General features: G+C 32.5%; 47 protein-coding genes (1 of these 47 only partly in view). 18 read left to right on the forward strand and 29 right to left on the reverse strand.

Annotation, left to right across the window (positions count from 1 at the left end):
- Both ASE40_RS11190 and ASE40_RS11195 read right to left on the reverse strand, forming a co-directional pair.
- A partial coding sequence (locus ASE40_RS11190) for an acyl-CoA dehydrogenase family protein (protein WP_057117655.1) occupies nt 1-1,134 on the reverse strand: 1,134 nt, incomplete at its 3' end.
- Nucleotides 1,135-1,147: 13 nt separating this feature from the next.
- A complete protein-coding gene (locus ASE40_RS11195; RefSeq protein ID WP_057117061.1) occupies nt 1,148-2,038 on the reverse strand; it encodes a helix-hairpin-helix domain-containing protein in 891 nt (296 codons plus the stop codon).
- A 273-nt stretch (nt 2,039-2,311) separates the two neighbouring features.
- Here ASE40_RS11195 and ASE40_RS11200 point away from each other — a divergent pair, with 273 nt between their 5' ends.
- The gene (locus ASE40_RS11200; protein ID WP_057117062.1) at nt 2,312-3,778 is read left to right on the forward strand and encodes an APC family permease; all 1,467 of its coding nucleotides are present in this window, start codon (nt 2,312-2,314) and stop codon (nt 3,776-3,778) included.
- Between the two features lie 49 nt (nt 3,779-3,827).
- Here ASE40_RS11200 and ASE40_RS11205 read toward each other — a convergent pair whose 3' ends face one another.
- The 5 genes from ASE40_RS11205 to ASE40_RS11225 all read right to left on the reverse strand — a co-directional run bounded on the left by ASE40_RS11205 (nt 3,828) and on the right by ASE40_RS11225 (nt 9,451).
- On the reverse strand, nt 3,828-4,055 hold the full coding sequence (locus ASE40_RS11205) for a PspC family transcriptional regulator (RefSeq protein WP_008466940.1): 228 nt from the start codon (nt 4,053-4,055) through the stop codon (nt 3,828-3,830).
- A gap of 89 nt (nt 4,056-4,144) precedes the next feature.
- Nucleotides 4,145-5,416, reverse strand: a complete 1,272-nt coding sequence (locus tag ASE40_RS11210; protein WP_057117063.1) for a DUF2851 family protein — start codon at nt 5,414-5,416, stop codon at nt 4,145-4,147.
- A gap of 77 nt (nt 5,417-5,493) precedes the next feature.
- The gene (locus ASE40_RS11215) at nt 5,494-5,976 is read right to left on the reverse strand and encodes a 3'-5' exonuclease (RefSeq protein ID WP_057117064.1); all 483 of its coding nucleotides are present in this window, start codon (nt 5,974-5,976) and stop codon (nt 5,494-5,496) included.
- An 80-nt stretch (nt 5,977-6,056) separates the two neighbouring features.
- Complete coding sequence (locus tag ASE40_RS11220) at nt 6,057-7,418, reverse strand: pyridoxal-phosphate dependent enzyme (RefSeq protein ID WP_057117065.1); 1,362 nt, start codon at nt 7,416-7,418, stop codon at nt 6,057-6,059.
- 47 nt (nt 7,419-7,465) lie between these two features.
- Nucleotides 7,466-9,451, reverse strand: coding sequence for a putative porin (locus ASE40_RS11225; RefSeq protein ID WP_057117066.1), 1,986 nt, complete (start codon nt 9,449-9,451; stop codon nt 7,466-7,468).
- Nucleotides 9,452-9,621: 170 nt separating this feature from the next.
- Here ASE40_RS11225 and ASE40_RS11230 point away from each other — a divergent pair, with 170 nt between their 5' ends.
- Nucleotides 9,622-10,287 (forward strand): ribonuclease HII, encoded by a 666-nt coding sequence (locus ASE40_RS11230; protein WP_057117067.1) that lies wholly within the window; start codon nt 9,622-9,624, stop codon nt 10,285-10,287.
- Between the two features lie 44 nt (nt 10,288-10,331).
- On the opposite strand, the gene ASE40_RS11235 is transcribed toward ASE40_RS11230, so the two are convergent.
- From ASE40_RS11235 to ASE40_RS11250, 4 genes are all read right to left on the reverse strand, one after another.
- On the reverse strand, nt 10,332-10,922 hold the full coding sequence (locus ASE40_RS11235) for an NAD(P)H-dependent oxidoreductase (protein ID WP_057117068.1): 591 nt from the start codon (nt 10,920-10,922) through the stop codon (nt 10,332-10,334).
- A gap of 77 nt (nt 10,923-10,999) precedes the next feature.
- A complete protein-coding gene (locus ASE40_RS11240) occupies nt 11,000-11,818 on the reverse strand; it encodes an AraC family transcriptional regulator (protein ID WP_057117069.1) in 819 nt (272 codons plus the stop codon).
- A gap of 18 nt (nt 11,819-11,836) precedes the next feature.
- Complete coding sequence (gene lipB / locus ASE40_RS11245; RefSeq protein ID WP_057117070.1) at nt 11,837-12,538, reverse strand: lipoyl(octanoyl) transferase LipB; 702 nt, start codon at nt 12,536-12,538, stop codon at nt 11,837-11,839.
- 5 nt (nt 12,539-12,543) lie between these two features.
- Nucleotides 12,544-13,296: a hypothetical protein gene (locus ASE40_RS11250; RefSeq protein WP_057117656.1), complete on the reverse strand. Its 753-nt coding sequence runs from the start codon at nt 13,294-13,296 to the stop codon at nt 12,544-12,546.
- 333 nt (nt 13,297-13,629) lie between these two features.
- Here ASE40_RS11250 and lysS point away from each other — a divergent pair, with 333 nt between their 5' ends.
- A complete protein-coding gene (gene lysS, locus ASE40_RS11255; protein WP_057117071.1) occupies nt 13,630-15,333 on the forward strand; it encodes a lysine--tRNA ligase in 1,704 nt (567 codons plus the stop codon).
- 109 nt (nt 15,334-15,442) lie between these two features.
- Here the strand turns inward: lysS and ASE40_RS11260 are convergent, their stop codons facing one another.
- The 4 genes from ASE40_RS11260 to ASE40_RS11275 all read right to left on the reverse strand — a co-directional run bounded on the left by ASE40_RS11260 (nt 15,443) and on the right by ASE40_RS11275 (nt 18,821).
- Complete coding sequence (locus ASE40_RS11260; protein WP_057117072.1) at nt 15,443-16,045, reverse strand: hypothetical protein; 603 nt, start codon at nt 16,043-16,045, stop codon at nt 15,443-15,445.
- A gap of 35 nt (nt 16,046-16,080) precedes the next feature.
- A complete protein-coding gene (locus ASE40_RS11265; RefSeq protein ID WP_057117073.1) occupies nt 16,081-17,106 on the reverse strand; it encodes a 2-hydroxyacid dehydrogenase in 1,026 nt (341 codons plus the stop codon).
- Between the two features lie 72 nt (nt 17,107-17,178).
- Nucleotides 17,179-18,102, reverse strand: a complete 924-nt coding sequence (locus tag ASE40_RS11270) for a DUF4274 domain-containing protein (protein ID WP_057117074.1) — start codon at nt 18,100-18,102, stop codon at nt 17,179-17,181.
- Between the two features lie 152 nt (nt 18,103-18,254).
- Nucleotides 18,255-18,821, reverse strand: a complete 567-nt coding sequence (locus ASE40_RS11275; protein ID WP_128414969.1) for an SMI1/KNR4 family protein — start codon at nt 18,819-18,821, stop codon at nt 18,255-18,257.
- Between the two features lie 493 nt (nt 18,822-19,314).
- Here ASE40_RS11275 and ASE40_RS11280 point away from each other — a divergent pair, with 493 nt between their 5' ends.
- The 3 genes from ASE40_RS11280 to ASE40_RS11290 all read left to right on the forward strand — a co-directional run bounded on the left by ASE40_RS11280 (nt 19,315) and on the right by ASE40_RS11290 (nt 20,643).
- The gene (locus ASE40_RS11280; RefSeq protein ID WP_057117076.1) at nt 19,315-19,746 is read left to right on the forward strand and encodes a hypothetical protein; all 432 of its coding nucleotides are present in this window, start codon (nt 19,315-19,317) and stop codon (nt 19,744-19,746) included.
- A gap of 159 nt (nt 19,747-19,905) precedes the next feature.
- Complete coding sequence (locus tag ASE40_RS11285) at nt 19,906-20,319, forward strand: hypothetical protein (RefSeq protein WP_057117077.1); 414 nt, start codon at nt 19,906-19,908, stop codon at nt 20,317-20,319.
- Between the two features lie 120 nt (nt 20,320-20,439).
- Entirely contained in the window at nt 20,440-20,643 is a 204-nt protein-coding gene (locus ASE40_RS11290) for a hypothetical protein (RefSeq protein ID WP_128414970.1), read from the forward strand.
- 44 nt (nt 20,644-20,687) lie between these two features.
- Here the strand turns inward: ASE40_RS11290 and ASE40_RS11295 are convergent, their stop codons facing one another.
- The 5 genes from ASE40_RS11295 to ASE40_RS11315 all read right to left on the reverse strand — a co-directional run bounded on the left by ASE40_RS11295 (nt 20,688) and on the right by ASE40_RS11315 (nt 26,895).
- Complete coding sequence (locus ASE40_RS11295) at nt 20,688-23,162, reverse strand: zinc-dependent metalloprotease (protein ID WP_057117079.1); 2,475 nt, start codon at nt 23,160-23,162, stop codon at nt 20,688-20,690.
- A gap of 164 nt (nt 23,163-23,326) precedes the next feature.
- Nucleotides 23,327-24,613 carry a glutamate-1-semialdehyde 2,1-aminomutase gene (gene hemL / locus ASE40_RS11300; RefSeq protein ID WP_057117080.1) on the reverse strand — a complete coding sequence of 429 codons (1,287 nt, stop codon included), beginning with the start codon at nt 24,611-24,613 and terminating at the stop codon, nt 23,327-23,329.
- 149 nt (nt 24,614-24,762) lie between these two features.
- Nucleotides 24,763-25,662, reverse strand: coding sequence for a glucosaminidase domain-containing protein (locus ASE40_RS11305; RefSeq protein ID WP_057117081.1), 900 nt, complete (start codon nt 25,660-25,662; stop codon nt 24,763-24,765).
- Nucleotides 25,655-26,563 carry a 1-aminocyclopropane-1-carboxylate deaminase/D-cysteine desulfhydrase gene (locus ASE40_RS11310; protein ID WP_057117082.1) on the reverse strand — a complete coding sequence of 303 codons (909 nt, stop codon included), beginning with the start codon at nt 26,561-26,563 and terminating at the stop codon, nt 25,655-25,657. Before ASE40_RS11310 ends, ASE40_RS11305 begins: the two co-directional genes overlap by 8 nt.
- The gene (locus ASE40_RS11315; RefSeq protein ID WP_057117083.1) at nt 26,560-26,895 is read right to left on the reverse strand and encodes a hypothetical protein; all 336 of its coding nucleotides are present in this window, start codon (nt 26,893-26,895) and stop codon (nt 26,560-26,562) included. Before ASE40_RS11315 ends, ASE40_RS11310 begins: the two co-directional genes overlap by 4 nt.
- A gap of 113 nt (nt 26,896-27,008) precedes the next feature.
- Between ASE40_RS11315 and ASE40_RS22025 the strand changes: the two genes are divergently transcribed.
- The 5 genes from ASE40_RS22025 to ilvA all read left to right on the forward strand — a co-directional run bounded on the left by ASE40_RS22025 (nt 27,009) and on the right by ilvA (nt 33,109).
- Nucleotides 27,009-27,185 carry a DUF5522 domain-containing protein gene (locus ASE40_RS22025; RefSeq protein ID WP_157848510.1) on the forward strand — a complete coding sequence of 59 codons (177 nt, stop codon included), beginning with the start codon at nt 27,009-27,011 and terminating at the stop codon, nt 27,183-27,185.
- Nucleotides 27,186-27,334: 149 nt separating this feature from the next.
- Nucleotides 27,335-28,309, forward strand: coding sequence for a 2-hydroxyacid dehydrogenase (locus tag ASE40_RS11320; protein ID WP_057117084.1), 975 nt, complete (start codon nt 27,335-27,337; stop codon nt 28,307-28,309).
- Nucleotides 28,310-28,732: 423 nt separating this feature from the next.
- A complete protein-coding gene (locus ASE40_RS11325; protein ID WP_057117085.1) occupies nt 28,733-30,709 on the forward strand; it encodes a urocanate hydratase in 1,977 nt (658 codons plus the stop codon).
- A 153-nt stretch (nt 30,710-30,862) separates the two neighbouring features.
- Nucleotides 30,863-31,402, forward strand: coding sequence for a DUF4136 domain-containing protein (locus ASE40_RS11330; protein ID WP_057117086.1), 540 nt, complete (start codon nt 30,863-30,865; stop codon nt 31,400-31,402).
- 462 nt (nt 31,403-31,864) lie between these two features.
- A complete protein-coding gene (gene ilvA / locus ASE40_RS11335; RefSeq protein ID WP_057117657.1) occupies nt 31,865-33,109 on the forward strand; it encodes a threonine ammonia-lyase IlvA in 1,245 nt (414 codons plus the stop codon).
- A 78-nt stretch (nt 33,110-33,187) separates the two neighbouring features.
- Here the strand turns inward: ilvA and ASE40_RS11340 are convergent, their stop codons facing one another.
- Entirely contained in the window at nt 33,188-35,350 is a 2,163-nt protein-coding gene (locus ASE40_RS11340; protein WP_057117087.1) for an RICIN domain-containing protein, read from the reverse strand.
- Between the two features lie 376 nt (nt 35,351-35,726).
- Between ASE40_RS11340 and ASE40_RS11345 the strand changes: the two genes are divergently transcribed.
- The 3 genes from ASE40_RS11345 (at nt 35,727) to ASE40_RS11355 (ending at nt 38,577) form a co-directional block, all read left to right on the forward strand.
- Nucleotides 35,727-36,137: a group III truncated hemoglobin gene (locus ASE40_RS11345; protein ID WP_057117088.1), complete on the forward strand. Its 411-nt coding sequence runs from the start codon at nt 35,727-35,729 to the stop codon at nt 36,135-36,137.
- 80 nt (nt 36,138-36,217) lie between these two features.
- On the forward strand, nt 36,218-36,664 hold the full coding sequence (locus ASE40_RS11350; protein WP_057117089.1) for a hypothetical protein: 447 nt from the start codon (nt 36,218-36,220) through the stop codon (nt 36,662-36,664).
- 137 nt (nt 36,665-36,801) lie between these two features.
- Nucleotides 36,802-38,577 carry an aromatic amino acid hydroxylase gene (locus tag ASE40_RS11355; protein ID WP_057117090.1) on the forward strand — a complete coding sequence of 592 codons (1,776 nt, stop codon included), beginning with the start codon at nt 36,802-36,804 and terminating at the stop codon, nt 38,575-38,577.
- Between the two features lie 240 nt (nt 38,578-38,817).
- Here ASE40_RS11355 and ASE40_RS11360 read toward each other — a convergent pair whose 3' ends face one another.
- The 6 genes from ASE40_RS11360 to ASE40_RS11385 form a co-directional block, all read right to left on the reverse strand.
- Nucleotides 38,818-39,447, reverse strand: a complete 630-nt coding sequence (locus ASE40_RS11360; RefSeq protein ID WP_057117091.1) for a DUF4230 domain-containing protein — start codon at nt 39,445-39,447, stop codon at nt 38,818-38,820.
- Between the two features lie 174 nt (nt 39,448-39,621).
- Nucleotides 39,622-41,940, reverse strand: coding sequence for a BamA/TamA family outer membrane protein (locus ASE40_RS11365; RefSeq protein WP_057117092.1), 2,319 nt, complete (start codon nt 41,938-41,940; stop codon nt 39,622-39,624).
- Nucleotides 41,924-47,032: a translocation/assembly module TamB gene (locus ASE40_RS11370; RefSeq protein WP_057117093.1), complete on the reverse strand. Its 5,109-nt coding sequence runs from the start codon at nt 47,030-47,032 to the stop codon at nt 41,924-41,926. The genes ASE40_RS11365 and ASE40_RS11370 overlap by 17 nt, the downstream gene beginning before the upstream one ends.
- A 165-nt stretch (nt 47,033-47,197) precedes the next feature.
- A complete protein-coding gene (locus ASE40_RS11375; RefSeq protein WP_057117094.1) occupies nt 47,198-48,157 on the reverse strand; it encodes a GSCFA domain-containing protein in 960 nt (319 codons plus the stop codon).
- Nucleotides 48,158-48,244: 87 nt separating this feature from the next.
- Nucleotides 48,245-49,030, reverse strand: a complete 786-nt coding sequence (locus ASE40_RS11380; protein ID WP_057117095.1) for a hypothetical protein — start codon at nt 49,028-49,030, stop codon at nt 48,245-48,247.
- 237 nt (nt 49,031-49,267) lie between these two features.
- On the reverse strand, nt 49,268-50,005 hold the full coding sequence (locus ASE40_RS11385; RefSeq protein WP_057117096.1) for a hypothetical protein: 738 nt from the start codon (nt 50,003-50,005) through the stop codon (nt 49,268-49,270).
- A 322-nt stretch (nt 50,006-50,327) separates the two neighbouring features.
- Between ASE40_RS11385 and ASE40_RS11390 the strand changes: the two genes are divergently transcribed.
- Nucleotides 50,328-52,073, forward strand: a complete 1,746-nt coding sequence (locus ASE40_RS11390; RefSeq protein WP_057117097.1) for an ABC transporter ATP-binding protein — start codon at nt 50,328-50,330, stop codon at nt 52,071-52,073.
- A gap of 62 nt (nt 52,074-52,135) precedes the next feature.
- Here the strand turns inward: ASE40_RS11390 and ASE40_RS11395 are convergent, their stop codons facing one another.
- A complete protein-coding gene (locus ASE40_RS11395; protein WP_057117098.1) occupies nt 52,136-52,888 on the reverse strand; it encodes a hypothetical protein in 753 nt (250 codons plus the stop codon).
- Nucleotides 52,889-53,099: 211 nt separating this feature from the next.
- Nucleotides 53,100-55,736, reverse strand: a complete 2,637-nt coding sequence (gene alaS, locus ASE40_RS11400; RefSeq protein ID WP_057117099.1) for an alanine--tRNA ligase — start codon at nt 55,734-55,736, stop codon at nt 53,100-53,102.
- Between the two features lie 278 nt (nt 55,737-56,014).
- Between alaS and ASE40_RS11405 the strand changes: the two genes are divergently transcribed.
- The 3 genes in view from ASE40_RS11405 to ASE40_RS11415 are tightly spaced (at most 48 nt apart) and all read left to right on the forward strand, a layout consistent with a single transcriptional unit that may run on beyond the window.
- Nucleotides 56,015-56,992 carry a M23 family metallopeptidase gene (locus tag ASE40_RS11405; RefSeq protein WP_057117100.1) on the forward strand — a complete coding sequence of 326 codons (978 nt, stop codon included), beginning with the start codon at nt 56,015-56,017 and terminating at the stop codon, nt 56,990-56,992.
- A gap of 48 nt (nt 56,993-57,040) precedes the next feature.
- Nucleotides 57,041-57,373 carry a MerR family transcriptional regulator gene (locus tag ASE40_RS11410; RefSeq protein WP_057117101.1) on the forward strand — a complete coding sequence of 111 codons (333 nt, stop codon included), beginning with the start codon at nt 57,041-57,043 and terminating at the stop codon, nt 57,371-57,373.
- Between the two features lie 34 nt (nt 57,374-57,407).
- A protein-coding gene (locus ASE40_RS11415; protein WP_057117102.1) for a LemA family protein crosses the window boundary here: on the forward strand, nt 57,408-57,671 show its start. 321 nt of this gene lie beyond the right edge of the window; the window shows 264 of its 585 coding nt (coding positions 1-264); its start codon is at nt 57,408-57,410; its stop codon lies beyond the right edge, outside the window.

The following is a 57,671-nucleotide window of genomic DNA, read 5'->3' on the forward strand; positions in this document are numbered from 1 at the left end:
CAATAAATTTCTTGAAATGACTAATTTTTGAATTTCAGTTGTTCCTTCTCCTATCGTACATAATTTAGAATCTCTATAAAATTTTTCTACAGGAAAATCTTTTGTATATCCATATCCTCCATGAATCTGAACTGCATCATTCGCTATTTTAACACAAGCTTCTGAAGCATACATCTTTGCCATAGCTCCAGATGTAGTTACTGGTTTATGCTGTTGTTTTAAGAAAGCTGCTTTGTGCAGTAATAGCTCTGAAGCTTCAATCTCAGTTGCCATGTCTGCCAATTTAAAAGAAATACCCTGAAAACTGCTTATTGGCTGACCAAACTGATGTCTTTCTTTTGAATATTTTAATGCTGCTTCATAAGCTCCTTTTGCTATTCCTAAAGACAAAGCTCCTATGGAGATTCTTCCACCATCCAAGATTTTCATAGCCTGAACAAAACCTTGTCCCACTTCACCCAATCTATTTTCATCTGGCACGCGGCAATTATCAAAAACTAACTCTGCAGTTTCGCTTGCTCGCATCCCTAATTTATTTTCTTTTTTTCCTGACGAAAAACCAGCCATTCCTTTTTCAAAAACAAAAGCAGTCATTCCTTTAGAATCTCCTTTTTCGCCAGTACGTACTATAACAACTGCTATGTCGCCAGAAATTGCATGCGTTATGAAATTTTTTGCTCCATTTACGATCCAGTGATCTCCATCTTTTACAGCCGTTGTATTCATTCCTCCTGCATCAGAACCTGTATTATGTTCTGTTAATCCCCATGCTCCTATATATTCTGCCGTAGCTAATTTTGGAAGCCATTTTTTCTTTTGTTCTTCATTTCCGAAGGTTAAAATGTGGTTAGTACATAAGGAATTATGTGCCGCAACTGATAATCCTATTGAAGGATCTACTTTTGAAATTTCTTCAATTACAGTAACATATTCGTGATACCCCAAACCTGAACCACCATATTCTTCGGGTACTAGAACTCCCATAAAGCCCATTTCGCCAAGTTGTTTGAACAATGGGATTGGAAAAATCTGCGATTCATCCCATTCCATTATATAAGGTTTTATATTTTTTTCAGCAAAGTCTTTTATCGACTGCGCTATCATCTGCTGTGTTTCGTTGTAATCAAAATTCATTAGTTACTTTCTTTTAGAACTCCAAATATAAACTAATTATTTTTGCTTTTTCAACAGGAAAATCTTTAATTTTTGCTAAATCCTCAATATTATTAAAATTTCCATTCATGCTTCTGTACGTGACAATCTGTTTTGCCAGTGTATATCTGAAATATGGAAACTGGGATAATTCTTTTAAAGAAGCATTATTTACGTCTATTTTTTTTATAGTTGAGGGAATAACAACTTTAAAATGGCTCTTTAGCTCAGTTATAACTTCTGGCGAAAGCCCCCAAACTTCATGCATTTGGTCCATTGACACAAAACATCCTAGAATTTCTTTCTGCTTTAGTATTCTAGACGATAAGCCTTCTCCAATTCCATAAATTTTTATTAGATCTTCTTGTGTTGCTTTATTGATATCTAATACTTCAAACTTCTCAACTTTTTTTGAAAAGCTCTTCGCAGTATATTCTGTTTTTTCTGTTTTGAAACGTGTTTTATTTTGAACCCAATCTGGAAATTTAAATAAAGGAGAAATCTTATTTAATAATGAATCTGAAACTCCCGTAACCTTTTGAAATTCTTCTGCTGAATTTACATATTTATTTTCTTTACGAAATGCTATCAGGCGATCAATTTGTTCAACTGACATTCCAAGTTTATATCCTTTATAATCCGAAATAAAATTTGGATTAAATAGATAATTTACTGGCTTACTATTTTGTTTAATAGATTTTTGTTCATCAATATCTGATTGATAAGCCATCCATTCTTCTTTATTAGGGCTTTTGGTTTCTGAAGTACTAAAATCTGAAAACAAGTAGAATAATTGCAATGATATTATAATTATAAACAGGATAAAGATTCCTGTTCGTTGATGCTTTGTAAAATGCAAATACTTATTTAAATGTGTTAAATTCATAAACAAAAAAGAGTTTCAAATTTATTTAAAATTAAAAATCAGAAAAATCTTTCAAATTTATTAAGAAAATTAGTAAGAAAATAGTTTTTAAAAAAATTATCAAATCTGCTACAAAAGAGCAATTAATTTAATGAATATCAATACTTAAAGAAGCATCCTTGAGAGTCCTTTAAAAAAAATCAATAATTTATAACTTAAAACATGATATTTGTTTTTATTTTTTACAAAAAACAATACATTTGGAGCTTAATAACAATAAACCAATATAATAGTATGTCAATTTGGAGAGTTAAACCAATATCTGCCTTTGAGGCCGATATAAAAAAAAGTAATTTAAAGAGAGTCCTTGGAAAATGGAGTCTTACTGCGATTGGAGTTGGTGCCATTATCGGTGGAGGAATTTTTGTACTTACCGGTACTGGAGCTTATTATCATGCAGGTCCAGCATTAGCTGTTTCATTTATTATCGCGGGTATTGCCTGTGTTTTTGCAGCTCTTTGCTATTCTGAATTTGCATCAATTTTACCTGTAGAGGGATCTGCTTACGCATATGCTTATGGTACAATTGGTGAAATTTTTGCCTGGATAATTGGCTGGGGGCTTATTCTCGAATATGCAATGGGATCCATGACGGTCGCCGTTTCCTGGTCGGGATATTTTAATAAATTGCTCAAAATGTTTCACATCAAACTTCCTGACTGGCTTACAACAGATCCAGCAAGCTACACTGGAGAAGGTTTCTCTATGAATCTTCCAGCTTTTTTGATCGTTATTCTAGTTATCTCACTACTTATTAAAGGAACAAAAAGTGCTGCTAAAGCAAATAATGCAATTGTTATTCTTAAAGTTTCTGCTGTAATCTTTGTAATTATTGCGGGTCTTTTCTTTATCAATACTGCAAACTGGCACCCATTTATTCCTGAAGCTACTCAAATTGTTGAAAAAGAAACTACTCATAATGCTTACGGAATTGGAGGTATTGTTTCTGGAGCTGCGGCGATTTTCTTTGCTTATGTTGGTTTTGATGCTGTTTCTACGCAGGCTGGAGAAGCTATCAATCCTAAAAAAGATGTTCCGTTTGCGATCATTGCTTCTTTATTAATCTGTACAACTTTATATATTCTTGTTTCTTTAGTTTTAACAGGGATGATGAATTATCAAGATTTTAATCCGCTAGGAAAATATCCAGAAGCTATTAAAGCACCAGTTGCTTATGCTTTTGATATCGCTGGACAAGGCTGGGCTGGTTTTATTATTACTGTTGCTGCTACTATCGGTTTAGTTTCTGTATTGATGGTAATGATTATGGGACAATCTAGAATTTTCCTTGGAATGTCTAAAGATGGTTTAATTCCAGCTGTTTTTTCTAAAGTAAATCCTCTTTCTGGAACACCAAAAACTAATTTAATGATTTTAGGAGGTATTATTGCCACAGTTGCTGCATTTACACCAATTAATAAATTAGCAGATATGACAAGTTTTGGTACTTTATTTGCCTTTACAATGGTTTGTATCGCTGTTTGGATCTTAAGAGTAAAACAACCTGAATTAAACAGAACATTTAAAGTTCCTGCTTTACCTGTAATCGCAGTATTAGGAATTTCAATCAATACTTACCTAATTATTAATTTGAGTTTAGACGCTCAATTATTATCATTAGGATGGCTTGTTATTGGTATTCTAGTTTACTTTGGATACAGTAAGAAAAGATCGAAACTTAACAACGGAATCGAAGAATAAAAATACTATTTCAATAAAAAAGCTCCAAATTTTGATTTGGAGCTTTTTTTTATAAATCAAATACTGATGTTCTTTTTGAGCGAATTAAATCTTTTAATCTAATCCAAAAAGCAAGAGTCAAGTAAACTCCAAACCCTAATCCTGCTGTCACAAAAGATATATAAATAAAAAATAGTCGTACGCTTGTTACGCGCATTCCTAGTTTATCTGCCAATCTTGAAGAAACATGAAAACCATATTTTTCAAAAAAGAATTTAAGTTTTAAAATAGCTGACATTTTTATTTTAGATTTTAGACTTAAGATTTTAGAATCATTTACCTCTAAGAGGAATTACAAAAGTACAAATTATCTCATTATCTTATTTTCTAATTACTTTTAAGTAATTCTAAACCTAGTCCGCATTTTAAACATGCTTTATTATTACAATATTCATTTTTTAGCTCTAATAAGGTCTGGCTTTCAAACGCATTTTTCGACTTTATTCCAAACGAATCAAACTTATCCATTATTGCATTTTTTTCGGAACCTACTTCATTCATAAAATCAATCAAATCTTCCGCTATAGATTCTCCCATTATATTAGAATAAGCAAATTGAATTGGTATTATTGTATTTATAACTATCAAATCTAAAAATGATTTTGATACTATTTTTGCTTTCTTCGGACTTTCTTTATCAAATTGATAGTGGTCTTGCCAATAAGAACTTACTGAAACATTCAATAATTCGTAGACATTCTTCAACGATTTTAATTCAATTATTTTAGAAAACAAATTTTGATGTTTATGATATAAACCTCCCAATTGAGAAAGTCGAATCGTAGGAAAATTATCAGGGCGAAGTTTAAAAAATTGAACTGGTTCAATAAACGTCTTCTCTAATTGATATTTATGGAGTAAATAAAAATACCTAAATTTTAGATCCTTATAATAAACATCTTCTTTTTCTGAATCTAATAATCCTGCAGTTCCAAAAAGCAATGCTTCTAAATTTTCTATTTCAAAACTTTCCTTTCGTATAATTGAAAATGGAATTGCTTTTGATATTTGTAAAAATGAAGTTCCGTTTGTATTTAAACCAAAATTCTTTGCTAAAAGGCAAAATAAAACTGCTTCCCAATCTTGATTTGTTTCTTCTAATAAGTCGTAAATAAACTTTGACTTTCGTTGTAAACGTTCAAAAAATAATCTTTCCTGCCAGCTTTTAAAAACAAAATCATCGATATTTTTTATTTGTTTCTCGCATGAAATCCAAGTTTTTGGAGAAAGCAATTCCCTATAATTTTTTACTACATCTTTTGAAACATAATCTTTTAAAACCAAAACAGGAATCTCGGTATTATTTTCTCTAAAAATTGGAGTATCATTTTCCCAAACTACATGAAGAATTACATTTTTATAAGCTGGATCTTTTTCGTGATTGTGCAGATACCAATCAGAAGATTTTAAATGTATTTCTACATTGCCTGCCCATTTTTGATTTCCAATTTTAATTTGGGCATTAAAAAAGTCAGGTCCAGAAAGTTCTAAATAATCTCCCGTTTTAATAATGGTAATTAACTCACCTTGAGCAGTTTTTAAATCCAAGAGATCAAATTTCTTGAATTTCCAGAGATAATGAAGGAAGTCTTCTTTCATTTTTAGATTTTAAAGTATAATTATAAAATCTAAAAATAATAAATTTTTAATATTATTCTTACAAAATGTATTTTATTTTAGCGAAGCATATATAATTTAGCACATGCCCTTGCATCAGATAAAGCTTCGTGATGATTTAGCTGAATATTCATTTCACGACAGCAATCACTTAATTTTGTTGGCTTTAAGCCTTTAGCTTTATAAATTTTAACTGTACATTCCCACTTTGGCGCAATGTTTAAATCTTCGTAATTCAAACCATGAAGCAGCATTGATTTCATTAAAACATTTCGGTCAAAACTTTCATTGTGCGCCACTACAACTCTATTTCTTAATCTTCTTTCAATTTCAGGATAGACCTGGTAAAAAGATTTTGCAGTGACTGTATCTTTCGGATAAATTCCGTGAACGCGAATTGTAAAAGGATTATACTCGTTATTCGGCGGTTTTATCAATGTCACAAATTCGTCCACAATAATTCCGTTTTGGACTGTAACAATACCCACTGAGCAGGGATGATATCCCGTTGCAGTTTCAAAATCAATAGCTGTAAAATTCATTTTATATTTTTAAAAAGACAAATCCACAAATCTAATTGCCAAAACAATAAGATTTATGGATCAGTTTTATTAGTAACGGCTTATTTTATAGAGCCAATAATGTCATATTTTGTAATAATGTGGTGATGTCCGTTTCCTAAATCAATTAAAACTGCATCGTTTTCTTTTGTAAAAAGTTTAGAAACTTCTTCGATTGGCGTTCCTAATTTTACGATTGGAAAAGGTTTACCCATTACATCTTTAATTGGTTTTTCGGCTACATTTTTATCTGCAACATAACTTCTAAACAAGTCAGTTTCATCAACAGAACCTACAAAACCATTTATATCTACAACTGGAATTTGAGAGATTTTATATTTACGCATACGCTCAATTGCGTGCGAAACCAATTCTTCTGTCCGAACAACAATTAATTCTTTGTCAATATGATCTTTAATCACATCTTCTGCCTTCGTGATATTTTCTTCTAAGAATCCACGCTCGCGCATCCAATCGTCGTTAAACATTTTACCTACATAACGGCTTCCTGAATCGTGAAATAGAACTACTACAACATCATCCGGCTTAAATTGATCTTTTAACTGTAATAGTCCTTTAATACAAGCTCCCGCTGAGTTTCCAACAAAGATTGCTTCTTCTAGCGCAATTTTCCTTGTATAAACCGCTGCATCTTTGTCTGTTACTTTTGTAAAGCCATCGATTAAAGAAAAGTCAACATTTTTAGGTAAAATATCTTCTCCAATTCCCTCTGTTATATAAGAATAGATTTCGTTTTCATCAAAAATACCTGTTTCGTGGTATTTTTTAAAAACAGAACCGTAAGTATCAATTCCCCAAATTTTAATGTTTGGATTTTTCTCTTTTAAGTACTTTCCAACACCTGAAATTGTTCCTCCTGTTCCTACACCTACAACAAAATGCGTAATTTTTCCGTCTGTCTGTTTCCAGATTTCTGGTCCCGTCTGCTCATAATGTGCCAATGAATTTGATAAATTATCATATTGGTTTACATACCAAGAATTTGGTGTTTCTTCTGCCAAACGCTTTGAAACTGAATAATAAGAACGAGGATCTGTAGGCTCAACATCGGTAGGACAAACAACTACTTTTGCTCCAACAGCACGAAGAATATCCATTTTCTCTTTTGACTGTTTATCTGAAATAACACAAATTAATTTATATCCTTTGATAATTGCTACAAGAGCAAGTCCCATTCCTGTATTTCCAGAAGTTCCTTCGATAATAGTCCCTCCAGGTTTTAGTCTGCCGTCAGCCTCTGCATCTTCAATCATTTTTACCGCCATTCTGTCTTTTACAGAATTACCAGGATTAAAGGTTTCGACTTTTGCTAATACTAGCGCATCAATTTCAGCAACAATTTTATTGAGCTTTACCAATGGTGTGTTACCAATTGTTTCTAAAATATTCTTTGAAAAGTCCATTTTTATTTGAGTTTAATATGTGGTTTTAAAATGAAAGTAAGTTTTTCTTATTGGAAGAAATTCCAAACTAAACCAAAACGCAATACAAAATCACGATAAGGATTATTTGGAGTAGCATAATAATTGCTTTGCGAAAAAGCAGCATTAAAATGCTCTGCTTTTAAATAAAATCTTGTCTGGCGTATTCTAGCATTTACGAAAAAATCGAATGTAGCAAAACCGCCAATCTTTTTATCTTGCTGTACAAAAAATTCTGCAATAACAGGATTATAATCATCTCCATAATACTTAGTCTGATAATTAAATACAAGACCTGTTTGCATGTATAAAGCTTTCTTAAAAAAGTAACCTGAATAATAAAATGTATTTCTAGTTACGAAATCTGGAACATTTAAGATTAAATCTGACTGATCTACTTTTTGGTACAAAAGTGTATTATCTAATGCAAAAGGTCCAAATTTAAATTCTTTACTCGCTTTTATTTCTAAATAATTAATAGCGTTTCCATATTGAAATGGTTTTACAATTTGAACATTTCCTGCTTTCTGTTCATCGGTTGCGGCATCTGTAAAATACAAGTGATCTTTTAATACTGTATATTGAACTTGTCCTGTTAACCAAGGCGTCTGAATCTCAGCGCTAAGAGAATTTATTTTTTCGTTTTTAAAATTATTAGACCAATTGTATTCTATCCAGCTGCTTTGGTATAAATTATAATTGTTGTTTGGCAGTTTATTGATGTTACGATATCTAAAATCAAATTTAATTTCATCATTCAGATCATATCTTAACTTCGCATCTAAATCAGAAAGAGATTGATTGGTAATTGATCTAGAATATAGAAATCTACCATTCCATTTGTTTTTCTGATATTCATATTGTCCTCCTACATTATTGATCTGCAAAAACAAATTATCTGGAATTGCTTTTCCTGTGCTGTCAATAATAATTCTAGTATACTTATAATTTGATCTATAATCATCAATAAAAAAATTGAACTTTCCTAGAAGGGAATTTTCATAAGCAAGACCTGCTTTATTATAAAGCCGCTCATATTTGGTCTGATCATTTATACTACTTGCCACATACGAATCTCCAAAACGCTGCACTTGAGTACTATTATTATTGCTATCTGTAACTGTAGAAATTACTGTAGGCTGTTTATATTCATACCCTTTATTCTCATAATTAAATTGATGTGTTACATACAAATTATTATTACCGTTTGTTGGATTTACTCTGAAAGCATGATCAAAAAATAATCTTCTTCCTTTCAATAAAGATTCTGCATCGGTTAAATAAACCTGCAATCTTTGGCGGTTTTTATAATCTTTATTATCACTCTCAAAGTTTTCATCATTTGTAATTCCACCATTTTCTTCATTTAATACATCTTGAAAAGTATAGTGCGCATTTATCGCATAACGTCTGCTGGTAGTTGCATAACTAGTTGTAAATCTAAAATTTCCAGCACTAACCAATTGATTAATATAATCTCCTTCAGATCTCAATCCTCGATAAGCAATGGAAAAATTAAGATTTTTAGAAACGTTTAATGTGATAAAAGAATCTACATTTTGTCCTTTATTAATTGTTGTATTAAAAAACAATTCTGTAAAAGGTGTTGCCGCAGAATAATATCGAATCTGATCTGCTTGGATATAATTAAAATGTTTACCGCTAAAACCTATTTCTGGATACGGAGAAAAATTTGTTAAACTATATTGTAAAGTGTTTAAAGGCTGTCCGATGTTTGAAAATTCCTGATATCCGAAAAGATCTTTTCTAAGGTGATTTTGTCTGTAAGCACTTTTAATTGTCAGCGATGTATCTGCATAAATAGTATCGTGCTCCAGTGTAATAATTTTATATTGGTCTATTGTGGCGATTTTAGCTTTTTTCTTTTTTACGGTATCTGTAATACTTGAATATTCCGTATTCATATCTAAATTATTTTTAGAAGCTGGCTTTTTTACTTGAGAAAACAATAACGTAGGTACAACTAATAGATATAGAAAAATGAATATTCTCATTTGATGGCTTTGTATAAATTTAATTCGACAAAATTTGCTAAGCAAAGGTAAATTATAAAAACAAATAAATAAAAAAACACTTCATTTTATACAATTGCCTTGACTGACAGTATTAAAACGAATATTTTTGTTGAAAATTTCATCTTAATCGTTATTTAAAAATTAAAAAAATGCTCGAAAATAATTTCTCAGGATTTGTTTTAGAAACTGGAACTGACGAAGCTGGGAGAGGATGTCTCGCGGGTCCCGTTACTGCTGCAGCTATAATTCTTCCTGCAGATTTTGAGAATTCAATTTTAAATGACAGCAAGCAATTATCAGAAAAAACAAGAGCTCTTTTAAGACCAATTATAGAAAAGGAAGCATTATGCTTTTCAGTAACACATTTACATGCGGATGAAATAGATGAAATCAACATCTTAAACGCTTCGATGAAAGGAATGCAGGAATGCATCTTGAAATTGAAACATGTTCCTGAATTTATTATTGTTGATGGAAACCGATCTTTAAATGCCAAACTTGGACTTAAAAATGCTTTTGGAAGACAGTTTTCTGAAGATGAAATAACACTTTTAAAATCAATCCCAAATCAAAGTATTATAAAAGGAGATGCGAAATATTTAAGCATTGCCGCTGCTTCAGTTTTAGCTAAAACCTATCGTGACGAATTTATGGATAAGATTCACGAAGAATTCCCAATGTACAACTGGAAACAAAATAAAGGATATCCAACAAAAGAGCATCGCGAAGCCATTAAAGAATTTGGAACAACAAAATACCACCGAATGAGTTTTAGACTTCTTCCTGAACAATTAGAATTGAATTTTTTAGAATAAAAAAAGACTTAATTGGATAAGTCTTTTTTTTTATTGCACTAAAATTAATTAGACAATGTCTTTTCTAAAAACAACATTTTGAGCTGATTCTCCCATTCTAATACATTTTCAACAGAAGGTCTATCTGCTTTATCAAAATAAAAATGGTGTTTAATTTCTAAACCACTATAATTAAAAATTCCAGTGTCTGAAGTTAATGTCAAGGCTTTATCCATTCCCATTGCTTTATATTCAGCATTCGATTTTCCATGAGAGTTAATAATAATGGTTTGTTTTCCGGTCAATAGTCCTTTTTGAATTCCTTGATCATATCGATATGCAAATCCATAACTAAAAACTCTGTCAATATATCCTTTCATAATAGCTGGCATTCCAGTCCACCAAATTGGATAAATAAAAATAATCTGATCTGCCCACGAAATAAAATCTTGTTCTATTTTAACATCATCAGCAACCTGTCCAATCCTTTGTCCCTGCATGTCTTGCAAAGAAAGAACTGGATTGAAATTGATTTCATTTAAATCACGAACAACTATTTGTTGTCCAGATTTTTCTAAAGATTCTATAATGGTATTTTTGAAAAAATGGTTTAAACTTCCTGAATTTGGATGTGCATAAATAATTAAATTTTTCATGTTTCTATTTTTAAAGATTAACATGACAAATGTAAAACGCACATTTGGGTGACAATTGTAAGAAAACGAAATTAGCTTTAATCCATTTTTGAACTGCAAATGTCTGATTGAAATTTCAAATATTTGGTAGGCGAAATATTCATGTAGTATTTAAAATCATGAATAAGCTGGCTTTGATCGTAATATCCACATTTATCTACAATAGTTAACCAATCTGTTTTGCATTCTTTTAGTATATTTTTCTCTATTTGATTAACGGCTTTTAAAAACCTTTCGTAACGATTTGCTTCTTTAATTGTGTAACCAAAAATTTTCTTTTGGTTAAGTTGAATATTTCTTTCTGTTTGGTTGATCTGCGAAGCTATTGCCTTTATAGGATTTATATTCTCGTTTTGAAAATCGTTTAAAAGTGTTGTTATTGCTGTTTGCTCTCTTAAATATGGCTTGCAGAAATCTAAAATATAATCAACACGATCTTTTGTATCTGGAAGTTTAATGAGCTCATCCCATAAAAGTGTGAAACAATTTTCATTAATTAAATCATCTGGATGAATGGGCAGAGAATCAAAAAGAGCATTTCCAAAGAACCGATAAAAAGCATCTTCTTTAAAATTCGCAACTAGAATCTCTGAATTAGGTTCTAAAGTATAATCAAAAGCTTGTTTTATCGGACCAAGAAGAACACATTTTTCTACTTCCAAAAAATGATTCTGCTGAGATTTCAAGTATGATTTTGTGCCGAAGTTAAAAACCAAAATAGTCTGAAAACTAGGTAATAAAGTTTTTGTAATAGGAAATGTCGTTTTGTTTTCGGCAAAATAAAAATGAGAGAAAACAGTTTCAAATGCCGAAGGAACTGCAATTCTATAATTGTTATTTTCTTCAGCATTTTTCATACTATAATTATTAGAAATTTATTCAACAAATTCAGCCTCAAACAAATGAGCTAAATGCTTAATAATTCTCGATTTTACTTCTTCTTCATCTACTCTTTCCACACCAAGTTCAACTTGTAAAGAAGTAACGCCTTTTCCGCGAATTCCACATGGAATAATATTATCAAAATAACCCAAATCTACATTGACGTTTAAGGCAAATCCATGCATGGTTACCCATCGGGAAGCTCGTACGCCCATTGCGCAGATTTTGCGGGCAAACGGGGTTCCAGCTCCAAGCCAGACACCGGTTTCTCCTTCACTTCTACCCGATTCTAAGCCATATTCTGCTAAAGTCAAAATAATTGATTCTTCGAGTAAACGTAAATATTTATGAATATCTGTAAAGAAATTTTCTAAATCCAGAATCGGATAACCCACAATTTGTCCTGGTCCGTGATACGTAATATCGCCACCGCGGTTAATTTTATAAAAAGTTGCTCCTTTTGCTTCGAGCTGTTTTTCGTTTAATAGTAAGTTTTCTAAAGCACCACTTTTTCCTAAAGTATAAACATGCGGATGCTCTACAAACAATAAATAATTTGGTGTTGGCAGATCAAGTTCTTCTCGTCTGTTTTTGATCTTTAAATCGACTATATCTTTAAAAATTTCTTCTTGATATTCCCAAGTCGATTTATAATCTTTGTTTCCCAGATCCTGAAGTTGGATTTTTTTATTCATTTTAATTATTTTTCAAACTCAACATCAAAGTTAAGTTTGTCTGGATTCTCCATATAATCCGTGAAAGAGTATTGAATTGTAATTGATTTTCGATCGTCGCTAAATAATGCATTCGGATTAGAGACTTTCTTAATCTTTTTTGGAAAGTGATATTTTACAATATAGTTAGAAGATGCAAACATCATTTTAGACATATCTGGAGCAGAGTCCTTCGCTTTTGCTGCCAGTTTTTGCTGGTCTATTACTGCTTTTCTTGTAAATTTCTTTCCGTCGTATGTATAGCTTAATTTACTATTATTATCTCCAAAACCATTTCCAAGTGGATTTGTATTTGCTCCTCCTTCCAACTTTTGAAATGTGCTTAGTGTTTGCAAAATGTCTTGCAGCTCGTTTACATTTTTAAAGTCAGTAGCCATTGTCATTAGAAATTGTTTTTTCTCCGAGCTCATTTTTGTGGTAACTACAAAGTTTTCGAGTTTTTTGAGTTCTTTTTGAGTTTCTGGAGACAACTTAGCAATACTGTCTTTTTTCTCTTCGAATAATTGTTTGAAGGTAAAAGTGGAGTCAATATCTTTTTTAGCATCGCTGCCCATTTGACCTGCTAATTGATCTCCCGCCATTTCCATCAAAGCAGAACCATCCATGTCAACTGCAAATTTTCCAGTTCCGTTATCATTGATGTAAATATTTTCAGTAAAAGTACAGCTTGTTAATGTTGCTATTAAAAAAGAAAAACTAAGTAGTTTGTATAATTTCATCGTAGTACAATTTTTTATCAAATATACGAAGACTATTTTATTTTTTAAGATTCTGAGATATTCAGATATTAAGGTACCAAGATAATAGCTTTTAAATTCAGTAAAATACTTCTCAAAGCATATTTTGGAAATAAAAACATCTAACATATTTCCGATAGAAGCAGTATCGTTTTCTGCTTTTTCTGCAAAAAAGATACAATTGCCCCCAAGCTTCGAAAGCAAGACAAAAGGTGATTGAAACCCAATAAATTGCTGCTGCAAAAAATCTAAAATCTGCATTCTAAAATCTACATTCTTTTCTTTATCTTTGCACACTTAAAAAAAGAGCACAAAATGGCATTATCAGAACAAGAAATCATCAGAAGAGAAAAACTTCAAAACTTACGCAGTCTGGGAATCAATCCTTATCCAGCTAATCTTTTTCCTGTAAATCATACTTCTAAGCAAATTAAGGAGTCTTTTGAAGAAGGTAAGAAGGTTATTGTTGCGGGTCGTTTGATGAGCGTGAGAGATCAAGGAAAAGCTTGTTTTGCTGAATTGCAGGATAGCGAAGGACGTATTCAATTGTACGTGAATCGAGATGTTTTGTGTGAAGGTGACGATAAAACTTTATATAACCAAGTATTTAAAAAATTAACCGATTTAGGTGACTTTATTGGTATTGAGGGTGAATTGTTCACTACAAAAGTGGGTGCACAATGCGTTCGCGTTGACGGTTTTACTTTCTTGAGCAAAACGTTACGTCCGCTTCCTTTACCAAAAGTTGATGAAGAAGGAAACGTTCACGATGCATTTAATGATGCTGAATTGCGTTACAGAATGCGTTATGTAGATTTAACAGTAAATCCACATGTTAAAGAAACTTTCATTAAACGTACAAAGTTATTCAGTGCGATGCGTGGTTATTTTAACGATGCTGGATATCTTGAGGTTGACACGCCGGTGTTACAGTCAATTCCTGGTGGTGCTGCGGCAAGACCATTTATCACGCACCATAATTCGCTTGATATTCCGCTTTATATGCGTATTGCAAACGAATTGTACTTAAAAAGATTAATTGTTGGTGGATTTGAAGGTGTTTATGAGTTCTCTAGAAACTTCCGTAACGAGGGAATGGACAGAACGCATAATCCTGAATTTACTGCAATGGAAATATATGTAGCCTACAAAGACTACAACTGGATGATGGAATTTGCTGAAGGTTTATTGGAACATTGCGCAATTGCTGTAAATGGCACAAGCGAAGTGACTTTTGGTGAACATACAATCAACTTTAAAGCTCCTTATGCACGTGTTACAATGACAGATTCTATCAAACATTTTACTGGTTTTGATATCTCTGGAAAAACAGAGCAAGAATTGTTTGAAGCTGCAAGAGGAATGGGAATCGAGGTTGACGAAACAATGGGTAAAGGAAAATTAATTGATGAAATTTTTGGAGCGAAATGTGAAGGAAATTATATTCAGCCAACTTTCATTACAGATTATCCAAAAGAAATGTCTCCGCTTTGTAAAGAGCATAGAGATAATCCAGATCTTACAGAGCGTTTTGAATTAATGGTTTGCGGTAAAGAAATTGCAAATGCATATTCTGAATTAAATGACCCAATTGACCAGCGTGAGCGTTTTGAAGATCAAATGCGTTTGGCAGCAAAAGGTGATGATGAAGCTAACGGAATTATCGACGAGGATTTCTTAAGAGCGCTTGAATACGGTATGCCACCAACTTCTGGAATGGGAATTGGAATGGATCGTTTGATTATGTATTTGACAAATAATGCTTCGATTCAAGAGGTTTTATTGTTCCCACAAATGCGTCCGGAGAAAAAACAAGCTCAGGTTGAATTATCGGATGAAGAAAAATTTATCGTAGATTTATTGAAAGGAAACGAAAGTAAAATGGATCTTCAACAATTAAAAATCACTGCGAATTTAAGTGGTAAAAAATGGGATGCTTCTATGAAAAATTTATCTAAACATGGTTTGACTAAAGTTGTCGTTGACGGCGAGTTTAAAACTGTGGAATTGGTGGGATAAATTTTTTAAAATTCCAATTTTAGAAAATTTCAAATTCCAATTTGGGATTATAATATTCAAACCCGACAGGCTTTAAAAACCTGTCGGGTTTTGTATTTAAAAGATCTGATTAAAAAGAATACTTCTCTAAATTCTTTCCTTGAATATCTAAAACTGTTGTACTTTCTTTTGGAATATCCCCTTTTAGCTTTTCTTGAACAGAAGGATTTGACGGATATTTTCCGTTTTTCATTTTTACAAGATGAGAAATTCCGCCGCTTTTCACGATCAGATCATAAAATTTATCGGTTGAGGAAGTCGCTACATAAATTGGAAAATCGGTCACTGTGAAACGATTAATTATGCTTCCGTCATTATTTAAAATATACCCCGAACATCCTCCGCTTCCGCAGAAATATGAATTGGAGAAACCAACAAAATATTCATTTTTTTGATCGTTATTTAAATCAAAAGCTTCATAATAAAAGTAACGGTCGTCTTTTGTCATTGAAGGAAGATCTGCTTTTAACAACACATTCAATTGTTTTCGAATCAAGTCAACTGTTTTATCTTCTTTTGCTGGAGCGTCACTTACGTCGGCAGTTCCCGCAGCAGTTTTTGACAAAGTGTCTTCAGCAATTGTTTTGATTATACTTTTGTCGTCGGTTTTATCTTTATTTTGACATGAAATCATTCCCAGAATCATAACTGCTGCTAAAATTGTATTTCTCATAATTTCTTTATTTTAAATTCTCAACATTACGTTTGTTAAACCAACAAAGCGGCTTTGTTTTCAATATCATTTTGACTTACCAGTGATTTTATATTATTGAACGTTACCAAAGCAATCTGCGTTAAAGCTTCATTGGTAAAAAATGCTTGATGCGCTGTTACCAAAACATTCGGAAAACTCATTAAACGCTGAATAGCATCATCTTGAATAATATCTGCTGAAAGATCTCTAAAGAACAGTTTTTCTTCCTGTTCGTAAACATCTATTCCTAAATAACCTATTTTACCTTCTTTTAAGCCTTCAATAACGCAGGCCGTTTCTATTAATCCGCCACGGCTTGTATTGATAATCATAACGCTGTCTTTCATCAAAGCAATTGAGTCTTTATTAATGACATGCTTCGTTTGATCGTTTAGCGGACAATGAAGCGAAATGATATCACTCGATTTAAAAATCTCTTCTAAACTAACAAAAGAAACGCCGTCTTTTATCATTTCTTCATTGGTAACAATATCATACGCCAAGACTTTACAGCCAAAACCTAAAGCAATTTTTGCGAAAGCTTTACCAATATTTCCTGTTCCGATAATTCCAATTGTTTTGCCAAATAAATCAAAACCTAATAATCCATTTAAGGAAAAATTCTGTTCGCGAACTCTGTTGTAAGCTTTGTGTGTTTTTCGGTTTAAGGTTAAAATCATTGCCATTGCATGTTCTGCAACTGCCTGCGGAGAATAAGCTGGAACTCGGCAGACTTTTATATTGTATTTTTTAGCAGCTTCTAAATCAACATTATTAAATCCGGCGCATCGTAAGGCTATAATTTTTACATTCTTTTCTGCTAATTGTTTAATAACCGCTTCGTTCACAATATCATTTACAAAAACGCAGACAATCGAAGCGTTTTCGATTAAAATTACGGTTTGCGGATTTAACTGCGTTTCAAAGAAATCCAGTTCAAAACCAAAATCAGTATTATATTTATTAAAGAATGCTTTATCGTAAGGCTGTGTTGAGAAAAAAGCAATTTTGTTGTTCTTTACATTATCTTCTAAACTCATAATACATCTTTTTTGGTTCTTAATTTCTAGTTTTACTAAATTAAGCAATTAATTCTGACGAAAGCATATAAATTACTGTTCTCTGAATTTTAAATGATCTGTACTAAAAAGCAAACCAATTCCACTGTAAGGATCTTTTTTTAAATCGAAAAAACTATTTACTCCTGACAGATCTTTATATAAATCAGCAATTATAGAAGAATTTTGAAATCCATCAATTGTATGATTTATAATTGTATCAGCAAGACAGGTTAATTCTTTTGAAGCATTTGTAACACCAATGTTATTTCCTGTTTCCCAATCCCAAATAATCCAATCCCAATTGTGTTTGTGTCTCACACAATCAAGCCATAAATAAGAAAGATTCGTGATTTTTAGTTGATTAAAATCTTTTTCTTTCCAATATTCCACACTTTCTATTATTGCTTCTACAGCTTCGTCTGTTTGATCATACATAAAATCAGGATTAGAGATCTGAATAATCTTTAGAGCATTATTTATTTTTGTATTGATTGATTTTAATTCTTTTTCAGTTGGTTTTCTTAAAAAGGCAAAATCAATATCTTGTTTTTCAAAAACGTCTCCTGCTGATTTTACAAGCATTACATAAGGAATACATTTTACATTAGCATTTAGGTCCAAAAACTCTTCATTTGGATCAAAAGAAAAGTTAGCAGCAGTATAAAAACCTGAGACATATTTCTCCTCAATTTCTTTTATCAGCTGATAATTATGATAATTTAAATCTTCCTTTATTTCATCTTCATTCTTAAAGTTACAAAAATAATCTGGCTGAAGCATCCAATACAAACAAAGAGCTGTTCCCTTATCAAGGTATTTTTGTTTTATAATCCATTTAAAAGGCTCAATACCATCATCATAATTCCAATGTTGAACAAATTGATGAAGCTCTGGAGCAGTTAGTTTTTGATAAGACAACTCTCCCCCTAATGCTTTAAGGACTCTATTCTTGTTATTTTTAGTAAATAGTTTCATTTTAGTTTTGATAGTGTCAATTTTTGAAAAACATGCAATAATTAAACAAATTTAATAGTTTATAAAAGGAGAACTACATAATCTTCCTCCACTTTTATTTGTTGAAATTCATTTGCAAACATTCTGAACATTTCTCCAAATTTAATGTTTCATTATCTTTCATATTTTTCTGCAGCTTTTTTTAAAGCCATATCTAATTCTGGACTGAAATGTAATTGTATGCTATCTAAATCAAATTGCTTAGGTTTTTCAAAATTAAAGTTTATAATAAAATCTTCGAAATTTTCAGCAACCAAACAAACATCTTCACCTTCATTTTCTTCATGGAACCATAAATAAATTTTATAATTTTCCTTATCCATACAGACTAAATCTCCTCCACCAAAATCAGCTATAGGAAATAAATTTACTGGCAAAAACTCTCGCTTGGTTTTCAGTTCAATTTCTAAATTATTAACCCCATCATATAACCCAAAAATGGCAGATATATCAAAATGTGAATCTCGAATATGCTTTGGCAATTCTATTATCGGAGTAAAAACATAATTATCTTTAACATAATCATTTCCAAAAAATTGTAAATAAAAAATATAATTTTCAGGAAAAGTTAATTTATACCTTTTGGCAACATCTTGAATATCGTTTTTAGTCAACAAAATACGTGATGGACTCAGTTCAAAATCAATAATTTCTTCGAGTTTAAGTTTTAATTTATTCATTTTTGTTTTTTTTATATAATAATCCTTCGCCACTTGTATTTGCAAAAATTCATTTTCAATACCTTCTAAATCTGTGATATCTTTTAGCGATAATTTTTCACTATAAATCTCAAATTGAATTATTATTCTTTCATTTGTAAAAATGATTCCATATTCAATTTCTTCTTCATCTTCAAAATATGATATTAAAAATACCTTTTCAACATCTAATCCTGACTCTTTTACATCAGATCATTTCCTTATTAAAGATTTGTTAGTTCTAGTAATTCTTCTTTGCATAATTCAATTCTTTAATGCTCATGTTTACATTTTTTAAGTTCTACAAACTAATAACATCAATTTTATAAAAAGGGGCACAATAAGTCATAATTATAACATTTTAAGCTCATTAACTAAAACTTAAAAGTTAAACAAATAATAATTCTTACAATAAAAATTAAACCAATTTAGTTTAATAAAGTCTAACGAGTATAACAATTAAAAAAACTTAAAAATGAAAAAATTATTTATCGCAGCTATGTTATTTGTTGGAATAGCAAGTTTTGCACAAGACACAGATCAAAAACCTCAACGCGAGCAAAGAGAAAGAATGACTCCAGAACAGCGTAATGAGAAACAATTACAAAAATTAACAACAGAATTAAGTCTTGACGCTAGTCAGCAGGCACAGGTTAAACAACTTTTGGCTGACAGAAGTGCTAAAGCTGAAAAATTTAGAGAAGCAAGAAAAGACAATACTACAAAACCAACTGCTGAAGAAAAAGCTGCTTTCAAAAAACAAATGGAAGATGAAGTTGCTGCAAACGACGCTAAAATGAAATCGATCTTAAAAGCTGACCAATACACAAAATGGAAATCTTTGCAAGAAGAGAAAAAAGATAAAATGAGAGAAAAGGTAAAAGAGTATAAAAAAGAAAACAACTAAAGTAGTTTATAAAAGAGGTCTAAATGGCCTCTTTTTTATTTCATTTATTATTTATGCTTTCATTAATACTTTCTGTTAAATAAAAGACAAACTTCATAATTGGATTAAACTTAATAAAATCGTGGCAGTCTAATTGCTATAATCTTAAAAAAACGAATTATGAAAAAATTATTTATCGCAGCTTTATTATTCGTTGGAGTAGTAAGTTTTGCACAAGACATCAATCAGAAACCGGCACGTGATCAAAAAGAAAAATTAACTCCGGAACAGCGTAATGAAAAACATTTACAAAAACTGACTTCTGAATTGAATTTAGATAAAAAACAACAAGAACAAGTAAAACAGCTTATAGCTGAAAAGAGTGCCAAAGCAGAAAAATTTAAGGAGTCTAGAAAAGACAGCAAAACAAAACCGACTGATGCCGAAAGAGAAGCTTTTAAAAAACAAATAACAGCCGAAAAAGAAGCTACAGATGCTAAAATGAAAGCAATTCTAAACGCTGATCAATACACAAAATGGACGGCTCTTAAAAAAGATCACAAAGATCATAAAGGAAGAGGAGATCATAAATGAGATCACAAAACGCCGCAAGAACGCGATCAAGCACATTTGCAAAAATTAACTACTGATCTAAGCTTAAATGCTGACCAGCAAAAACAAGTCGGCCAACTTTTATCTGACAGAAGTACAAAAATGGAAACGCTTAAAAAAAGCCGAGGTGACGCAAAACCAACTGACGCTGAAAGAAAAGCCATGAAAAAACAAATGGAAGAGGATCACAAAGCTTTTGATGCAAAAATGAAATCTATTTTGAATGCAGATCAATATAAAAAATGGACAACGATTCAAAAAGAACACAAAGATAAAATGAAAGATCACCGAAAAGATAAAATGTAATTGAGATCAAAAAAAGAGGCTGTTAAAGCCTCTTTTTGTTTGTATTATTTTATCGGATTTAATATCAAATCAATTCTTTTGATACAATCTTCATAATGATATTTGGTTTCGGTATTAACTGCTCCTGCTTTTGCTGCAACGAGTGATTTTCGTAGTGCACTTAATTCTCCTCTTACTAACGCTCTTAAATCAGATTGAGTTACGTTATAATAAATAGTAGATCTATCTGTTGGTTTGATTTCTTCTGTCATTAAAAATCCCATTCTGTCAATATATGCACGCTGTAAGTTCCTGCGATAAACAGTTACATTTGAAGCCGCCGCAGCTTCTTTCCAAATTCCTCTTCGGATGTCTTTGAAGAAATCTAAAGCTTTGTAATTATCACCGCTCAAAATTTCGTTGTCCATTAGTCTTCCAACTCTTCCTAAAGTCATTAAATTATTAAGCTGTCTTACTTGCAGACTTCTAAACTTTTCTGTGTAACCCGCAAACTCTGTATTTTGGAGCGTTTTTACATTTACAATCCAGGTTGGCGATTCAAAAGCATTTTTTTGAAGCCAATTCATCGCTTCAATTTGTTTTGCTTTTGGCACTACTTCATAAACACTTCCTGCTTGATTTGGCTTTTTAGTATTTTCATAAATTCCTCCAACATTGGTTACAACATGACCAACATAACGACTCCAGCAATCTAATAACTCTTTGTATAATTCGTCTAAATCTTCGTAATTATTAGTAACATTACTGGTCCATTCGTTTAAATGACTCGCTACATATTCTAAATTTTTAAGTCCGTAAGAACTTGCTTTCATCGAATTATTTCCAATGTCTTCTGTTTGAGAAGAAGGATCAAAAGCACTACTTTGTTTTCCGAATTTATAAATCGGATTTCCTGCTTTATCCAAGATCCATTTGTCTAAAGTTGGTACTTCTTCTTGTGGAGATTTCACATTCGGGATCACTCTGTATCCCCAATTTACAGCATATTGATCGTAGGCACCCATTTTACGAACAAAACGTATATTTTTATCTCCAGGCTGTGCGATGTAATTAAAACGGGCATAATCCATTATACTGGCTGAGATTCCGTTTTGCTGTGTAAAATCGCCATTTCTATAACTCTCCACATCATAAGCACAACTTGCGCCCATATTATGAGGAAAACCTAAAGCATGCCCAACCTCGTGTGCAATAACCATTCGCATCATTTCTCCCATTTCTTCATCGCTCGTCTGTAAAGTTCTCGCTGACGGATTTGCTGCTCCAGTTTCTAATAAATATCTATTTCTATAAGAACGCAAATGATTGTGATACCAAATAACATCGCTTTCTATAATTTCTCCCGTTCTCGGATCTGAAACACTTGGTCCAACTGCATTTCGTGTTGTACTGGCGACATATCGAATCACAGAGTAACGAACATCTTCTGGGCTAAAATCTGGATCTTCTTCTTTAGTTGGGGCATCTTTGGCAATAATGGCATTTTTAAATCCAGCGGATTCAAACGGTTTCTGCCATTCTTCGATTCCTTGTTTAATGTATTTTTTTAATTTTTCAGGCGTTGCAGGATCGAGATAATATACAATTGGTTTTATTGGTTCAACCAATTCTCCTCTGTTGTAGGCTTCTGGATCTTTTGGTTCTAATCTCCAACGTCTGATATAAGTTTTCAAATCCGATTTTAATTCGTTACTGCCATAATCGTATTGACTTACAGTAAACCAGCCCACACGCGGATCTGCCAATCTTGGTCTCATTGGAACTTCTGGAAGCAAAATCATAGATTGATTCATTTGAATACTTATAGATTCTGATTCTTCTAACATCGAAGGTTTCGAAGCATTGTATGTAAAGTCTTGAATTACTTCGATATTCATCGGAAAACTTTTCATTGCATTAATGAAACTTCTCGAATCATCTAAACCTTTTACTTTATAGGTTTCTCTCATTTCTGCTGAAATTCCGCTGATTGCTTTTACATCTGTGCTGTAGAATTTAGTAACATCAATAACTATATTTGCCGAATCTTTACTAAAAGTAGCGATATCAAAAGCATATAAAGTAGGCTCATAATTATTTGATTTTACCGAAATACTAATTGGTAATGTATCATTGGCAACAGCATTATAAGATTTTGATTTGATTAAAATTTTATCTTGAAAACGCTGCCAGACAATTAACTGTTCATTGGTTTCAGAACCTGCGTTTACGTAACCGCCACCTAAATTAGAAGGCAGTTTTGCAAGTCTGCTCACTAAAAGCATGTCTTTGTTTAAATATTTATTCGGAATCTCGAAGTAGTATTTTTTATCGACTTTATGAACTGTAAAAAGTCCTTCGTCTGAAACGGCATCTTTGGTAATTACTTTATTGTAATCTTTAATTGATGATTCTGGTTTCTTTTCTGGCTGAGGTGCTGGAGCTTCTTTTTGATCTTTTTTCTTTTTATTCTGGGAAAATGTTTTGGAAGGAAACAGCGCAAAAATGGCTATTAAAGATAAAATGAAAAATTTCTTCATTTAATGTTGGTTTAGTGGTTAATTGACAAACAAAAATAATTTTTACTTACAATATCACAACAAATCACATATACATTAACTTTTTATTAACTAGTAAAATTCTAGCATAAAAAAAGGCTCAACTTTTAGTAAAGTGAGCCTTAAATATTATTTTTTTCTATAAATTAGAATGTTTTCGAAACTTTATCAATTGCATTTATTGTAAAATCTAAATCTTCATAAGTCAAAGCATCTGTAATAAACCAAGTTTCATAAGCAGATGGTGCAATGTAAACACCTTCTTGCAATAATCCATGGAAGAATTTCTTAAAGGTTTCGTTATCCCCTTTTGCAGCCGTTTGAAAATCTGTAACTGGATTGGCATCAAAATGAACAGAAATCATAGAACCAACTCTATTTATTGTAAACACAATGTTATTTGCTTTTAAAACCCTGTCAATTCCTGCTTCTAGATAAGCTGTTTTTTCTTCTAAACGAGTAAAAATTTCGCGGTCATTATCCAATGCTTTCAACATTGCCAGTCCAGCCGCCATTGCTAATGGATTTCCAGATAATGTTCCTGCTTGATAAACTGGTCCAAGAGGCGCTAAATGGTTCATGATTTCTTCGCGCGCAGCAAAAGCCCCTACTGGAAGTCCTCCTCCTATTACTTTTCCAAAAGTCACAATATCAGCATCGACACCATACAATTCTTGAACTCCACCACGAGCCAAACGGAAACCTGTCATAACCTCATCGAAAATCAAAAGAATTCCGTTTGCTGTACATAATTCTCTTAAACCTTCTAAGAAACCTTTTGCTGGCGGAATACATCCCATGTTTCCTGCAACTGCTTCGATAATAATCGCAGCGATTTCTCCTTTATTAGCTTCAACTAAAGTTTTTACATTTTCTAAATCATTGTATTTGGCTAACAAAGTATCTTTTGCAGTTCCTTCTGTCACTCCTGGACTATTTGGAGATCCAAAAGTTACGGCACCGCTTCCTGCCTGAATCAAAAATGAATCAGAATGTCCATGGTAACAGCCTGCAAATTTTACTATTTTATCTCTTTTTGTAAATCCGCGAGCCAGACGAATCGCACTCATACACGCTTCTGTTCCTGAATTTACAAATCTAATTTTATCAATATTCGGAACCATAGAAACGGCCAAAGCTGCGATTTCTGTTTCCAATTCTGTCGGCATTCCAAATGAAGTTCCTAGTTTTGCTTTTTCGATCACGGCATCAACAACTGGCTGATAAGCATGACCCAAAACCATTGGTCCCCAAGAGTTAATATAATCAATTAATTTATTTCCGTCTTCATCATATAAATAAGCACCTTTAGCACTTTTTACAAAAATTGGAGTTCCGCCAACAGCTTTAAACGCTCTTACTGGTGAATTTACTCCTCCTGGAATTACTTTTTCTGCTTCAGCAAAAAGCTGACTACTTCTTTTATATAACATTCTTATTTTAGATTTTAGAGTTCAGATTTTAGATTTTTTAGATTAAAAACTGAAAAACTTATTTTTGGATTTTATATTAACTTCAAACTGAAAACTGAAAACTGTGACTGAACACTGTGACTAAACACTGTGACTGAGACTGAAAACTTTTACTTCACCTTCAATCTCTGCCCAATTGAAATCGCATTATCAGTCAGGTTATTTTTTCTCTTCAAATCATCAACTAATAAATTGAATTTCTTTGAAATGGAATACAAAGTATCACCTTTTTGAACTTCATATGAATTTGGATCATACGTATTCATATTGATCTTTGGATCAGATGCGACATCATAAGATGTTTTTTTTGCTGGAGCAGAAGTATTGATTGGTACGTAGTTTCTACCTGTAACTTGACAATCGTATTGATGCAGATTGTAACGTTCAATATAACTAATTAACTTATCTGGATATTTCGGATCGGTTGCATAACCAGCTGCTCTCAATCCTTTTGCCCAGGATTTATAATCGTCTTTTTCGTATGTAAATAAGGTAGCATATCGTTTTTTTCCAACCAAAAATAAAGCGTGATCCCTGTAAGATTCTGAAGCTTGAGGGTATTTTCTAAAACATTCCTGAGCCGAATCATCGTCGTGGCGAACACTTTCTCCTAACCAATCATTATGACATTTAATCCCGAAATGATTATTCGCTTCAAGCGCTAGATCTCCTCTTCCTGCACCCGATTCCAAAATTCCCTGTGCTAAAATAATACTGGCTGGAATTCCATAAGTTTTCATGTTTCCCATCGCAATCTCTTTGTACTGCAAAACGTAATTATTAATCAAATCGCTGGTTACAACTGTTTTTGAAGTAGATTGAATAACCTCAGTTGTATTATTTGTAGAAGGATAATTTTTACCAATTGGTTTAACGGGAGTAGTTCTTTTTGCCGCTGCAGTCCTCGTTTGAACCGCTGCAGCTTTTTTAGTCGTCGCGATGGCAGGCTTACTAGAAGAGCAGCTTGCTAAAGCTAATATTACGAGAAGTAATACAATTTTTTTAATCATTGGTTTTGAGTATTGGTAATTTTTTCTGCTTCAATTTTATATTCATTCCTTCAATTCCCTGTAATCCACCAGTGTGAATGAGTAAAATTTTTGAATGTGCAGGAAAATAATTTTTGCTGATTAAATCTATAACGCCAAAAACCATCTTTCCTGTATAAATTGGATCTAAAGGCACCTTATTTTCTTCAAAAAAAGCATTTATAAATTCGATTAATTCTAAATTTATCTTGCCATAACCTCCAAAATGATAGTCAGAAATTAAATTCCAGTTATCTTTTTTTGCAAAAATACGAATTTCATCGGTTAAAAAGTCACCTTTTAACGCTGGAAACCCTAAAATTTTCTGATTTGGCAATGCACTATTAATTAATCCAGAAATCGTGCCGCCAGTTCCAACCGCACAGCAAACGTAGTTAAAAGCCGCAACTTCATCGGTTAAAATCTCTTCGCAACCTTTTACAGCAAGTTCATTTGTACCGCCTTCGGGAACTAAATAAAAGTCTCCAAATCTATCTTTTAGCTTTTCAATAAAAGAACTTTCGTTTTTTAAACGGTAATCTTCACGGGAAACAAACTCAAATTCCATTCCGTTTTCCTGAGCGAATTTTAAAGTTGGATTTTCTTCAATTTTATCCAAAAGTTCATCGCCTCGAATAATCCCAATCGTTTTAAAACCCTGCTCCTTTCCCGCATACGCCACTGCTGCAATATGATTGGAAAATGCGCCGCCAAAAGTCAATAGCGTTTTTTTATTTTCGGCTTTCGCCTGAAGTAAATTGTATTTTAATTTTCGAAATTTATTCCCCGAAACAAAAGGATGAATCAAATCTTCACGCTTTATCGTCAAAGAAATGTCATTTGGAAAATTGATCGAAATAGGCTGGTTGATAACTGGATTCATTTTAATGTAATATAATGTAGAAACTGAAAAAAAGATCGATTTTTCAAATAATCCAACTCGGTTTCTTTTGCATAAGCTTCTCTTTCAAAACTAATATTTCGGTATGCCAAATCCATGTTTTGGTATTGAACTAAACGAATTAAATATTCGAGAACATACCAAATAAAAAACGGAATTACCAAAAGTTCTAACTGCTGTCTCAAATGAATTTTTTCGTGGTTTACAAAAACTCCGTTCGATTTATCAAAATCATATTTTATTAGAATAAACGGAAATACAGCCATTCCGCGATATCCTTTCGGAATTAAATATTTGGCAACAATCAGAAACATTGGCTGTAAAATTTATAAATTTGTAGATATAAAATTATTAGATTTCATTAAAATCATAATCAAATACTTATTTTTGATTTTTAAGAAATGAAAATACGACCGAAAGCAGTTTTATGAAAGAGCAAAGTAATGAAAATAAATTAATCGAAGGCGAAGATTTTTACTATACACCCGAAGGTTATAAATGCTTTACTGAAAAACACCATTTAAAAAGAGGTTATTGCTGCAAAAGCGGCTGTCGTCATTGCCCATATGGTTATGATAAAAAGACAGGCACGATTAGGAAATAATCTAATTAGAAAATGTGCCAATTTGATAATTAGATAATTATTGAAAGTGAATTTAAATTAAACTAACCTTATTAAAGATTGATATGATTTTCAACTTCAAAAAAATCTAAGAATTCTAACAATCTAACATCTAAAAATCTAAACAAAAAATGAATGTTTTTATAACTAAAAATATACCTGAAGCCGGGATTGCATTATTAAAGGAAAAAGGCATCAACCTAACTATAAATCCAACAGAGCATGTATTATCAAGGGAGGAATTTATAAAAATATGTCAGAAAAATGATGCTCTTCTAAATGTAGGCTCTAGTAATTTAGATGAAGATTTTTTTGAGCAATGCCCAAATTTAAAAGGTATTGCTTTGTTTTCTGTCGGATTTGATTCTGTTAATATAGAATCGGCAAATAAGAGAAAAATTCCTGTTGGAAATACGCCTGATGTTTTGAGCAGAGCAACATCTGACACCGCTTTTTTATTGATGCAGAGTGCAGCCAGAAAGTCGTTTTACCATCACAAAAGAATTATAAACGGCGAATGGGGAACTTTTGATGCAATGGCCAATTTAGGACAGGAACTTTATGGAAAGACGTTGGGAATATTTGGTTTAGGAAGAATTGGTTTTGAAATGGCGCAAAAGTGTAAAGCTGCTTTCGGAATGAACATTATTTACCACAATCGTTCTCATAATGAAAGTGCCGAAAAAGAACTTGATGCGGAATTTGTAGATTTTGAAACTTTACTTTCACAAAGTGATGTTTTGAGTATTCATGCTAATTATACTTCAGAAAACAATGAACTTTTCAATAAGGACACCTTCGCTAAAATGAAATCCAATTCGATTTTCATTAATACAGCAAGAGGAAAATTTCATAATGAAGACGACTTGTATCATGCCTTAACCAATAATATAATTTGGGGAGCCGGACTTGACGTTACGAATCCAGAACCTATGAAACAAGACAATCCGTTATTAGAGCTGCCAAATTGCTGTGTTTTACCGCATATTGGTTCTGCAACCTACGAAGCTAGAAATGGTATGGCAATTTGCGCTGCACATAATATAATAGCGCTTTTTGAAAATAAAAAAATGCCGTTTTGTGTTAATGAGGAAGTTTATATTTAAAAGTTCCAAATTTTTAAATTCCAAATTCCAATCTAAAATCTAAAATCAACAATCTAAAATTATAAAATGGATATTCGCTCAAGAAAATTTAGGATTAAAATCCACAAATCTTATCATAGGTCGGATATCCGTTATCCGTAGTTTTTTTTAAATTGGAAAATGTGTCAATTTGAAAATTAGATAATTATTGTTTTATCGAATTTTCATGGGCAAACATTTCGCTCCGATGGAGCTTTTGTACCGATCCATTTTTATTCTATATAACTATTTCGCCTTTCCAAGGCTTAAAAAAACAACTCCGGAGGAGTTAAATATTTATAGAACATAATTATCGATTTTAATTTCAGCCCCAGCGGGGCGATACAACTAAAGGTAAAAAACCTTAGCAACTCAGAATCTTAGCAACTTAGCACCTTAAAAAAAATGACTTTCAAAGAAGAAATACAACAAGGAATTCCAAATATATTACCTCCAAAAAAAGAATACGATTCAACGATTAACCACGCGCCAAAACGAAAAGAAATTCTTTCGGCAGAAGAAAAAAAGCTGGCTTTAAAAAATGCATTGCGTTATTTTGATCCAAAACACCACGCCGAATTAATTCCTGAATTTTCAGAAGAATTAGAAAAATACGGACGTATTTATATGTATCGCCTGCGTCCAAATTACAGAATGTACGCAAGACCAATTGACGAATATCCAGGAAAATCATTGCAAGCCAAAGCTATCATGCACATGATTCAGAACAACTTGGATTATGCTGTCGCACAACATCCGCATGAATTGATTACGTATGGCGGAAACGGTGCCGTTTTTCAAAACTGGGCACAATATTTATTGACGATGCAGTATTTGTCTGAAATGACAGATGAGCAGACTTTGACCATGTATTCCGGACATCCGATGGGATTATTTCCTTCGCATAAAGAAGCACCAAGAGTTGTGGTTACCAACGGAATGGTAATCCCGAATTACTCCAAACCCGACGATTGGGAAAAAATGAATGCGCTTGGTGTTTCACAGTACGGACAAATGACCGCGGGAAGTTATATGTACATTGGCCCGCAGGGAATTGTACACGGAACTACAATTACGGTTTTAAATGGTTTTAGAAAAATAAAATTAAATCCAGAAGGAAATCTTTTTGTGACATCTGGACTTGGCGGAATGTCGGGTGCACAGCCAAAAGCTGGAAATATTGCCGGATGTATTACGGTTTGCGCCGAAGTAAATCCAAAAATTACTAAAATTCGTCACGAACAAGGATGGATCAATGAAGTTGTAACTTCTACAGATGAATTGGTTGCAAGAGTTAATTCGGCGAAAGCCAACAAAGAAGTAGTTTCGATTGCTTATTTAGGAAATGTAGTTGATGTTTGGGAACGTTTTGATCAGGAAAATATCAAAATTGATTTAGGTTCAGATCAGACTTCATTGCATAATCCTTGGGCTGGAGGTTATTATCCGGCTGGGATTTCTTTTGAAGAAGCTAATGAAATGATGGCCAGTAATCCGGAATTATTCAAAGAAAAAGTACAGGAATCTTTACGCCGTCAAGCGAAGGCAATTAACAAACATACTGCAAAAGGAACTTACTTTTTCGATTACGGAAATGCCTTTTTATTGGAAGCTTCCCGCGCTGGTGCAGATGTTATGGCAGAAAATAATATCGATTTTAAATATCCAAGTTACGTTCAGGATATTATGGGACCAATGTGTTTTGATTACGGATTTGGTCCTTTCCGTTGGGTTTGTACCTCTGGAAGACCCGAAGATTTATTAAAAACAGATGCAATTGCTTGCGAAGTTTTAGAAAAAATGGCTGAAACTGCTCCAAATGAAATTCAGCAGCAAATGCAGGATAACATCAAATGGATTAAAGGTGCACAGGAAAACAAACTGGTAGTAGGTTCTCAAGCCCGAATTTTATACGCTGACGCAGAAGGAAGAGTTAAAATTGCAGAAGCTTTTAACCAAGCGATTGCTAGAGGTGAAATTGGAGCTGTGGTTTTAGGACGCGATCATCATGACGTTTCTGGAACTGACTCACCTTATAGAGAAACATCTAATATTTATGATGGATCACGTTTTACAGCCGATATGGCGATTCAAAACGTAATTGGCGACAGTTTTAGAGGAGCAACCTGGGTATCAATTCATAACGGCGGAGGAGTTGGCTGGGGAGAGGTTATAAACGGCGGATTTGGTATGGTTCTTGATGGTTCTAAAGAGGCTTCAAAGCGTTTAGCATCAATGCTTTTCTGGGATGTTAACAACGGAATCTCCAGACGAAGCTGGGCGCGAAATGAAGGTGCTGTTTTTGCCATAAAAAGAGCAATGGAAGTCGAACCTTTATTAAAAGTAACTTTACCTAATATGGTAGATGAAAGTCTGCTTTAGTTAAAGATATTAAAAAAAGATTTTATCATAAAACATAGTGTCATCCTGAGTGAAGTCGAAGGCTGAAACCGAATGAAATCACTCTGACAGAAAAAATAAAGTTGTTTTTTAGGATAAACTAATTACAAACAAGAACATTAAATTTCTAATAATATGAAAACACTTAAGTTAATTCCATTTTTCCTGCTGTTGATACTTTCTTCCTGCAGCAGTGTTACTGTTTATTCTGATTACGACAAAACTGTCGATTTTACGCCTTATAAAACATACGCTTACTTTAAGCCTGGAATTGACAAGGTCGAAATATCAGATTTAGATAAAAGAAGAATTCTTCGCGCTATCGATGATCAAATGCAGGCTAAAGGTTTTACAAAAAGCGATAATCCTGATTTACTTGTAAATATATTTACAAAATCAAGAGAACAAGTAGATGTAAATCAATTTAGTGCTGGCTGGGGTTACGGCTGGGGCTGGGGCTGGAATCCTTGGATGATGTATGGCGGTAACCAAACTACTGTTTCTACTTCTACCGAAGGAACTTTGTACATTGATTTAATTGATGCTAAAAAGAAAGAAATGATCTGGCAAGGTGAAGGTGTTGGAACTCTAACTCGAGACATCGATAAAAAAGATGAAAGAATTGCTGAGTTTGTTGGTAAAATTTTAGCACAATATCCTCCAGTTAAGAAATAGTATTCAGTTTCAGGTTACAGTGGAAATTTTCAGTTTATTTCATAAAACTTAAAATATTTCATGAGTACTTCGCAAAATAATTAATACATTTGCTATTCAAATAACAAAAAAAATGACAAACTTTAATAACATTATTATCGCTATTATCAGCATTATTGCAATTGGGCAATAATGGCGAGGTGTTATATAAATTTGTAAAAATATAGTTTATAAAAACCTCCCAAATCGGGAGGTTTTTTATTTTAAGAATAATTAAAATTCGCCACGAATTACAGCAATTTTGCACAAATTATTTTTCTGCTTTTTGAATAAAAAAATTAGTGCTGATTCGGGTAATTCACGGCAAAAAAATTACAGTAAATATTAAGATATTTTTTTAGCTGCAGATTAAGAGGATTATAATGATTTTTTAATTTGTGAAAATCACTGAAATCTGTGGCAAAAAAATTAAAAACAACGATTATGAGTTTATTTAACGAAGTACTTAATGCAAAAAAGCAGCTCGAAGATGTAGTTGCTGCAACTCCTTTGACACAAAATTTGAATCTTTCAGATGAATTTAAAGCTACCGTTTTATTAAAAAGAGAAGATTTACAAATCGTTCGGTCGTATAAAATCAGAGGTGCTTACAATAAGATTTCTTCGTTAAACGAAAAAGAAAAAGCAAACGGAATTGTTTGCGCCAGTGCAGGAAATCACGCGCAAGGCGTTGCTTATTCTTGTAATCTTCTCCAAATAAACGGCAAAATTTATATGCCAAAAACCACTCCAAAACAAAAAGTAAAGCAAGTACAATTGTTCGGGAAATCGTTTGTTGAGATTGTTCTTACAGGGGATACTTTTGATGATGCCTACGCATCTGCAACTGCTGATGCGATCAAAAACCACAAAACATTTATCCATCCTTTTGACGATGAAAAAGTAATTGCCGGACAAGGAACTGTTGGTTTAGAAATCTTAGAAAGTTTTAAAGAACCTATTGATTACGTATTTGTGCCAATTGGCGGCGGCGGACTGGCTTCTGGTTTATCTGAAGTTTTTAGACACTTAAGTCCGAATACAAAAATAATCGGCGTTGAACCAAAAGGAGCGCCTTCGATGAAAACTTCGATTGAAGAAAATAAAAATACGCCGCTAAAAACCATTGATAAATTTGTAGACGGAGCTGCTGTTAAACAAGTTGGCGATAAAACTTTTGAAATCTGCCGCTACAACCTAGAAGATATTATTCTGGTTCCCGAAGGAAAAGTTTGCACAACAATTTTACGATTGTATAATGAAGAAGCTATGGTTGTTGAACCTGCGGGTGCGCTAACAATTGCTGCTTTAGACTTTTATAAAGATAAAATTAAAGACAAAAATGTGGTTTGCATTGTAAGCGGCAGTAATAATGATATCGAAAGAACTGCCGAAATAAAAGAACGTTCTTTACTTTACGAAGGTTTAATGCATTATTTTATGATTCAGTTTCCACAGCGTCCTGGGGCTTTAAAAGAATTTGTCAATAATATTTTAGGTCCAGATGATGACATCACGTATTTCCAGTTTGCTAAGAAAAACAGCCGCGAAGTGGGTTCTGTTGTTGTGGGTTTAGAGTTGAAAAACAAAAATGATATCATGCCAATTAAACTCAAAATGACTGAAAATGGTTTCGAATTTCAATATTTAAATGACAACCAAGATTTGTTCACACAATTAATTGGATAAAAATAAAAAGGCTGTCACATAAAATGACAGCCTTTCCAAATCAAATATAAAATTACTAATTGAATTCTAAACTTGTAATTACTCTTTTAGTATTTTTTTAGAATAAGAGCCTTCACCATCCGTAACTCGCACTACATAAACTCCTTTTGGCAATCTCGAAATTTCTATTTCTGGTTGATTTCCTTTGACAAAGTTTATAGTTTTCTTTAAAACAGGCTGTCCCGTTATATTAAATATTTGTACATCGGCACTGCCTTGATGATTGGTATCAATTTTTAAATAATTGCTGGCTTCATCAACAAAAACTGTCATATCATTTGAGCTCTCATTTTCAGCCACTACTGTTTCTACTGCCAAAGCACTTTTAGCTGCAGAAGACTCAACTTGCACGAATTGCCATTGTTGGTTCAAACCTCCAGTATAACTCCAAACTTGAATATTGGCTCCATTTGCTGTAGATACATTTTCAACATCTAGAGATTTTCCGCTGTTTACATTTATGATTTTGTAGTAACCGCCTCCTAAACTTGTCACAGTCCATTTGAATTCATTTGAAGACGAAAAAGTTTTTTGCTGCACCTTTAATCCATCTGCGGTACCGTTATTTTCCACAGCCAAGTACATTCCAGTTGATTTTACAATAATGTAATAATTCCCGCTTCCGTCAGAAACAAATTTCCAGCGCTGATTATTGCCGCCTCCGTTTGTTATATCATATTGCTGAATCCTTCCTCCGCTTGTAGTTGAATTATCAGCAACATCTAAACCTTTATTACTATTTCTTGAAATAATATTATAGTAACCAGGAAAACTAGTAACAGGAGGTGTTCCTGCTCCCCATGTAAAAGTTACTGCAGATGAAGCAGGAACTGCATAATTAAATGCCGATGATCCTGATACTACTTTTATTGTGTTTGATGATCCGCCGGAGTTATATACTACAAGTGCAATGGAACCATCAGGATTTTTAAATCCGACTGATGAAATACTGCCGTTTGTACTTGACGAACTAATTCTTACAGCTCCTGGTTTTACATATTTTGAAATTTGGCCAATAATATAAAATGCAACATTTTTAGTATAGGTAGTGCTATTATTAACCGTAATCGCTCCTAAACAAGTGTTACATCCGCCTGGAGTTCGCGGTCCTAAACTTGAATTATTTGCTGCATTCCATTCCAAAACTGTTTTCGACCAGTTATTTGTACTGCCTATTACAACATTTTGCATATGCCAGCCAAAATCACCGCTAAAACTTCCGCCTGAGCCTGTATATTGTTCTGTAAAATATACGTTTTTATTTGTGGCATTTCGTACTGTTGACATTGCCGATATATTTCCTAAATACAAATGAAAAGCTGCTCCATCTACATAACTGCTATTATTCAAAACATCAGTAGGATATGCGGTGTTATCGCAGTTATGATCAAAAGCAATAATTTTGACATTTCCGTAACCTGCCGCAGCCATTTGAGGTCCAAGTTGTTGATTAATAAAATTCTTTTGTTCTGTCGAATTCATCAGCATACTTGGCTCATTATTTGGATTTTCTGGCTCGTTTTGTGGAGTAATTCCCCAAATCGGAATTCCCAGCGCCTGCATTGCCGCAATGTATTTCACAAAATATCTCGCATAAGCCGCATAATATTGTGTTTGTAAACTTCCTCCAACCCAAGAACCATTAGTTTTCATCCAGCGTGGTGCAGACCAAGGTGTAGCTAGTACTTTTATGTTTGGATTGATCTGCTGGATTTTTTTGATAATTGGAATTAAATATGTTAAATCAGGCCCGTTTAAGCTAAAATTGTTCATATTTGTATCGCCAGAAGTTTCATTGTAACTGTAAGATGAACTGCTTAAGTCAGAAGCTCCGATACTGATACGAACTAAACTTGCATTTAATCCTGTTGTGGGATTATATAAATCATTTAGCAATTGGTTTTGCTGTGTTGCTGCCATACCGCTGATCACTTCACAACTGCCTTCGGTTAGGGTGTAACCAAATCCATCAATGGTTTGATAAGTTGTTCCCGGATTGACTGTGACTGTGGAAGGATTAGATCCTGAATTGGTTCCAAAGCTGACAGCAGATTGCTGCTGTAATAATTTGGTTTGATCTCCTGTTGTCATCCAAGGAGTTACAGTTTGTGCATTTAAGCTGTAAATAAATAATAGCATACTACTAAGAAGCAGTTTTCGCATTTTATTTACTCGCGCAGATGTTTGAGTAGTTTTGTGCATTTTTTTGTGGTTTTGGTTTTTGATAATTAGTTTTTCTTATTTATTTCCTTTTATTTTACTAAAACATCACAATATTATGAGTATTTTTACAATATTCTCATTTTTAAAACTTTACAAATACACATCAAATTTAAAAATCAGATATAACAAAAACTCATCTCAATGTTCTATAATTAACTAATAATCATTAATTTAAAAAATAAAAAATCATAAAAAACTTACTTATTTAAAGCTAAATAACTTATCAAAAAACAAATAGTTATACAATTACCTTACAAAACGTGTTTTATTGCGTATTTACAGGGATTAATGACAAATATCAGTATAGTGAAAAAAGTTAAATTGTATTTTTGCAATCTACTTTAAATACAATAAAATGGCAGATTTAAAAGATATTTCGACAATAGAAGACATTAAACAAATGGTCGACAGCTTTTATGGGAATGTTAGAAAAGATGATCTTATTGGTCCTATTTTTAATGATAAGCTGCAAGATCGCTGGGAACCGCATTTGCAAAAAATGTATAATTTCTGGCAGACTATTTTATTTGATGTCCGCGCTTATTCTGGAACTCCATTTCCACCACACAAACAACTGCCTGTTGATAAAACTCATTTTGACCGCTGGATTCAGATTTTCAATTCTACCATTGACTCACAATTTGCGGGTGTAATTACTGAAGAAGCTAAAATGCGTGCCGCAAATATGGCTTTTATGTTCAGTCATAAAATTGAATATTTCAGAAATGCCGAAAACGAGTTAAGAAATTCCAGTAAAAAATCTTAAAAACTAATTGGTCAATAAAAAACAGATTCCTTAATTCGATATATTTGAATGAATTAATCTCAAATCTATATTTCTTATTTATGAAAAAAGTAATCTTGTTTTTTATAATTTGTTTTTCTTTTTTAAATCATTCAAACGCACAATCTCAAGCGCCGGTTTCTAATTTATACAAGGGAACAGTCGACGGAAAAACTCCTATAACACTTTACATCAAAACAGAAGAAAATCCTTGTACTGCCGATTTAATGTTTACTTCAATGTATCGTTACAATAAATCAAATAATTGGATTCAGCTTGATATTACTCAAAACAGAAAAAAAGAAAACGAATTTGTTTTAGTCGAACATAGTTTCAGCGGTGTATTAATTTTAAAGAAAACCGGCAATACTTTTACTGGTTTATGGATTAGCCCTGATGCTCAAAAACAGCTTAAGGTTGATTTAAAAGAGGCTTCAATGACTAAAAAGGAAATTGAAAACTTTGAAAAAACAATGGAAAAAGTCAATTATGAGAATAATGACTGCTAAAATTTTAACTATTACTCATTTCTCAAAATCTATAAAAACGCAATAAAAATCACTTTAGAATAAAAATATTGTGGTAAACAGCAAAAATTAGCGGTCTAAATTCGTAATTTTACATTCTAATCTACAACGTTTGCGAAATGAACCCAAATATTGAAACCAATCCGTTATTAGAGCGATTGCCTAAACATTTACAGCAATTTATTAAGCCTCAAGATTATAGTGATTATACTCCTATTAATCAAGCGGTTTGGAGATATGTTATGCGTAAAAACGTAGATTATCTTTCTAAAGTTGCCCATCATTCGTATTTAGAAGGTTTACGCAAAACTGGAATTGAGATCGATTCCATTCCGAGTATGTACGGAATGAATCGTATTTTGAGCGAAATTGGCTGGGCGGCAGTTGCTGTTGATGGATTTATTCCGCCAAATGCTTTTATGGAATTTCAGGCTTATAATGTTTTGGTTATTGCTTCGGATATCAGGCAATTAGAACATATTGAATATACTCCCGCACCAGACATCATTCACGAAGGTGCCGGTCACGCTCCTATTATTGCCAATCCAGAATATGCCGAATATTTACGACGTTTTGGCGAAATTGGGTGCAAAGCCATTTCTTCTCATAAAGATTATCAAATGTACGAAGCGATTCGTCTGCTTTCTATTTTAAAGGAAGCCGAAGATACGCCTCAGGAAAAAATAGACGAAGCCGAAAAAGCAGTTGCCGATTTACAAAACAATATGGGCGAATTGTCTGAAATGGCGCAAATTAGAAACCTGCATTGGTGGACAGTTGAATATGGCTTAATCGGGACGGTTGAAGATCCTAAAATATATGGTGCCGGATTACTTTCTTCTATTGGTGAAAGTGCTTGGTGTATGACTGATAACGTGAAGAAAATTCCGTATGATATTTCAGCGGCGAATCAGAATTTTGATATTACGCAGTTACAGCCACAACTTTATGTAACGCCTACATTTTCTTATTTGAGTCTGATTTTAGAAGAATTTGCGAATAAAATGGCTTTGCGAACTGGAGGCCTTTCGGGAATTCAGAAATTGATTCAATCCAATGCTTTAGGAACAATTGAATTGAGTACAGGTTTACAAATTTCAGGAGTTTTTACCAATGTAGTTGAAGACGAAGGAAAACCTGTTTACATTCAAACAACTGGAAAAACAGCATTGGCTTACCGCGAAAAAGAATTAGTCGGCCACGGAACTTTGACACATCCGCATGGATTTGGAAGCCCGATTGGAAAACTGAAAGGTTTTAATCTGGCTATTGAAGACATGAGTCCGAAAGATCTGCAGGCTTACAGTATTGTAGAAAACGAGACTGTAAAACTGGAATTTGAAGGTAATATTATTGTTGAAGGTGAAATCATTACAGGTTCTAGAAATCTTCATGGAGAGATTATTTTAATCAGTTTTAGAAATTGTACGGTTACGCATGGTGAAACGATTTTGTTTCAGCCCGATTGGGGAAATTATGATATGGCGATTGGTAAAAAAGTTATATCTGCATTTTCTGGTCCAGCCGATGTGAACTCTTTCGATTTAATTAACATTGTTCCGACCACTAAAACTATAAAGGCAAAACATACTGAAGAGCGTGATGAATTAGAAATTCTATACGCAACAGTTCGTAACATTCGAAATAATAAAGACTCTAAAACCGAATTAAAGTCTGTTTTTGAAAAATTAAAAAATAATCATTCTAACGATTGGTTGTTATCAATTGAAATAGCAGAGCTTCTAAAAGATTCAGACGAAAAGCAGCTTTTACAAGAAGTATTGGTTTACTTGGATCAATTGAAGGTAAAACGTCCTGAAATTGCACATTTAATTTCTGGCGGATTGGATTTGATTTTTGATAGCTCTTTGCCTAATTTGCCACAAAGACACTAAGGCGAGAAATTATTCTTCTTTTGCTAATTTTTTAATTTCGCAAGAAGCAGAGTCGTAAATTTTCCTTTCAATTGCCTCCTGCTTTAGCTGGAGGGCATATAAAGACAAAATCAAGAGGCTTTAGCCAAATCTCATGTTTTTTTTGGCTAAAGCCTTTTTCAATCTTCATGAAATACCTCCAGCTAAAGCAGGAGGCAAGTCAAATAAAAACTTTGCGCCTTAGTGGCATGTAGGCAAACTTCACAGCTTCAAATCTTGATTCAGCTCGGTCTCAGATTCAATAACTTTCCCGTTGTATTGTAATTTCCAGCCCATTGAATTTGTCATAATTAAGATTTTTGACAATTCACTTATTAATCTATTTTGGGCATTTGTTTTTAGAGTAGATTTCTCAATTTTTTTAGCCAGATTGGCTTTTACTGATTTATTGATTTTATTATAATCATCTCCCGTAAACGGATTCAGTTTACTTTGTTCAACATCATAAAACTGAATATCTGGATTTATTGTAATTTCTTCTTTTGGGATATTTAAGATGGTTATCGTTTTATTTTTTTCATCGATGTCGTATTTCATTTGATGTAAATCGTAAGCAACAGTGACATTAGCATTTACTACAATTAGTGCTTTCTTTTCAAAAGAAACCAAATCCATTAAATATTTCTGCTGATTTTTATAAGTAACCACCTCAGAGAAATGACCTTCGGTTACGACCAATTTTCCAACATTAAGAATCTGTTGCTGAATTAAATTAGTATTATACTGAATATCAGAATCGTCTTCTTTTTTAAACTGGCAATATTTAAAAGCCAGAACAATTAATAAAACGATGATACCAACACCTATAATTCTTTTGATTAAGTTTTGCATTCTAATAAAATATTTAGACCAATTTACTTCTTTTTTTATTCTTTGCCACGAATTGCACTAATTACACTAATTTTTTAAAATGTCAAATTTGACGTTCTTAATTTTTAATTTGTGAAATCGATAAAAAACATACAGCTAAGATTAGTGAAAATTCATGAAATTAGACACAAAAAATTAGAACGGATATCCGATAGCAATATTTAAAATTAGATTGTCTTTTCTCCAAGAACTATCTCCAAAATCAATCTTATCAATCACCCATCGCTGTCCGTCTGGAAGCGCAGGATTACGAAGTGGAATTGCTAAATCTGTTCTTAAAATCAAAAATGACAAATCAAAACGCAAACCTACTCCGGCACCAACTGCAAGTTCTTTCATAAAATCTTTTGAAATTTCAGCTCCTGGTTTATCTGGGTCGGCATTTAAAAGCCAAATATTTCCAGCATCTAAGAACACTGCTCCTCGAACAATACTAAACAATTTAGCTCGATATTCTGTATTAAATTCCAGCTTCAAATCTGCTGATTGATCTGGTGTATAATTATTATTTGTTGTCGGCGGAATCACATAACTACCCGGTCCTAACGTTCTGGCTCTAAAAGCTCTAATACTATTCGTTCCTCCTACGACAAACTGCTTTGAAGTTGGAAGTGTATTTGAGTTTCCATAAGCAAATCCGGCACCGAGAATTAATCGGCTTGCTAATTCGCTTTCTTTTCCGAGTTTTAAATAATGCCTGAAATCTGTTTTGATTTTTACATATTGGCTAAACGGAACATCAAATATAGTCTTTACATTATCTTTCTTATAATTGGCACCTGTAACCAATCCTGTAATATTTCCCGCTAAATCCAATTCACCATTAAAATAGATGGTATTTTTTCGGCGTTTCTGCATGGTATTCGTATAGGTATAATTGTAAGTCGGACCAAAAATCAACTGTTTTTCAATTACTTTTCCAAGCGCAGGATCTTCTTTTATATCTGCCAAATATTCTGGTGTAACATGATTTGGACTCACATAGGTAACATCAATAACATTTAATTGATGTTCTTTACGAATGTTTTCTTTCCATAAATAACCAAATGAAGTGTTGAAAGAATTCAAGGCATACAACTGTGTTCTTTTTTGATATTCGTAACGCAAAGTTGCTTTAGTTCTTGGCACAAATTCGCTGTTTCCTTGTATATTAAATGGCGTTATAAATCGTGGCCAAGTCAAACTAACTTCCCCTCCGAGTTTATAAATATTTTTTCCTCTATTCACTCCCCCAAGCTGGAAATCAGCTCCTCCAAAGACCGAAGCTGTAAATAATTCTGCTCCTCTAAAAAAGTTTCGATTGTTCCAATTTAAATTTAATTCTGTCCCCGTGTAACTTGCTGAATTGGTTTTACCTATAACTTCAACACGAATAAACTTTTTAGGAAGCAAGGTTAAATAATAGTAGGAATTTAAAGCATTTGGAATCGAATCAGACGGTTTAAATTCGTTTTTCACAAAACTGAATGTTCCCAGATTTACAAATCGGTTTAAAGTTAAATTGTGATCTTTTCTATTGTATAAATCTCCTTTTTTAAAGTAAATAGTTCGATCATAAACTCTTGGTTTAAAAGTTTCTGCAGTGTCTATTATTGTAAAATCTTTGTATTGTGTGATATTTCTTTTTCGATAAACGGCACTATCGTTTGTAAGTGAGTAATTTGGATAAACAAATATTTTATCAATCTTGTAAGAAGTCAGCGCTTTTACTGGCGTATCATCTTTAATTACAAGTCTAATTTTCACTTCATGATTTCCTTTAGTACTGTCTACTTTTGCTAAAATATAATCTGGATTAAAATAAAAATATCCATTTTCTTTTAATCTCGCATCAATACGTTCTCTCTCGGCTTTAATGACATCCAAATCGTAAGGTTTTCCAACTTTAAGAAGACTTCTACGGTGGCTCTTGGCTATAATCTTTGATATTCTTAAAGAGTCATCAGGGAAAGTAACACTTTTTATAATGTATTGCTGTTTCGGAGTAACGGTGTATTCTGCAGTTACTCTTTTATTTCGAACAGTCGAATCGGCGCTTACACGGCTTTTAAAATAACCTCTGTTTTCCGTAAAATTTCGCAAAACCGATGCGTTATAATCCAAATCAACTTTGCTGAATAAAACTGGTGCTTCTCCCACTTTATTTCGAAGCCAATATCGTGTTCCTTTTTGTTTTTTAGGTTCTCCAGCCAAATTATAAATCCATAATTTAGGACGTAAACCGAAAATCTGTTTATTAGGTTTTGGACGCAATAAATCTTTCAATTCAGTTTCCAGCGCCTTACGGTCTTTCTTTTTCATCAGCGAATCTTTTACGGTAACCGAACCGCCGACATAAAGCAAATCGCCTTCTGGAAGATATTTGGTATTACTGCATCCTACAATAAAAAACAAGGAAAACAGTGCCATACACTTGATATAAAATTGTCTTATATGTTTATGTTTTCTGCTCATTTCCTTCAATTTGTTTTTCTTCCTGATTTTGTATTTCTGGTTTTTCTTTTGCTTCTTTTTCTTTCTGTTTTTGCTTTTCTTTTCGAATTTTTTCTTCGCGGATCATTTCTTTTTCCTGCTCACTGCGATGAAACAACTCTCTAAACTTGTTGTAACTCATTGTAATCACAAATGCAACTCCTGTTTCAACAACCTGACCTTCAACAGCAACTTGATATTGGTTTTTTCTGTAGGCACGAACCATATATCTTCCGTCTTTTGTTAATTGATAATCTAAAGCAACATCGCCGGCAATATTCGTACTTTCTTCATTGGCACGTTCCTGTCCTTCAACACCAAAACTGCTTCCAACGGTTACTTTCAATCGGTCATCCAACAATCTTTTTGAAACTTCAACATTCAGGTCGGTTCTATTCTGCATAGTTCCAGTCGTATAATCTTCCGTAGATTCTAAGTCAAAATTTACTTCAAATCCCGTGATCAGTTCGCCTGCAAGATTGTTTAACTGCTGCGAAAGTATTTTACTTACACTTTGTCTGGCAAAAGATTCAGCACTTGCGCCGCCGCTTTCGCTCGAAAACGGATTTTCTCCAACAAATCTATTTAATAATAAAAGTGCAAAAACCTGCTTATTTAATTCTGCTGGATCTTGTTCCAGTTGTTTTAATCTTGTCTGCGTAAGTTCAACCACATCTGAAGCAACATTATAATTTCCTTCAGGAAGTGTAATTCCAAAAGAGATTTCTGGTTTCATCAGTTCACCGTTCATTTTCAATAAAGTCTGAAAAGGAAGTTTTTGTTTGTATGTATTTTGCACCGTTTGAGGTTCGCTTTTTAACTGATTCCCTAATAAATCAATCGGCGCTGCATCTACTTTATAAATGGCGGTTATATTTAAGTTGGCTAATGTCGGTTCGCCATTCCATGTGATGTAACTTCCTTTCTGAATATCAAATTTTCTTCTGATGCCGTTGAAATTCATTTCGTAAGCTCCATCAGAAAACTCATATTTACCAGTCAGAGTTGTTTTACCCGATTGATCGATTCCGCCGACTAATTCTGCTTCACCCTTTAATTTTAGATAATCACCATTTCCTTTATCAATCAGCAAAGTCAATTCTGCTTCTTTATCAATCGTAATGGCAACGTTTACATCCATTCCTTTTAGTTCCGATTGATCGAGTTTATTCTGCATGTCAACAGTTTGTTTCAGATACATATTATCTTCATCAACAAACTCTACAATTCCTTCTCGATCTGCAATTGAAGGATCTGACTGCGGCAATACAACCGTAAATTTGGTTTCTTTATTTATTTTAATCGTTCCGTCGACAACTGGACTATCCAAATTTCCTTTGATATTCAATTTGGTATCCAAAAACAAATCACCATAGAATAAATCATTATCTGCTGCTTTAGAGTTTATGGCTCTAAAATCATTTGCTTCTACCAGAAGATTAAAATTATACTTCACAAAATCAGCCGATTGAATAGTTCCGTTTACATACAATTCGTTGTCATTTTCATCAAAAAGAGAGAACTTATCAAATGAAATCGTTTCATTATTAAACGTGATTTTTTCTTGTCCAATTTTAAAGTACGAATTCAATTGTGTAACTCTAAAAGCTGCATCATTAAAATTTAATTCACCGTTAATTTTTGGAGCCGAAGTATTTCCTGTCAATTTAAAATTCCCAGAAAGAAAACCTTTCCCCTCTGTTATATTTCCCATGCTAAAACCTTGAACGCTTTTGATATTCAATTTATTAATTGCAACATCAAAGTCAAAATTCCCTGCATCCAGTTTATAATCTCCAGTTAATTTTACATCATTTCCTTCGTCGCTTAAAGCAACATTCGCAGCAAGCGTATTAGCGGTTTTATTATCTACTTTTATTTCTAAATCACCTACTTTTTCAGCTTTAAAAGTAAAATCATCAATTTTCAGATCTGATGTAAAAGTCGGATTGGTCATAACGTTTTCGACCAAAGCATTTCCGTTTATTAGACCCTGCATCAACAACTCATCTTTTTTAACCATGTTCATAATGGTTTCAATTTTGAAGTTTACAAAATCAACTTGAAGCGGTGCATTATTCTGAGTTCCCTGCGACTGAATTTTTAATTCATTACCAGAGTTATCTATATAGAATTTGTTGATATAAAGTCTTTTATCTCCAAACTCAATCGAATTTTCGGGATCGACATTCCATTTATCATAATTTAAAACGAAGTTTTCTGCATCAATTTTAAAGATGTTTTTAGAATTTTCATGGTTAAGATTTCCAGCAATATAATATTGCTGTTTGTCTTTAACATCTTTCACTTCCAGCGCATACGTCAAAATGTTGTTTTCTACTTTTCCAGACAAACTAGTAAACGGAATTTTAAGAGAACCGCTTTCGATTGTGGCAACAGAAACCAAATATTCTAAAGCATTTTCTTTTGCTTCAATATTGATTCTCCCGTCTGAAATAGTATTATCGGCATACACGATTCTCGGAATAGTTCCTTTTATGGCTAAAGAATCTGTTTGGTTATTATAATTTCCATTTATGGTAAAAGGCTCTAATCCAGTTAATTTTGGCAATAATTTAAAAAGAACAGGATCATTATCTACTTTTAATTTGAACGCCAATCGCTGTTCGTCAGATTCTGCGTTGACTTTCGGATTTTGAAGGTCAATATATTTAGACAATGATTTTTGAATTGAATTTGATAAAGTGGTCAGCTTATATTTTCCTACTACTTCGGCTTTTAAAAATTGTGACGAAATTTTAATCGAATTACTGTCTTTATCTGCAAAAGCAAGAACGCGGATCGAATCTAAAACAATTGGTTCGGCATCCTGCAAAATCTGAATGTTCGAAAGAAAAACTTTTCCGTTTAAGAAATCAGGATTGCTGTTTGCGATATCTGCATCGACATTTCCGCGAAGCTTCATTGGCCCGGCATGCAGATTCAGTTTTTCTAGATCGGCTATATCTAGATTTAGTTTTAATTTTATGCTTGGATATTTGTCTTTTGTATCACCTGAAGCTGTTAAATCAAAATTCAGATTTGGATCTTTCATTCCAGATTTTACAGCAAAAGAACCATTTTCGATATTTCCTTTTAGAGCTAAATCTTTGTATGTGTAGCGATTAAAAACAGCTTTTTGCACCAGACCATCAATTGCCGCATTTGCCGTTTTTGGGTCTAAACCATTTCCTTTTACTTTCGCTTTAAGCGTAATTTTTCCAATCGAATCGTTTTTAATTAATCGGCCAACATTAAAATCCAGTAAATAAACCGTTGCATCGTATTTCTCTCTTTTTTTAATACGCTGATCAAATAAAGCATCAACTTTGGCATTTCCGAAACTGCTTTTTAAGGCTAGATTAGTTTTAAAGTTTTGAACCGATCCTTTAAATTTTCCCTGTAGATTTAGTTGAGAAGGCAATTGAATGTTTTTTGGAATTGTCCCAGCCGGCACAAACATATTAATGTCTTTTGCGGTGCTCGAAATGTTTTTAATATTCAAGTCGTAATAAGCTTTTTGCGCATCCGGCAGTCCGGCGATTTTCCCCGAAAGGGAAACTTTTGTAGAACCTATTCCTCTCATTTCGAATTTCGAAATATTCAGATCTTTTACTTTTCCATTTACTCGGCTGTCCACATACAAAATTGCATTTGGATTACTCTTAAACGGATTTGTTTTTTGTAAATCTGGAACAAACAATAAAATGTCTTTGAAACCAATTTTTGATTGTTTCAAATTAGCATCAACAGACAAATTTCCTAAATCTTTTTGAATAGATTCCAGCGATTTGTATGCTGCTTTAATTTTATCCTGCACAAGGGTTTGCGGCGTTTTCAAATACAAATTATTCAAATACGCATTTTTTGGTCCGTAGAAGAAATCCGTTTTTAAAGCCTGGATTTGTAAACCGCTTTTTTCGTTTACGGTAAGTGTGTTTATGTTTCCAGAAATTGTATCGTTTGCATAATATAATTTCTCTGCTTTAAAATTGAATTTACTCAAATCTAAATGACTGTAATCTAAACCTTTTGTTTTGGGTTTTGACTGCATATCATCAAATTTAAACGCTATATTTTCTAGATTGGCATCATTCAGCTTAACTTTCCAGCCTGCTTGTTTGATAGAAGTTGAATCTAAATCTGGCGCTTGAATTTGTTTGTCTTTTGCGCCTAATCTTAAATTTCCGCTTAGGTTTTTTACTTCAAAAGTGTCAAAATCTAAAAGCTGCTTATTGAGGTCAATTTCGTTTACAGCCAAATTTAAATTCCCTAAACGAATCCCCGAATTTAATTTTGAATCTTTATTGTCGTATAAAATATCAATTTTAGCTAAAGTGATTTTATCTAGTGCAAGTTTGAAATCTGGTCGTTTTGAAATGGTATCGACAGTCTTAACTGAAACTTCAGCAATTCTTTCCACAACATCTTGATCTAAAACTACTTTTAAGCCATTTAAATTGATATTCGGAATATTAAAATCCATTTTATCAAGGTCAAATTTCTTGAATTTGGTATCAAAATGGGTCAGATTTACATGAATATCATTTTTAGAAAAATCATCTTTAAAATTGAATTTTACTTGATCGAGATTTACTTTTACTACAGAAATTTTGAAAGGTTTGGCATCTGGATCTTCAACTTTTGGTTCTTTAGATTCAAACGCTTTTATAATATAATCGAAATTAAAAACCCCATCTTTATTTCTTGAAATATTAGCTTTTACATTTTCAAGTGAAACTGAATTGATTTCAAGTTCGCTGCTTACGAGTTTAAAAAGATCAACATCAACCTCTAATCGTTTACCAGCCAGTAACGTATCTTTTTTCTGGTCTTCAAAATAAAAACCTTCCAGCACTACATCTTTTGGAAATTTAATGGAAATATGATCTAAGGAAACCTTGGTTTTAATCTTATTATGAAGATAAGTAATCGCTTTATCCTTAACGAAATTCTGAACCGACGGAACTTGAATTAATATGATAAGAAGAAGTAAAAGTGCCACTATAGAAACCACGCACCATAACAGTACACGAAGTGTTTTTTTTAAATAATGAATGGGTTTCTTATTCATACGTCAATAAAATACATGATTAAATTGCTTCTGAAAAAAGCATAATTAGACATTTTACAAAAATGTAAAATTTAAACTTTAACAATTTACACAATTATCAGGAATTATTCTAAAATTTTACTGTTAAAAAGCTGTCATTGGTTACAACCAAAGGCTTTTTATAATTTAAAATTTTATATGAGGCAGTTTATCTCCTATTGCAATTATTTTTTGATTCAGTTTTTGCAAGAATTTTTGATGCTGTTCAGATTCTGGGTTAAAGCTTCTGTGACGTAGGCTTTTTTGAATTTCATCTACTTCCTGCATTAGCGCAAAACTCTCTTGCGAAATATAATTTTCGCTGAAAAGCTTCCAGATATAATCTATAGCTATTTGATTAGGATGAAGCATATCTTCTGAATAAAAACGATAATCGCGAAGTTCATCCATCATTATTTCGTAAGACGGGAAATAATGATGAATTGTCAATTGTGAATTGTCAATTTTTAAAACGTTGTGAAGCGCTGTAAATAAATGTGATTTACTTAACTGGTTTTCTACGAAACCGTCTTTTGTATGACGAACTGGAGAAATCGTAAAAATGAAATTTATCTCTGGATTTACAGTATGAATTAACTCAATTGTACTTTGAATACTTTTTTGAATTACATCAACAGATAATAGTTCTTTTGAAAATTGCTTTTGAGGAACTTTATGACAATTAGCAACTACTTCTTCACTTTCTACATTTCTGTAAATCCAAGAAGTTCCAAAAGTTATAATAATGTGCGTCGCTTCTTTTAGCTGTTTGTACGTTTCTGTAACCGCTTTATTTAGGCTTTCAAGAAGTTCTTGTCTATCAGCATTACTTAAATCAGAATGAACATCAAAACTATGCCAGCGTTCGTTATGAAAGAAAACATCTTTTTCTCCGAAAAGTTCCTGATGGCAAACTTTTTTAAATAGTTTCTCAATTGAAACAGGATTAAATATAATTCCAAAAGGATTTGTTTCATTTTGAAATTTGAAGTAATCGAATTTCTCCGCCATATTTTCTGCAAAACAAGAACCAATAGAAAGTAATTTCGAATTATAATCGATTGGTTGATTACTTTTTAAAATTGGAATTTGGGTTCTGAATTGCATGGAAGTTCTTTTGTGTAAATTTCGATTATTTTTTAGAAATAAAAAAGCCAGATGCAATTTGCTCTGGCTTTTATAAAATAAACTTATTTAATAAGTGTATTCAATTACTTTTAGAACTGTCCCATGGGAGTCGTATATGATCTTTTTGATTGGAAATCCTTTAGCATCATAATCATAGTCATTTGTAGATATCATAAAATTAGATGCTATATTATTAGTTACATTGAATGTCGTTTGTTTTACAACATTATTTGCCGAAAGGATATTTGGCTGAAAAGATATATCTTGTCTATACAACAAATTAAAACCTTCTACATTTTTAAAAGGATTACTATTAGTATCATAATCATAACTGTTTGTAGAAACAGAATCACCATAAGTCGAAACGATTTGATCTAAATTTCCATTTGAAAAAGTAAGTGTTTCAAAACCTTCGCTTTTTGTTTTAACTCCAGTTTTTTGATTTACATTATAAAATTCCACCTTAACTGTTCCGTCATTATTATCTGTGTAAACCTCTTCAGAAGAATAACTATTAGGTACTACAGTAGATATCGTCGCTAATTTGCCATTTAAATAACTATATGAGATTTGCTTTTGAATAGTATTTGAAGCATTTGAAATAACTTGTTTTACTATTAAGTTTCCGCTATAAGTATATTCTGTTTTTCCACGCTCATTTGTAATACTAACAATCTTATTTCCATCATAGACAATTTTATTTGTTAAATTTTCAGAAGAATAATTTGGATCACTAAGTTTAATAGTTTTAGGCAAAACTACAGTTTCCGCTTTTGGAGTAACAATTTCATCTCGATTACAAGCTAATAGTGTCAAAGCTAAAGCACTAAAAAGGCATACAATTTTTTTCATTTTTGTAAATTAAAAGGTTAAATAATTATACCAAAAGTATATTCCTCCAAATGAATTATATACCTCTAAAGGTTTTATCAATAACAGAAAACGACAAAATTGTAATTTTAAACTTAGATTATATTTTTAAGATCTAGAACTAAATTTTTACTATTTCCTGACCTTTATGTTTATCCCAAAAATTAAAAAGCCAGAAGTTACTACTTCTGGCTTATAAGCTAAATTGATTATCTCTAATTAGTAGAAATATTGAGTTGAATAAGAAATTCCATCAATCTTATCATTACTCTTTTCAGGGTAGCCTGAAGTATTGTAAGTGTAAGTATAAGTACCTGTAATTACGCCATCCGTAGTTTCAGAAACTTCATTATGTGCAATACCAGTTCCTTCACCATCCACAAATGCAATTTTATTGAAGCCTAAAATATTTTTAGCTGGATTATTTTTATCATCATAGGTGTATTTTCTATCAGGTTGATTTCCTGTAATTGAAATAATTTCAGCAACTTCACCATTTACAAACTTAATTGTTGATGTTCCGCCAACACTAGTTTGGACTTCACTATCCCCTCCATAAGACTGAACAGAAATTGTACCATCTGCATTATAAGTATAAACTTCTTTATGTCCCCAATCCATATCAGGCTCAACTCTCACAAAAGTTGCTAATTTATTATCAGAATTATAAGTGAATGTATTAACTTGTTCGATAGAACCATCAGAAAGTTTAAATTCAATTTTGGTAATTAAATCACCTGTGTAAGTGTAATTCATAGAGCCAGTCTCATCAACAATACTCACAATTTTGTTACCATTGTATGTATAATTTACTGTGCTTTTACTTTCTCCATCTTGGCTTGTCAGAATTACTTTTTTTAGCAAAACTGAATCAGAAGAACCAGAAGGTGAATCATCGCTTGAACAAGAAGTTAATGATAGAGTCAAAGCTCCAAAAAGAAGTAAAAATTTTTTCATAGTTTTTTTGATTAAATTTGTTATTGGTGCAAACGTAATACAACATAAAACTAAAACCTTACGGGATTCCGCATTCAGATAAATAATATAATTCAAACATTATTTAATACACTAATAGCAAGCGATCTAAGAATAATCAACTTAAAAATAAAATTTAATCATAAAGAAAAAAAGGTGTAAATACTTAGCTTTTTTCCTGCATTTTTAAACATAGAGGCTAAAAATGGGGTTTAAAAAAAATTTACATTTTTAATAACAGAAATCAACTATACATCCCCAAACAATTCCTTATTTTTGCATCTTCCACTTTTTAAAATCTTATATGAAATTATTATATACTTACATCATCAAACATAAAATGCTTTTATTTTTTGCTTTGATCATGGCTTCTATCAACATTTGTTTCAGTTTATCAGACTCAATAATTACAGGAAAACTAATGCAGGACTGCGGAGTTGGTTTACACAAATACGCAGGAAATCCAACCGGTTTCATCAAATCTTTATCTTTCTGGCTTGGTCTTTCGCTTGGAGCCGCTATGATTTCCAGAATTACCAAAAATTTTCAGGATTACTTTACTAATGTCGTGATCCAGAGAACTGGAGCTCAAATGTATACAGACGGAATTAAAAAATCTTTAGATCTTCCTTATGCTGAATTTGAAGATCAGCGAAGCGGTGAAACTTTGAGTAAATTAACCAAAGTACGTTCTGATTCTGAAAAATTGATTACTCTTTCTATTTCATTGATCTTTCAGACTATAATAGGATTCATATTTGTAATCGTTTATGTTGCTCGAATTGACTTTAGAATTTCTATTATCTTTTTAATTACAGCTCCAATTATTGCTTTGGTAAGTTCTTATTTAGGTAAAAAAATTAAAATTGTTTCTAAAAAAATCGTTAATCAAACGAACGCTTTGGCAGGATCAACAACTGAAAGTTTAAGAAACATTGAATTGGTAAAAAGTCTTGGTTTGACTTATCAAGAAGAGAAACGTCTAAACTTAAACACTTTTAAAATTCTACAGTTAGAATTGGAGAAAATTCGATTTATTAGAAGTTTGAGTTTCATTCAAGGAACAACAGTTCACTTTTTAAGAACTTGTGTTGTTTTTACTTTGTATTATTTCTTATTTGGAGGAAAAATTATTGTTGGTGATTTACTAACAATGGTATTTTTTACTTTCTTCATTTTCGGTCCGCTTCAAGAACTTGGAAACTTCATTATTGCATTGAACGAAACCAAAGTTTCAATGGAAAATTTCAAAGTCTTATTAAGCGCTCCAAAAGAATTCCGTCCAAAAACTCCAAAACATGTTGGTGCAATTCAATCCTTATTATTTTCGAATGTAAGCTTTCAGCATAAAACGGCCAAATTTAAAGCGGTTGAAAATATCAATTTTGAAATCAAACAAGGGCAAACTGTAGCATTTGTGGGTCCGTCTGGTTCCGGAAAAACAACTTTGGTAAAATTATTAGTTGGATTATATACACCTGCTGAAGGTCAAATTTTGTATAACGATATTGATTCAACCGATATTGATTTACTCGATCTAAGAAAACAGTTAGGTTTTGTAACTCAAGATGCCCAATTATTCTCTGGAACAATTCGCGAGAATTTATTATTTGTTAAGCCAAACGCAACCGATGAAGATTTATATGATGCACTAAAAAGAGCAAGCTGTGACAAACTTTTGAGACGTGCCGAAGATGGTTTAAACACGACAATTGGAGAAGGCGGCATCAAAGTTTCGGGTGGAGAAAAACAACGTTTATCTATTGCCAGAGCTATTCTTAGAAATCCAAATCTATTAATTTTTGACGAAGCAACTTCTGCCTTGGATTCTATTACTGAAGAAGAAATTAACGCCACAATCAGAAATATATCTGACAAAAATAGAATTACTGTTTTAATCGCACACCGTTTATCTACTGTAATGCATGCTGATAGGATTTTTGTTTTGGAACAAGGTAAAATCATCGAGCAAGGTAAACATGATGATTTAATTGTTGAAAAAGGATTGTATTATGCTATGTGGCGCCAGCAGATTGGAGAGCGTAAATAATAGAAAAAACCGTTACAAATTTGTAACGGTTTTTTTAAAATAATATGATTTTTTTCTTTGTGTTAGTAAGTATATTCAAATGACTCACCTCCGTTTGCTGATTTAATTAAATAGTTATCAGAATTATATGTATTAACAAAAATAGTTGTGCCCTCAACAACTTCTCCGGTTTTTTCTATTACTTTTAAAACATTATTAGATGAGTTAATTTCTTTATCAAAAATATCTGAGTCTAGTAGTAAGCTATATCCTAAAACATTTTTAAATGGACTATTTTTAGTATCATACTCGATTGTATTAGTGTAACCATTAAATTCAGCTTTAACAATATTCCCTTTAGAATCTAAGGTAAACAAACTATTCTCATAATTACTCTCTTCTTGGGTTTCTGGATTAATTAAAACTGTTTTAGTAGAAATTGTTCCATTTTCATTATAAGTATATATTTTTTTTCTACTTGATGAACTATCTGAATAAACCTCTAGGTAAGATTTTAGTCTATTATTTTCATATGTAAAAGTAGTTGTGGTGGAATAGGTTCTACCACCATAACTTTCTGTATACACAGCACTTGTAATAAAATTACCTGTATACTTAAAGTTTGTTTTATCACCATTATCGTATGTAAGGCTTACTATTTTGTTTCCGTCATAAACATAACTAACAGTGCTGTTTTCTTGGGGATAAGAAGCATTAGTATATATTTCCTTTTTGGGTAAAAGTAATTTTTCTTCTGATATTGAATCATCATCCTTAGAACATGAAGCAAACACCACAAAAGAAGCTGCTAAAAAATAAAATAAATTCTTTTTCATTATATTTTGGTTTTAAATTCATGCAAAAGAAAACGTTTTTGCTTTAGTTAAACTCCCCAAAAAGTTATCCGAATAACACTTTAAGACATTTCTTATAAATATGAAAACTAAAAAACCCGACAGATTTTAAAAATCTGTCGGGTTTACTTATCTATAATTCCAAAATCTCAGAACTTTAGTAACTTAGTCCCGAGGCTTAGGGATAGCACCTTTATTTAACAAACTCACTTGCCTTAGCCAAAGCCTCTGCAATTCCATTTGCATTTTTACCTTTTCCAGATGCGAAGAAAGGCTGTCCTCCTCCGTTTCCTTCAATATATTTACCTAATTCTTTGATTACTGCGTTTGCATTTAAGCTTTTGCTTGCAACCAATTCTTTAGAAATATAGCAATGAATATTTGGCAATCCATCTTCTACAGAAGCTAAAAATACGAATGAATCTGGTTTTGAACTTCCCAATGCTGAAGCTAAATCTTTTGTAGAAGCCATGCTCAAATCTACTTGTTTAGCTAGGAAATTTACACCGTTAACTTCTTGGAAATCTTTCTCTAATTCAGATTTTAATGCTCCTACTTTTTCTTTTAATAACTGCTCAACTTGTTTTTTCAATTTCGCATTATCATCTTGTAAAGAAGAAACTGACTTTAAAATATCCTGTGGATTTTTTAATGTTTCTTTTATTTCAGATAATGTATTTTCCTGATTTTGATAGAAGTCTTTTACTGCATCACCTGTAATTGCTTCAATACGACGAATTCCAGCCGCAACCGCACCTTCAGAAATGATTTTGAAATGCCAGATTTCAGCAGTGTTTTTCACGTGAATTCCACCGCAAAGTTCTTTACTTTCACCAAACTCAATCATACGAACATTATCGCCGTATTTCTCACCAAATAAAGCCATTGCACCTTTATCCAATGCTTCTTTAATCGGAATGTTTCTGTGTTCTACCAATTGCAATTGTGCTTCAATTTGTGCATTTACACTTGCTTCAACCTGACGTAATTCTTCATCAGAAACTTTGCTGAAATGAGAAAAGTCAAAACGAAGATAATTTGGATTTACCAACGATCCTTTTTGCTCCACATGCGTTCCTAAAATACTTCTCAACGCTAAATGCATTAAATGCGTAGCCGAGTGATTTTTTGAAGTTGATGTTCTTAAATCAGTATTTACTTTTGCCACAAAACCTGCTTCTACATTTTCTGGAAGCTGTTTTGCAAAATGTAAAATCAGGTTGTTTTCTTTTTTAGTATCGATGATTTCAATCGTTTCATTTGCAGAAACTAAAGTTCCTTTATCACCAACTTGTCCTCCTCCTTCTGGATAAAAAGGTGTATTATCTAAAACAATTTGGTACAAAACGCCATCTTTTTTAGAATCAACTTTACGGATTCTTGTAATTTTTACTTCGTTTTCTGTTTTATCATAACCCACAAATGTTTCTACATTTCCAGGAATTAAAACCTTCCAGTCTTCTGTAGAAACTTCAGAAGCCGCACGAGAGCGTGTTTTTTGCTTTTGTAATTCTACTTCAAATTCTTCTTCTTTATATGAGAATCCTTTTTCTTTTAGAATTAGAGCTGTCAAATCTTTTGGAAAACCAAATGTATCATACAATTCAAAAACCTTAGCACCAGAAACTTCTTTTCCTGTAGTTTCTGCTACTACATTTTCTAACAATTGTAATCCTTGATCTAAAGTTCTTAAGAAAGAAGCTTCTTCTTCGCGAATTACATTCGTAACCAATTGCTGCTGCGATTTGATTTCTGGGAAAAATTCTCCCATTTGGTTTGCCAGAACTTCTACCAATTTATTGATAAAAGGTTCTTTTGTACCTAAAAATGTAAATCCGTAACGAATAGCACGACGCAAAATTCTACGGATTACATAACCTGCTCCTGTGTTTGATGGCAATTGTCCGTCAGCAATTGCAAAAGCAACCGCACGTACGTGATCTACAACTACACGAATCGCAATGTTTGTTTTATTTTGTTCTTCCGAGATATCTTTTACCTCGTCAGATGTATATTTTAAACCTGTAATCTGTTCTACTTTTTCTATAAGAGGTGTAAAAACATCCGTATCATAGTTGGATGTTTTTCCTTGTAAAGCCATACACAAACGTTCAAATCCCATTCCCGTATCAACGTGTTGTGCAGGAAGTTTTTCAAGAGATCCGTCAGCTTTACGGTTGAATTCCATGAATACGTTATTCCAGATTTCAACTACTTGCGGGTGATCATTATTAACTAAACTTTTTCCTGATACCAAAGCTTTTTCAGATTCTGGACGTAAATCAACGTGAATTTCAGAACAAGGTCCGCATGGTCCTTGATCTCCCATTTCCCAGAAATTATCTTTTTTATTTCCAAGGATAATTCTATCCTCGTCAATTAATGTTTTCCAAATATCCCAAGCTTCTTGATCAAAAGGAACATTATCTTCTTTGCTTCCTTCAAAAACAGAAACATATAAATTTTCTTTTGGAATTTTATACACTTCTGTCAAAAGCTGCCATGCCCAATTGATTGCTTCTTTTTTGAAATAGTCTCCAAAAGACCAGTTTCCAAGCATCTCAAACATGGTATGGTGATACGTATCAAAACCTACATCTTCCAAATCATTATGCTTTCCTGACACACGAAGACATTTTTGCGTATCGGCTATTCTTTTACTTTTTGGAGTTCCATTCCCTAAGAAAAATTCTTTAAACTGGGCCATTCCCGAGTTATTGAACATTAAGGTTGGATCATCTTTAAGAACGATAGGAGCCGATGGAACGATTAAGTGTCCATTGCTTTTAAAAAAGTCTAAAAATTGTTTACGTACGTCTTGTGATTTCATATTTAAATTAGAAAATGTATCTGTTTACAAATGTGTCAATTGATAATGTGATAATTAGAGAATTTGTCAATTTGATAATGCGTTAATTTTAAAATCGAAAACTAAAAACTTATGTTTTACAACAATAAATTCCCTATTTTGCGCATTATATAATTATGTAATTCCCCCAAATTATAAATTATTTTGTTCTTGTAAAAAAGCGGTCAACAACTGAAACATTTATCTGTTTTGTTCGTCTAACTTATTTTACGAGCTGCAAAAATAGCGTATTTTAAAATATGGCGAAAGTAAAATATTATTACGACTCAGAAAATCTGGCTTATACGAAAATAAAAACCAGAAAAAGAATTAAAATCGGTTACGCATTACTGTTTTTATTGGCTTCGGCACTGTTTGGCTTTTTAGTTTTTGTTCTTTTAATTAATACTCCCTATTTTGAAACTCCAAAAGATCGTTTACAGGCACGTGAAATTGAAAATTTAAAATTACAGTATTCGATTTTGAATAAAAAACTAGACGAAATTGACGAAGCTGCAGACGCATTAGAAGAACGAGACAATAATATTTATAGAGTTTATTTTAATAAAGCTGAAATTCCAGATTCTATTAGAAAAGCAGGTTTTAGAAATCCTGAAAGATACAAAGCTTTAGAAGGTTATAATAATTCGCAGTTGGTTACAAACACCACTAAAAGAGTAGATAAACTTTCTAAACAATTGGCAATTCAATCTCAATCTTTGGACGAAATATTGAAATTAGCGGGTGCAAAAGAAAATTTACTATTAGCAATTCCAGCGATTCAGCCCGTTCAAAATGAAAATTTAAAACGTGTTGCTTCTGGTTTTGGATATAGAATTGATCCTTTCACGAAAGTGCGAAAAATGCACAACGGAATGGATTTTACTGCCAACACTGGAGCACCTGTTTATGCCACTGGTGATGGCGTTGTAGCAAGAGCTGACAACACAGCGTCAGGCTTTGGGAACCATGTTGTGATCAGGCACGGTTTTGGATATGAGAGTTTATACGCGCATTTAAGCAAATACAACTGCAGACCCGGACAACATGTCAAACGCGGAGATGTAATTGGTTATGTTGGAAGCACAGGAAGATCTGAAGGACCTCATTGTCATTACGAGGTTCATAAAGATGGAAAAGTGGTAAATCCATTAAATTTTTACTACGGAAATATTTCTGCGGCAGAATATGTAGCAATTTCGCAAATGGCCAACCAAGAAAACCAATCATTAGATTAATATCACGAAAAAATAGTATTTTTGAAATAAAATAGAAAAAAACGAATCATGCATATTGAACTTTCTAAAGATAAAAGATATTACAGTATTGGCGAGGTTGCCAAGGCTTTTAATGTCAATGCTTCTTTGATACGATTTTGGGACAGTGAATTTGATATCCTGAAACCTAAAAAAAATGCAAAAGGAAACAGAATGTTCACTCCAGACGATGTTACAAATCTTCAATTAATTTACCACTTGGTCAAAGAAAGAGGTTTTACTCTTGAGGGCGCCAAAATACATTTAAAAGAGGGACAGAAGAAAACATTAGATAAATTCGAAATAATACGTAAATTAGAGTCCATAAAAACACAATTGAACGACATCAAAAACGAATTGTAATTAAAAATAGATATAAACATAAATCAAAACAAACATGAAAAAGTGGTTAATCCCTGTAGGAATTATTGTAGCACTTATTGCTATTATCGCATTTTGGTCGATTGGTATTAAAAATACTGCTTTACAACACAGTCAAGCCGTAAATAAAGAATGGGGAAATGTTCAAACGGCTTACCAAAGACGTAATGATCTTATCGGGAACTTAGTAAACACTGTAAAAGGTGCCGCTGATTTTGAAAAAGGAACTTTAACAGCAGTAATCGAAGCTCGTGCAAAAGCTACTTCAGTAACAATTGAT

Source organism: Flavobacterium sp. Root935 (assembly GCF_001429295.1).
Classification (GTDB): Bacteria; Bacteroidota; Bacteroidia; order Flavobacteriales; family Flavobacteriaceae; genus Flavobacterium.

Bases quoted from the DNA above. Each gene is read 5' to 3' on its own strand.
- ASE40_RS11195 (WP_057117061.1), bottom strand. From the start codon at position 2,038: ATGAATTTAACACATTTAAATAAGTATTTGCATTTTACAAAGCATCAA.
- ASE40_RS11200 (WP_057117062.1), top strand. From the start codon at position 2,312: ATGTCAATTTGGAGAGTTAAACCAATATCTGCCTTTGAGGCCGATATA.
- ASE40_RS11205 (WP_008466940.1), bottom strand. From the start codon at position 4,055: ATGTCAGCTATTTTAAAACTTAAATTCTTTTTTGAAAAATATGGTTTT.
- ASE40_RS11210 (WP_057117063.1), bottom strand. From the start codon at position 5,416: ATGAAAGAAGACTTCCTTCATTATCTCTGGAAATTCAAGAAATTTGAT.
- ASE40_RS11215 (WP_057117064.1), bottom strand. From the start codon at position 5,976: ATGAATTTTACAGCTATTGATTTTGAAACTGCAACGGGATATCATCCC.
- ASE40_RS11220 (WP_057117065.1), bottom strand. From the start codon at position 7,418: ATGGACTTTTCAAAGAATATTTTAGAAACAATTGGTAACACACCATTG.
- ASE40_RS11225 (WP_057117066.1), bottom strand. From the start codon at position 9,451: ATGAGAATATTCATTTTTCTATATCTATTAGTTGTACCTACGTTATTG.
- ASE40_RS11230 (WP_057117067.1), top strand. From the start codon at position 9,622: ATGCTCGAAAATAATTTCTCAGGATTTGTTTTAGAAACTGGAACTGAC.
- ASE40_RS11235 (WP_057117068.1), bottom strand. From the start codon at position 10,922: ATGAAAAATTTAATTATTTATGCACATCCAAATTCAGGAAGTTTAAAC.
- ASE40_RS11240 (WP_057117069.1), bottom strand. From the start codon at position 11,818: ATGAAAAATGCTGAAGAAAATAACAATTATAGAATTGCAGTTCCTTCG.
- lipB (WP_057117070.1), bottom strand. From the start codon at position 12,538: ATGAATAAAAAAATCCAACTTCAGGATCTGGGAAACAAAGATTATAAA.
- ASE40_RS11250 (WP_057117656.1), bottom strand. From the start codon at position 13,296: ATGAAATTATACAAACTACTTAGTTTTTCTTTTTTAATAGCAACATTA.
- lysS (WP_057117071.1), top strand. From the start codon at position 13,630: ATGGCATTATCAGAACAAGAAATCATCAGAAGAGAAAAACTTCAAAAC.
- ASE40_RS11260 (WP_057117072.1), bottom strand. From the start codon at position 16,045: ATGAGAAATACAATTTTAGCAGCAGTTATGATTCTGGGAATGATTTCA.
- ASE40_RS11265 (WP_057117073.1), bottom strand. From the start codon at position 17,106: ATGAGTTTAGAAGATAATGTAAAGAACAACAAAATTGCTTTTTTCTCA.
- ASE40_RS11270 (WP_057117074.1), bottom strand. From the start codon at position 18,102: ATGAAACTATTTACTAAAAATAACAAGAATAGAGTCCTTAAAGCATTA.
- ASE40_RS11275 (WP_128414969.1), bottom strand. From the start codon at position 18,821: ATGAATAAATTAAAACTTAAACTCGAAGAAATTATTGATTTTGAACTG.
- ASE40_RS11280 (WP_057117076.1), top strand. From the start codon at position 19,315: ATGAAAAAATTATTTATCGCAGCTATGTTATTTGTTGGAATAGCAAGT.
- ASE40_RS11285 (WP_057117077.1), top strand. From the start codon at position 19,906: ATGAAAAAATTATTTATCGCAGCTTTATTATTCGTTGGAGTAGTAAGT.
- ASE40_RS11290 (WP_128414970.1), top strand. From the start codon at position 20,440: ATGGAAACGCTTAAAAAAAGCCGAGGTGACGCAAAACCAACTGACGCT.
- ASE40_RS11295 (WP_057117079.1), bottom strand. From the start codon at position 23,162: ATGAAGAAATTTTTCATTTTATCTTTAATAGCCATTTTTGCGCTGTTT.
- hemL (WP_057117080.1), bottom strand. From the start codon at position 24,613: ATGTTATATAAAAGAAGTAGTCAGCTTTTTGCTGAAGCAGAAAAAGTA.
- ASE40_RS11305 (WP_057117081.1), bottom strand. From the start codon at position 25,662: ATGATTAAAAAAATTGTATTACTTCTCGTAATATTAGCTTTAGCAAGC.
- ASE40_RS11310 (WP_057117082.1), bottom strand. From the start codon at position 26,563: ATGAATCCAGTTATCAACCAGCCTATTTCGATCAATTTTCCAAATGAC.
- ASE40_RS11315 (WP_057117083.1), bottom strand. From the start codon at position 26,895: ATGTTTCTGATTGTTGCCAAATATTTAATTCCGAAAGGATATCGCGGA.
- ASE40_RS22025 (WP_157848510.1), top strand. From the start codon at position 27,009: ATGAAAGAGCAAAGTAATGAAAATAAATTAATCGAAGGCGAAGATTTT.
- ASE40_RS11320 (WP_057117084.1), top strand. From the start codon at position 27,335: ATGAATGTTTTTATAACTAAAAATATACCTGAAGCCGGGATTGCATTA.
- ASE40_RS11325 (WP_057117085.1), top strand. From the start codon at position 28,733: ATGACTTTCAAAGAAGAAATACAACAAGGAATTCCAAATATATTACCT.
- ASE40_RS11330 (WP_057117086.1), top strand. From the start codon at position 30,863: ATGAAAACACTTAAGTTAATTCCATTTTTCCTGCTGTTGATACTTTCT.
- ilvA (WP_057117657.1), top strand. From the start codon at position 31,865: ATGAGTTTATTTAACGAAGTACTTAATGCAAAAAAGCAGCTCGAAGAT.
- ASE40_RS11340 (WP_057117087.1), bottom strand. From the start codon at position 35,350: ATGCACAAAACTACTCAAACATCTGCGCGAGTAAATAAAATGCGAAAA.
- ASE40_RS11345 (WP_057117088.1), top strand. From the start codon at position 35,727: ATGGCAGATTTAAAAGATATTTCGACAATAGAAGACATTAAACAAATG.
- ASE40_RS11350 (WP_057117089.1), top strand. From the start codon at position 36,218: ATGAAAAAAGTAATCTTGTTTTTTATAATTTGTTTTTCTTTTTTAAAT.
- ASE40_RS11355 (WP_057117090.1), top strand. From the start codon at position 36,802: ATGAACCCAAATATTGAAACCAATCCGTTATTAGAGCGATTGCCTAAA.
- ASE40_RS11360 (WP_057117091.1), bottom strand. From the start codon at position 39,447: ATGCAAAACTTAATCAAAAGAATTATAGGTGTTGGTATCATCGTTTTA.
- ASE40_RS11365 (WP_057117092.1), bottom strand. From the start codon at position 41,940: ATGAGCAGAAAACATAAACATATAAGACAATTTTATATCAAGTGTATG.
- ASE40_RS11370 (WP_057117093.1), bottom strand. From the start codon at position 47,032: ATGAATAAGAAACCCATTCATTATTTAAAAAAAACACTTCGTGTACTG.
- ASE40_RS11375 (WP_057117094.1), bottom strand. From the start codon at position 48,157: ATGCAATTCAGAACCCAAATTCCAATTTTAAAAAGTAATCAACCAATC.
- ASE40_RS11380 (WP_057117095.1), bottom strand. From the start codon at position 49,030: ATGAAAAAAATTGTATGCCTTTTTAGTGCTTTAGCTTTGACACTATTA.
- ASE40_RS11385 (WP_057117096.1), bottom strand. From the start codon at position 50,005: ATGAAAAAATTTTTACTTCTTTTTGGAGCTTTGACTCTATCATTAACT.
- ASE40_RS11390 (WP_057117097.1), top strand. From the start codon at position 50,328: ATGAAATTATTATATACTTACATCATCAAACATAAAATGCTTTTATTT.
- ASE40_RS11395 (WP_057117098.1), bottom strand. From the start codon at position 52,888: ATGAAAAAGAATTTATTTTATTTTTTAGCAGCTTCTTTTGTGGTGTTT.
- alaS (WP_057117099.1), bottom strand. From the start codon at position 55,736: ATGAAATCACAAGACGTACGTAAACAATTTTTAGACTTTTTTAAAAGC.
- ASE40_RS11405 (WP_057117100.1), top strand. From the start codon at position 56,015: ATGGCGAAAGTAAAATATTATTACGACTCAGAAAATCTGGCTTATACG.
- ASE40_RS11410 (WP_057117101.1), top strand. From the start codon at position 57,041: ATGCATATTGAACTTTCTAAAGATAAAAGATATTACAGTATTGGCGAG.